Raw genomic sequence first — 52,619 nt, forward strand, 5'->3', positions numbered from 1 at the left:
CATGTGATTGGAATGATAAAACGATTCAAAATAGTTTCTGACAAGTACCGTAATCGAAGAAAGAGGTTTGGATTACGTTTTAATCTCATTGCGGGAATATGTAATTTTGAGTTAACTAAATGAGTTTCAGAAGAGGTCTAATGTTTCTTTTTGTTGGCGGTGCTTGGTTAGCGCATAAACAGCTGCCAAGGATGGCAGGACAAAAAATTGAATTTAACGCTCCGATTTTCACAAAGACGCTCGCGTCGATTTTGTTTGTTATAGGCATTATCGGAGGTGTCACCGGAGCGCATTCATTAATGACGCAAATACGCGATACGCTTAACGATGTTTAAACGTTATTGGCATCAATTTTTTGGATAACTCTGGTCTTGTAACACTTTTGGAAACATGAAGAACTTCTAGTAAACTAATACTTACGAGGGAATTTATGAAAACAGTAAGAATTTATAACCAGGAGAACATTATGAATACATCACTTACCAAAAGTGCGCAAAGCGTTCAAGCTGCCTTGGAAAAAAAGGGATTATCTGCCACTGTGGTAGAACTATCTGATAGCACAAGAACAGCGCAAGATGCTGGTGCTGCTATTGGTTGCAGTGTTGCTCAAATCGTCAAATCACTCATCTTTAAAACAAAAGAAACAAATAAACCGGTTTTGGTGTTAGCATCCGGCCCTAATCGGGTTAACGAAAAATTGATCGAATCATATGTGGGTGAAAAGATTGTTAAAGCTGATGCGGATTTCGTCAGAGAAATTACTGGATTCGCAATCGGCGGCATCCCACCTATCGGACACAAACAACAGATCGACTTAATTTTTATTGATGAAGATTTACTTACTTTTGACAGTGTCTGGGCTGCCGCAGGTACGCCAAATGCTGTATTCGATCTCCATAGCAAAGATCTGCTTGAGATGACTGGCGGAAAGGTCGTTTCTATAAAATAGAAAGATAAAAAAGAGGATGACATATTTTTTATTATTAACTATGCCATCCTCTTGTTTTGAAAATGTAAACTTTATTAAGTGGCGCTCGCATAAGCCTTCAAACATTGTCCTGTTAATGAATCTTTATTAGCCGCAATTTCTTGCGGTGTACCTGTTGCAACAATGTTGCCTCCTGCGGTGCCACCGCCGGGACCAAAATCAATAATCGTATCCGCGTTACAAATAATATCTAAGTTATGTTCGATAACTACTACCGTATTTCCTTTGGATACCAATCTTTTCAAGATATTAAGCAATCTTTCTACTTCTTGTGGATGCAGCCCTGTTGTGGGTTCATCTAATAAGTACAATGTATTTCCTGTTTCAGATTTGGACAGTTCAGTCGCCAATTTAATTCGTTGTGCTTCTCCTCCGGATAATGTGGAAGTAGATTGCCCTAGCTTTAAATAGTCCAAGCCGACTTGTCTCATGAAATCTAAGAGCGTATAAATCTTTTTTTCTTGTTTAAAAACCGAAATAGCATCGCTTACGGTCATATCCAGAATGTTTGCGATATTGTGACCCTGAAATTCCACTGATAGTAGTTCATCGGTAAATCGCATTCCATTGCAAACGGGACATTCTGTTTCGATATCAGGCATGAAAGTCATGTCAATATCCACTACTCCTGCTCCATTACAATTTTCACAACGTTCATTGGACGTATTGAAAGAAAATGATTCTGCACCAAAGCCACGAGCTTTTGCTTCTGGCAAAGATGCAAATAAATCTCGGATGAAATCAAAAAGCTTTGTGTATGTTGCAATATTGGAACGAGTTGATTTTGAGCTACCTATTGTAACTTGGTCAACGGTTACGACTCGATTAAAATAATCTAAGCCCTCAACGGAATTGTATTTTCCTGGCACTTCACTTGCACGATTAAAATGCTGCCTTGCCACTTTATCCAAAATATCAAACAAGAACGTTGATTTTCCCGACCCGGATACACCAGTCATCACAACAAGCTGCTTTGTTGGAATGTTAACATCAATATTTTGCAGGTTATGTTCACTGGCCCCGCGTATCGTTAAGGCTTTATTTTCGGCAGAAGAACTGTTCAGTTTAATGGCTGCTTTTTTAGCCAAATAGGTACCCGTACTAGATTTCGCACAAGCCATAACATCTGTTGGCGTACCTGACACTACAACTTCTCCACCCTTGCTACCTCCTCCAGGTCCTATATCGAGTATATAGTCAGCGTGTTTAACAATATCCATGTCATGCTCGATGATGAGAATCGTGTTGCCCATTTCTTGGATCATTCTTATCGTTTTTAATAATTTTGTATTGTCATGCGGATGCAGACCGGTTGTTGGTTCATCAAGAACATATAAAACTCCCGTCAGTCCGCTGCCAAGTAAAGCAGCTAATCGTACTCTTTGAGATTCACCTGCGGACAGTGAAGGAAGTGTGCGTTCTAACGTTAGATAATCCAGTCCAACTTCAATTAAATGTGATGTTCGTTCTCGTAATGCACCTGACAGCGCGGAAAGGACTTGCTGTTCATCTTCTGGAACATGTTGATCTAAGTCTTGTATCCATTGGAGCAGTTCGCCAAGATTAAGCTTTGCTACATCAGTCACAGTTTTTCCATTGACCGTTACCTCTCTGCCAAGTCTTGCCAAGCGGGTGTTTTTACATTCGTTGCATGATTCATGCAGGATATATTTTTTTACATCATGCAAAGCTTTTTCAGCATTGTGCTTGTACATATGTAATACCTGTTGAATTATCCCTTCAAAGTTTCCGTCGCTTACTTTTTTGGGCGCTTGGATATCTTTGTGTGCTTTTACAAAATCTGGAAATGTGATTCCATACAGTAAAAAATCTCGCTGTTGGTTGGTGTAATTCTTTATCGCAATAGCTGGATCAAATGGAAAATTATAACGCTTACTTGCTGCAACGATAGCGTTCTCATAATACTTCCCAATCGATTCGGTCCAAAAATCTACTCCGCCGCTTCTTATTGTTTTTTCTTCATCGATAAGACGAGATAAATCAACACTGATAATTTTGCCGACCCCTTTACAGGTTTCACATGCTCCCGCGAGCGCATTGAATGAAAAATGATTCATTTTTAATTTTTCTAGCTGCTGGTCACAATGCGGACAATCAAAATAGCTTTTTGTTATTTTCTTTGAAGAACCTGTTTCATTTTTTTCTATCTCAATGGTTGTTAATTTACTTTTATCTTGCAAAGGTTGTTTGACGCTTTTCCCGCAGCCTGCGCACGGTTGATGTCCCATAGCTGCAAACATATTTCTTAAAATGGTAAGAATTCCTGACTTTGTGCCAACGGTAGAACGGGGGTTAAAATCTGTTACTCGCTGCGTAACGCCAATAGAAGGGGATAGTCCCATAATGCTATCTACTTTTGCCTTTTCTATATGATCCGTCACCATGCCGAGTGATTCTAAATATTGTCGTATGTATTCTTTTTGCAGAATGTCGGTTGCGATAGAAGATTTACCCGATCCTGAGGGACCTGTTAATGCAACTAATTTTCCTTTAGGAATCGCGAAACAAATATTTTTTAAGTTATGCTCTTTTGCACCATGCACTATGATTTTAGTTAAATCATGAGTTATCGGTAGACCGCATTGTAAGGTGCAAGTAACATTTTTACTCATTAATTTTTCCACTGTTATTGTGTATTGATTTTAATGTTTTGATAGTTTTCTTGCACCATTCTAGAGAGCTGGAAGCTTGGCTAATTCCATGATCCAATGTGATGAGTCCATAAAAAGACTCTGAGGAATTGGTGGTGCGTAACTGATGTTCAATATCTGTAAATGAGGCGAGTTTATCTTTCAGTTCTTTTTTGTAGTTTTCCAGATGTTCAATAGTAATTTCGACAGGAATCAGATCGCCAAAAAAAACCTTTAATAGTAGTTCATTTCTTAATTGTATATGTTCCGGTGTTTGCATGAGCCATTGCTTGAGCGTATCGTGACCTGCGGGAGTGATGGCGTAAACATTGCGCTTACGATCGCTCCTTGTGGGCATATCTATTTTTACAATTAATTTTTGCTCCTCTAGATCTTCCAGCACCGGGTAAATGGAGCTAAAACCTTCTTTCCAAAAATATTCTGTACTCGATTCCATATGCTTTTTCAGATCGTATCCAGAGCTTTTTTCTAATAATCCCAGCATTCCTAAGATTGCAAACTGGCTTTTGTTACTTTTTGCCATGAATTCCCTCCTGCCTATATATCAATATGATATATTTAATATATATCGAAATGATATATGTCGCAACCCCTATTATTACTCTGTTTTAATCGGTTAATAATGCTATTGAATCAATGTATTGGCCATATCTAATGGGCATTGGAGAGGGCTGTTACAGGTTAAAATTTTTATGGTACCATGATTATTAAGTGGATCATTTATTATAAATCGTAAAAAATGGGGTTTTTCTATGAAAAATATATATACATATGTACTTACCTGCCTACTGGCATTGAGCACCGCTTCTCTTTCGTTTGCTGTAGAAGGTGGCCAAGGAGAGAAAGAGCAAGAAGCTTTACTTGCTCAGAATGAACTCGATGTTATCAAAAAAGACAATGATGAGGCCTCTGTGGAACCAACATGGGACAACCTTACTATATCTCAAAAAATGGACAAAAGTAGTCGTGAAAGTTACACCTATCCTTTTTTTAACGCAGAAGTAGAGCTGGTCAATGGAGTGCGTGATGCATTTACAAAACGCGGTATATATGATCCAACGCCTGCAATCGCTCTATTATCTTTACCTACTTGGGCGCCTTTTGCTGCTGCATACTTTACTATATTACTTCCCAGCGTGCCACTGCATCTTACAGAAGCATCATTGAGGTTTGCTGTACAAGAAGCTATTTGTCGATGTTCTAAATTACAAAAAAAGTTAAGAGCAGTATAAGGGTCTGTTTCAAAAGTATAGTAATAAAATAAGCTCTCTCTGTCGTATTTTTTACATCCATTTTATGAAGGGGTTATTCATGTATAAAATAGGTTTCATATCACTTCATAAAGCCTTAATGGCAACTCTATTATGTTTTGCTTCAATGCAGGTATTATCCAAGCCAATTAAGGCGTCAAAGCTATCAACCATGACAGGCGCGGGTTCAGTACAAAGAAGCGTACCTATTGTTTTTCATAAAGATTATGATATTTCATTTTTTGGCATTGAAAACTTGCATCCATTTGATACAAAAAAATATGGCAAAATTGTTCGCCATTTAGAACAGACGTGCGATATTTTATCTAAAGATTTACAAAAACCGGAAATGGTGACCGATGCACAATTAAAAGAGGTACATACATCCAATTATCTTGCAGCGTTACATCATTCGTCGGTTGTTGCAACCATTGCAGAAGTTCCACCATTACGGTATCTTCCCAATTTTTTATTACAGCGTAACATGCTCAACAGTATGCGTTATGCGACTGGTGGTACCATATTAGGCGCTCAATTGGCCATGGAAAATGGTTGGGCAATTAACCTTGGCGGTGGTTATCATCATGCCAAAGCTGATGGGGGTGAAGGATTTTGCTTTTTTGCAGACATTCCGCTAGCCATTAAAAAGCTTCGCGAAACACAACCGGGATTAAAGGTTTTGGTAGTTGATTTAGATGCGCACCAAGGAAATGGGTTAGAATCAATTCTTGGATTAGATCCTCTTACTTTTATTTTTGATATGTATAGTAAGAATAATTATCCTTCTGATTATGCAGTGCGACAATATATCGATTTTGATTATCCATTAGCCGCCAACATTCAGGATCACGATTATCTAACTCTTTTGAAAAGTGAGTTACCAAAGGCAATCGAAGCAACTCGACCAGATCTTATAATGTATAACGCTGGTTCTGATATCTTTGAAAAAGATCCGCTTGGTAGAATGGGTGTGACTAAAAATGGTATTATAGAAAGAGATGCATTTCTATTTTCACAGGCTATCGAAAACAAGATACCAATATTGATGGTGCTCTCTGGTGGATACAGTGCAGAAAGTGCAGATATTGTAGGAACATCAATTGAAAATATTTTAAAGAAATTCAAACTTGTTGGCGGTTGTTTATAAATTACGTTGAATCAACAAGCAGTACCATGCAAATGTTATATCGCTCATTCAATTAACAGTGTTGAATGGGCGATGTTCTGATATATTGAACTCTGTATAAATTTTGATACCCTGTTATTTATTATTAACTTCCACTCTTTTAAGTACGGTGGCGCTATGAAAGTTTCTTCTTCTAAATTTTCAGTATAATCATTGCAGGGGTAATCTCGTGCGATGTTTTTTTATGTAATAACTGTTGTCATATAAGGTCTCGTGCATCATGTTTGGTGATATATGAGCAATTCCTTTTTTAGAAAGAAGAAAAACATGAGCGATAAAAAGTTCAACCGTCCTCAACAACCAACTCCTCCTTATCCGTACATTCAAGAAGAAATAGCGTATCCCAATCAAACTGATGGAATAACCATCTCTGGCACGTTAGCTATGCCAAATACGGTAGGCGCATTTCCTGCTGTTATGCTGGTGTCTGGCATGGGACCAAATGATCGAAATTATTCAATGCTGGGGCATCAACCATTTCTTGTGCTCGCTGATTATTTAACGCGACATGGTATTGCGGTACTTCGCGTTGATAAGCGTGGCGTAGGTAAATCAACGGGCGCATTTGGTCCTTTTGTAACGAGCAAAGATTTGGCGCGAGATGTTCAGTCGGGCATTGATTATCTCACAACCAGAAAAGAAATTGATCGCAATGCTATTGGGCTGATTGGCCATAGTGAAGGGGGATTGATAGCAGCGATGGTTGCCCGTCAATCTCAGTCAGTCTCATTTCTGATACTCATGGCGGGAGCTATGGTAACGGGAGTTGAACAGGTTCTTACGCAAGTTGGCATGCAGTTAAAAGCGGATGGGGCAAGCAAAGAGTTGATTGATTATGATGCGCAAGTTCGCGAAAAGCTGCTTCGTGTGGTCAAGCAAGAGTCTGATGCCGATACAGCAGCTGCGGCAATGAGATCAATTATGGCAGCATACTTTGCATCATTGCCAGTAACGGTAAAAGCAGAAACAGAGAAACTACTTTTTGCTATAAAAGAGTCAAACGCGGAAGACATGATTGCATTCTTTAATTCGCCTACCTATCGTTACTGGTTGGGACACGACTGCGTATCAGATCTGAGTGCCGTGCATGTGCCAGTGTTGGCGATGAATGGTGATTTGGATTTTATTACTGTGTCCAGTATACAGTTACCCATTATTAAAAAAGCGTTGGATTCAGCAGGTAATAGAGATGCTACTATTGTTGATCTGCCTAAAATGAACCATTGGTTTCAGAGTTGTTCAACGGGAGCTATGAGTGAATATGGCATCTTGCAAGAGACCATATCACCGATAGTTCTTGGGCTGATAGCTGATTGGATTAGGATAAGGTTTGTGATTAAGAAATAGGAATGATATGCGGGGATCGAGTTTACTTTCGATCCTTTTTTCTTTCTTCGCGTTCTTTTTGATTCATGCTAAGATACGCCGTTAGAGTTATTGTTTGGGGTTGTTTTTTGTTGAAGAAGATGAAAAATAGGGTAAAAAAGTGAATAAAAATAGCACGTTTGCGAATATTAGTAATGTACTAAGAATAATTGCAAAGCGCTTAGAGCATGAAGATATTAATTGGGTGATTTTGCAAGTTCCGCGTTGGCTCTTCAAGGTTTAGATATTGAGCCTGTAGATATTGATATTATGACTGACGAATATGGACTTTTAAAGATAAATAGTGCGTTACATGATTATAAAATTTCATTATCAGGCAATGCTCCTTCTGATATTTTTGATTCAACAATGAGTAGATTTTGTATCAGTTGTTGTTCTGTTGAGATTATGAGTAATTTTAAAATAAAATCACGGCTGGACGGGCAGTGGTATGACACGCATCATTTTCTGCAGTGTCGTAATATGATTGTAATTGGAGATCAGAAGATTCCCGTTTTACCATTATTGCAATTGATTGAAATGTACAAGTTAATGGGCAGAGATAAAGATATGATCAAAATTAAAAAAATAGAACGATATTTGATAGGCAATTGAGCTGTTTTTTGAGATATCATGTATACAGTTTGATTTATTAGGGAGTATATATTCATGTTGTTATTACAGATTATTCTTGGATTAGCTTGTTTTATTATTTTGATAAGTGTGGTTTGGAATATTCTCTCTCGTTATTATACGATTCCGTGTCCAACGTGGTTGGCATGGTTGGTTGAGCGAGATAATCCTTTTTCTACTATTAATCGAGCTGAAACCATTATTAAAAATTTGAAACTTATACCAGGTATGGTTGTTTTGGATGCTGGTTGTGGTCCGGGTAGACTCACTATTCCACTTGCGCACACGGTTGGTCCACATGGCTTGGTGGTAGCGCTTGATATTCAAGCGGGAATGTTGGAAAAGGTGCGTCAAAAAGCGAACGTTGCAAAGTTACAAAATATTATCTTTTTGCAGGCGGGAATAGGGGAAGGAAAGTTGGAAAAAAATAAATTTGATCGCGCTGTATTAGTGACGGTATTTGGTGAAATTAGGGATAAGAATGTAGCGATGCAAGAGATTTTTGATGCACTTCAGCCAGGGGGAATATTGTCAGTAACAGAGATAATCTTTGATCCGCATTTTAATCGACGCAGTACGATTGTAAAATATGCAACTGCATCTGGATTTCAAAAAAAGGAATCATTTGGAAGTTGTATTGCATTTACGCTTAATTTTGAAAAACCTGATCATGCAATAATGCTATGAGGAGAGATATTATGAAGTATATTTATATAGTTTCACTGTGGTTGTTAACCTTCTCCGATATTTTGCCAGGTGCTCAAAATGTCGAAAGTGTCACATTAAAGAGTAAAGAACTCGGTGAATGCTTGGAGAACATTTGGCGTGTTGATCATTGCACTACGAATTATTTACTGAAACTATTTGGTTTTTTGTTAGAAAATCCCAACAATCATCCAATTATTGATGACTTTATTATCCAATCCAAGAACTTGAATCTCGATTTTTCAAGTTATAGACCGCTCAGTCCACTGTCGAATGAAGATGGTGTATTTCAAGCACCTAAGCAACATTTGGTTGTATTCGAAAATCCTTGGATACGTATTTTATGGGGATCAAGTCAGCCGGGAGAATGTGAAAAACTCCATACTCATACATGGAAAAGTTTGATGGTTATTGTGGAGCCGACAACGTACGAAATTATTTATGCTCATGGGATTGTGGAAAAAGGTTATTGGCCACGAGGTGTGTATGTTCTTGATGTAGAAGCACCTTATTCGTGTACAAACGTAGGAGATACAGCTGATGTATGCTTACGTTTTGAAATAAAAGAATAGAGGCTATCGGTATTCTTTGTAAAAATATTAATTTGTCCCTGTAGGGGCCCCTATAATGGAGTCATATGAAAAAACTATTTCTCATCTTTCTGATTGCTACTATGAATAGTGCCCAATGTTCTGATTTTGTAGCGCCAAAAAAACATGGCTTAGGAGATGCTTTGTGTGCAACGGTTCTTTTCGTTGGTGGCGCTTGGCTAGCACATAAGCAACTTCCAAGGTTGGTAGGACAAAAAATTGAATTTGACGCTCCAATTTTTACAAGGGTATTCGCTTCGATTTTGTTTGCTATAGGTATTGTTGGAGGTGTCACGGGAGCGCATTCATTAGTTACGCAAATACGCGATACACTGAACGACGCTTGAACATTATTGGCTGGTCGGGTTCACGGCTTTTAAGTTGTCCAGCCTCACACACAGTATCGCTTATAAAAACCATTCATGAACAACTCGCTTGGATCGTACACTCGTTTCTTTGTAAAAAATGCATCAAGCATTGGGTATGCTTGTCTAATTTGCGTGTCGGTTGCATAGAGCTGAGTAGGCAGATAATAACAACCATCTAACGCGAGTGCCGTATCGATAAGATGTTGTGTCCACGCTTGCGTATAGGCCACATCTGAAGTAGATCGGTTAATGTTAAAAAATAGAACGACCTCAAAACGGTCTTCTGTTGCATAGCGCAAAAAGCTTTCACTATCTTTTGGTATATAGCGAACGAGTACGTTGAGTAACCGAATTTTTTCATCGTGTATGGATTTTTTTAACGTTTGTATGAACTGTGGTAAAGCGTCTAGTGGGATAAAATAAGCCTGTAATAAATCGGTGTCATGTTCTGATACATGCTCTAAGCATTCTACTCTGTGTTGCATTGCATCGTTTCTACACGTTGTCTCCGGCATAAACTCGCGTAACTTGGCAGTAGATTCAAAGAAGTTTCTACATACCTTAGATGAACCATATTTCCTTTGGAGGTCTAAGCACCATTTTCCCGTCAAAATACTACGCTCTTTATTGATGCGAAACGCTTTTTTATTATAGTTGTTCGTTTTGGTATAGGTTGTGCTAATTATTTTTTCGTCCTTGAACATTATTTGACCATAATGAAGTCCAACGTCCGTATTGTGCACTACGTTTTTTTTGACGAAATCCGCATAATCCGTAATCGGTATAATCTTTGCTTGCTTGCGGTAAACAACATTGTCTGTGAGCGTAATATCAACTTCAGTGATTATACCAAAAAGGCCATAGCCACCAATAGCTAATGAAAACAGCTCTGCATTTTCCTGTCTGCTCGCTCGGATAATTGAGCCATCAGCTAAAAGAATTCTAAACGACTGAATCGTTTCAATGAGTGGGCCATAATGCGGATCGCGTCCGTGGCAATTTACGCTCAGTGATCCGCCTACGGTAAATATATTTGCTGTTTGGGTGACCTTAAGGGCAAGGCTATGAGGATTGCAGAACTGTTGAATTTGTTTCCAAGTAACGCCCGGTTGAACCGTAATGACTTTTTTTGCTTTATCCAAACGGATGATTTTGTTGAGCTTATTAGTATCGATAATAACGGCATCTTTGTAAAAAGCGTGTCCGCCTTGACTGTGCCGCTTGCCAGCAGCGCAGACTTTCAAGCCAGCTTGTTTTGCTGCATCAACTCTGTTAACCAGCTTGGCTATTGTGGTAGGTGATACAATACGATTTACTCGTGTGAGATTCAGGTTGCTGACATCGTTAATTTCCACTCGAGATTTCCCACCAGAAAGGGAGTTGTGGGTCAATGGCAACACAGTAATCATGCAGCTGAGGATAATTGAAAGATATGGAACAAAGCAATTATGGCATTTCATAGAAAAATTTCCCCTCATTTGTGTCTGACAATAGGCGCTTGCCTCTTGTTGGAACACGGATAACCCTAAAAGACCCTATCTATGCTGTTGCATTCTTAATAATTGTACCTCAGGGGTATAGATCGTCAAATGCCCTCAAGTGAAATTTGAGTCAGACTTAGGATGAGAAGATATGCGATTGCAGGTGGATTTTAAGAAAAAAATCATTGAGCGGTTGTATTGCATTTAGAATTACCATTGAAAGGGGACAGATGGATGGTGGTTGCTCATTCTGATTCAAAAAATAAAGCGCAAGCGAGCATCTGTGCGCGTTATTCAGGCGAGTATAAAAATAAAAAACAGGATGCGCATTGTATCAATGCGCATCCTATCTCATTATCACGGAACCGTAACGGTAACCGGTGTACTCATATTGCCATTGCCATCAAATGCAACGAGCGAATATACCGAAGATGTACCACACAGTGGTCTGTAATCTATATAGGTATCTGTGGAGGCATTTACCTGTGCGATTTTCTCTGCATCACGATATATAAAGTAACCGGTGACTTGGGATGATGGACTCAGTGTCCATGTTAGTTGATTATAGAGGAATCTACAGTTAAATTTCTTTTGCGTACCTTGAAAATTTGATGGTGGTTGCAGCGGTTGATCATCTAAAAGCTCAAATTGTACAAAGGTAGGATTTTCGATCGGTAAATAAGAGAGCAAGTAGTTCGGAGTTATGCCCGTAAATGTCACCAAATCAAAAGTGTCGGTAATACCAGACGAAGTGAGAATTATGTACGTTCCTGGCTGAGCGTTTGGATCTAGATCGATCTCCAAGGTGCCAGCTAACGATGCAGCTCCAGTAACGGCGACTACAGATGTCGTGCTGGTGGAATCGATGGTGATATGCACAAGGCTTCCAAGAACGTTATTAATTTGATCTGCTGAATTTAAAGATAAGCTGCCAAGAGTAAGCGTTGCTTGCGCATCAGGAGAGATTGTTCCTGAATTGGCAAAGACGCTTCCGGTCAAAGTCCCGATCCCGCTCAATGTGCCTCTTTGTGTACTAACGCTAATGTTTCTGCAGACGAAAATTGATGCCGTATCGATTTGTCCATTCACTTTAAAATTAGCGTTATTGATGGTAACAGTCCCTGGATAATCAGTGGTTCCATTATAAATAACAGTTCCATTTCCTTTGACAAAAACACTCGTTCCTCCTGCACCAAACACTGTATCATCGGTGAATGCGACTTGATCGCCGAGTGTCAAAAGATCGTTGATATCCTCTGCCATGAAGGTAAGAGAAGATCCTGTGCGGAGGAAAATACTATTTCCCAATGCTGATCCATCTAAACCATCTGAAGCACCAGCGCCACCAATTCCATGGCTTCCTGCTATTGTTGTATTGTTTAATGTATTGAATGTAGTGGGAATTGCAGAGAATGCCTGTATCGTAAAATTCAAATTACTATCTACAAAAATAGCACCTCCCAGACCGCTTCCTCCACCGCCACCACCGCCACCAGTTGCTGACTCAACGCTGTTGGCGCCATATCCTCCAGATCCACCACCAAGGTTTCCTATATCAATTCCGCCCAGGGCATTTAAACCATTAGAAGCGCCACCACCGCCACCACCGCCTCCGCCAAGAGAATTACCTCCTTCGGCAGGAGTCAGGCCAGATTGGTTGACTCCACCACCTCCGCCGCCGCCGCCAATTCCTCCTGAGCCACCTTGTACGGTGTATGATGCGTCATAAGCGCCAGTACCTGCGCCACCACCGCCGCCGCCGCCATAACCACCACTTCCTGCTTGGCCGCTCACTTCATTTGACGATTCTGTTTCGACAACTCCGCCGCCGCCGCCTCCTCCTCCGTCTCCACCAATGCCACCAGACGGTACAGAGCTACCCCCCGGTGCTATATTACCTTTAGGTTCAACGCCGTTCGACCCGGAGCTGCCACCACCGCCACCACCTCTAACAAAGTTGAGTTCTCCTATCGAGTTTCCGCCACCGCCGCCTCCTGCATTATTTCCTCCATTCATACCGCCTCCGCCAGAACCGGCGGTAATTGTCAGGCCGTAAGCACTTCCATTTTGTCCATAATATTGATCCAATCCTCCATTGCCGAGGTTGGTGAGCGTCCCTATGAGGGCACGAGATCCGAGGCCTCCGCCTCCGCTGCCCCCTCCACCAAGTATGTCATCAGTCGAAGAAGTGATGTCTCCGCCATTTCCACCAAAACCTCCCCCTCCTGCGCCGCCAGTACTTCCGGTATTTGAAATGGAACCCCCATTTCCACTAAAGCCACCACCACCGCCACCACCCTCGTTGCCTGAAGCTGAGGGACCTAAATTGTTTCCTCCAGTTCCACCAATAGCAGAACAGCTGTTGATCGATACATTTATTAACGTGATTGCAGGATTGGAACCGTTTAAAAAGGTTTGAGGTGCGTAAATCGCTCCTCCGGCCCCCATGCCACCACCACCAGCTCCACCGCCGTTTCCGCCACCGCCTCCTTGCGCGGTTAGGTTTTGGAAAATCATGTTTTGGATTATTACGTTCCCCATTGGAATGAAAAATCCTGGGTAAGCGCCACTGTTACCATCAATGGTGACGGTAGGAATAGAGCCTGGATTACCAATGGTGATAGTCACCGGGTTTGAAGAGTTATTAATAATGGGTAGGATTCCATTGAGTTGAATAGTCATTGGACTGGCAAAGACAATCGCAAAGTCATCAGGCGTTGTGTTGAGCGCTTCATTCATGGTGTTCAAGCAATATCTCAGATCGCCAATATCTCCAAAGCCACCAGGATTATTATCTGAGCTTATGGTTACATTGAGCGTTGTTAAGGCGTACAAAGAATGTGCGGTGAAAAGAAAAATCAGACATTTAAATTTGAACATACGAAAATCCCTTATTTTAGTTTTAGCTTCATACTCGTCCGCCAGCTTGTCCGTCGTCTTGTCCATCGTCTTGTCCGTCGTAGCCTTGGCGAAGTCGGAAGCCTTGGCGAAGGCAGATTGTGCAATGCTTTTATAGCATCATAGGTAGGTAAAAAAAATTATTCAACGATTAACATTCGGCAAGGGCGTAAGTGCCTTTTGTTGAGGAGTGTAGTGAGGTCTCATGGCGAATGCAATGGTGGCATATCGCATTTTGCCACTGCGGGCGACAAAATGAGGAGTGGGGTAGATAGAAAATTCGGTGAGCAGCACACCCGGGATGAGCAGAATAGAATCCCGGCTATTCCATTGACAGCAGGTTTTTACGGGAGAAGAAAAGTCATCGGGAGTCAGTGAGGATTTATAAGCAGAAAGCAGCAGCGACTCGTTGTCTGTGCTATCGAGAAAAAGAGAAAATGCAGTACCATCGTAGTGAGGTTTTGTGGCCATGTAAGAAGGAAGATATTTGATTACTTTCAAAAGAATAGGAGGGTTAGCGCATTCCCAAGATAGAAGACTTTCCAAATCTAATGCAGTTGCTGCTTCACTAAATACATGTGCATATGAATTTTGAATCTCGCGACACAACGCCAAGAAATAGCTGATTTCGGGGATATCGTTAAGTTCAGGATAATAGGTGCATATAAATTCATGGAAATGGATTGAATAATAGAAGGAGATTTGGCTTCTTCCTGGTACGGCAGATTCGTCGTAAAAACCAAAAAAATCAGTGGAGTAGTAACCTCTCTCTTTTGAGCGAATAAAACGTTCTTTTGCATGATATAATTTTTGTGCCCAGGTTGGATTTGTCTGAAAAAAATCTATGAGCTCATCAAAACATGCATACAAGAAATCAAACGTTGCGGCTGTCTGCTTCTTATCACAGATTTCTCTATAACCAACGTGTTTAAAGTCTTCTGCCAGAGGCATTGCCTGTAGAGGTTGCAATGCACATAAAAGAGACATTGATAGGAATAAAATTTTTTGAACAATCATGGAGCTATTGTATGATTTGTTTTTCGAAGGTGTCAAATGTTTAAGGAATTTTGACTATGAACAAACTGTTCCTCTCGTGTATCATCCTCATCAACTTTGCGTGGATCCTTATCTATGCTGAACTACAGTATCCGGCGGATGTTTCTTATCTGGTATCTGACTTGAAATACAGTCAAGAACATGGGCTGAAAATCTGCGAAGTGCAGCACGGGGCTCTTTCAGCACTTAGTGGCGATCTGTATGTCTCAGGAGAAGATGGAGCTATTTCGCCAAAGATTGCAGATTTTTTTACTTTCTTTCCAATAAAAAAATGGGCAGCAGGGTTGCTCTATCCGCCATTACAAAGATCGTTAGCAGTAAAGGAGTGGCAGATTGTGCCGTCGGTAAAAATTCTTTTACAAGATTCGACATTTTTAGAATGTGCAAAAGTACATTCTGTTGATCCTTGTTGTATAACTTCTTACGCAGGAATTGTCTACGCCGATTTGGACATTGTTGGCAATTTTGACTACTATCGCAAGCTCTGCCCGGGAATTCTGTTTCTCAATGCAGCGACCTTTCCTTATTGGAATGACAAATATAAGATGAATGCGCTGTTTGATTATAACGATGAGCTCAAGCAGTATAAAGCAGATTGGAGAATCTATCCTAAGAAATATGATGTATCGTTATCACAACAAATACAACAAGAGATGCCGGGTGAATTGTATGTAATCAAGCCAAGAAAAGAGAGTTTAGCAAATGGAGTAATCGTCGTAGCAAACAAAGATCTTGATACAGTCTTACAGATGATTTTGGAGCCCATTGCTACTTTGGAAAAACACCCAGATAAGAAATATGCGTATTGGTGGAAAAATAGGGACGATAGTTTTCTTATTGAGAAATATTATACATCCGACTATGTATGCTTTTCTGCGCCGTTAAGTGGGAACATGTCTTGCGCAACAGAGTATCAGTATGATGCGACTATGCGCATTGCATGCATTATGCACTATGACGGAGGAAGAATGAGGTATCATAGTCTGGGAGGATTTTGGAAACTCCCTGCTAAATCTTTGCAAGAGCAAGGGACTTTGAATGAACAGAGAATCTCTTGCTGTAAGCCTCCGTTTTATACGGCTGTCGACTCGCAGTTATTGAAGGAAGTCAATACACACATCGAGAGAGCGATGCTTCTTCTGTATGAAATCATGCTGAGCAGTCGTTAGCATGTACGGTATATTTTCTCATGATAAGTTTCACGGTACATGTAACATTCTGTTATACTCCTTATTCGTTATATCGTCTTTATCTTTAACGAAAGCGTACTGTCGATGAATAAGATAAAAATTATTTTAATACATGGTAATGGTGATAGTAGTCCTCAAGACAACTGGATTCCGTATACAAAAACAGAATTAGAGAAGCTGGGATTCATGGTTCTTGCGCCACAATTTCCAGATGCTCCACTGTCACGAGAAAAATATTGGATTCCTTTTTTGGAAAATGAACTAAAAGCAGATCAGCATACAGTGCTTGTTGGACATTCAACCGGTGCGATAGCTGCAATGCGCTTCGCCGAAAATCATACGCTGCTGGGATCAGTACTGATTGGCGGATATGCCACCGATTTAGGTATTGAAAGCGAAAAGCTAAGTGGCTATTTTAATCGTCCCTGGAATTGGTCTGCTATCATAAACAACCAACAATGGATTATCCAATTCGCATCTACCGATGATCCATGGATTCCGATAGACGAACCAAGACTTGTTCATCAAAAACTACATTCAGAATATTATGAGTTTACTCATCAAGGGCATTTTGGTGGAGATTATGATAAAAAAGAGTTTCCTGAATTAGTCCAAGTATTGAGAAAAAAATTATTATCTTAATGTTTACGATAGATATTTTATGCAATTTCACGATAAGCAACACAACATAAAGGGCGTTATGGTTATAAGAAAACGGTATATACAGATAACATTCGTAAGTTTATTAATGTTACTGGCGCATGCAATAGAATCAGCAGCAGAGCGGGATGGTTCTATCCCAGAAAAATCGTGTCAAACGTATTCTGATGAAGAGATAGATAGTATTTTGTGCAAGGTGCATCGCTTGGTTCCTGTTGCGTACAAGAAAATAAAAGAAATGTTGCCGTCCGTTGAGCCAGTTTCTTTGTGTAGCGTTGATGTAGAAGCACTAGTTCCTGAACATCGAATTGAAAGTCTACACGATTGTGCAGTGAGTCAGAATGGTCAATTTGTGGTAAAGCGATCGACAGTTTTTTGTGATGGTGAGGTAAAATGCAGTATATCTGTTTTTGATATTAGCGGTGAGCCTACATTATTAGATACATGGGTGGAAGCTGGTAAACGTGAAATGATAGATAGCACTGCTTTGGCCGTAAGTTCAGATGGAAAAACTGTTGTGATGGGGATCAAGGGAGGCGGAATGTGTATAACAGAAGTTGGTTCTGGAGGGGGAAAGAGTATTTTTTGCGGAAATGGGTATGTGAAGGATATTATGTTTAGTGGCGATGATACTGCTATCTTAGCAGATGTGGGGACTGCGATAGTAGGCTGGGATTATGGAAATTTAGTAAAAAAAGTTCTTCCATGCAAGAGACTGGTATGGGATGCCCTTACTGGAAAATTGCGTGCTAAATTAGGCGACTATCGTACTCATGTAGCCTCAATGGCTATAAATCATGATGGAGCCAGAGCTGCGGTAGCGGTAAGTGATCCGGCTTGGCCAGGTACACTATGTTTTGATGCCACTACGGGAGAAAAATTATATAGTAATGGCACAGCTGCATATAAAGTTGCCTTCAGTCCAGATGGGCAGTCACTTGCGGCAGTAGGCGAAAATGCCATAAATGTATACAACTCTTCTGGAGAAATGACACAAACCATTGATATTAATCAGTGCGGGCGCGGGAAAAATATTAAGTACCTATCATTTCCGCATCCTTCTCGTCTTATAACGGCTGGTCTTGGTAATGGTGGTGGTACTGAAATACTGGTACGAGCTTTGGAAAAAAGTGGACGAATTGCGAGTGCCTTTAACATGCGCTGGTTGTCATGGTTTGGGCATGGTGGTGTAGTTGGCGGTGGAGATCGTTCTTTGGTAGTAAGAGATGGGCATGAACGTGGTTTTGGCGCAAGGTTAAAAATTTTAAGGCTACGAACGCCATCTCTGGTGCGAGCGGCGGTTTTAGCACAATCTCATCAACAGTCATCACGTCAGAGATTGAAGAATGCTTCTGATAATAAGAGCTAATCCGAATTTTAATCGACGTAGTACGATTGTAAAATATGCAACTGCAGTTCGATTGCAAAAAAAACCATTTGGAAGTTGTATCGCCTTTACGCTTAATTACACATATGAGTATTGGCATTTTTCATGTGGTGATCGGTATGCTGCTTATTGGCAGGAAAGTGATCCTACAAAAAGAGTTGCATACTATGGTGTGGCAAATTATTAGCGTATTATTATTAGGATGATATGAATAAAAAATTATTATTTCTTGATAACGGAGTTAAAAGTGCGTATTGCTATGCTCAAGTTGATCCCAATAACTTAGAGATCGAGAGAAAATCATTAGACGAGGGACAAAATAATGTTTCTACGATATCGGAATTGATTAGTGAAATCTTACCAAATTTTGAAGATGATTATGATGGTATAGAAAACATAATTTCGTTAATAGAATATTGCGGTAAAGGGAAGCTTGCTAAAGAGACGTGCGAAAAAAAACCTGAAGAATTTAAGTCATGTTTCCCGCCAGTGGGTCATATTGATGGGCTTATAGACAATTTAGGTGAAACAGATGAGTGTGTGCAATCTCTAGATTTAGAATTTAATCAAATATTAGAAAAACTAAAAAATTTTTTTGAGACACAAATCGATCCTATTCAGATTGTTGATTCTGTGGAAGGCAAATTAAAAAAATACCAATTTCATGTAAGCGTTTTGGGGATTGATACGGCATTTAGAGGTATGCTTGGGTCATTGAAGGCAGATGGAAAGAATAGTGTATATTTTTATGAATTATGCGTGATATTTAGTTGGAATGAACTTTTTAGGCACGATAAGTGGACGGAAAATAAAGCGACCCAAGATATTATTATGGATTTATTAGCAGGATATTATCTTGGATCTCGTCAGATTTTTGATGTTCCAGGGTCTGTACTATTTGGAAGAATGGCTGCTAATAGAGACGTCTTTAAAAAGAAGCATAGAGAGTTGGCTGATATAAATGCTATTGAATGGCTTCTTATGGGCCATTCATTACCGGATCATGCAGCACGAGTTCCTGTCATCGTTATAACCACAGACACAGAGCTTAAGGATGCCTTGCGCGAATGTATTAAAGGCGCGGTTCGTCTTAGAAATTCTTTGAAAAAATACCCAGCGTTATCAGATCGTCACTTTGAATTTGTGCCAGGTATTTTAATTGAAGTTGGAACAACTGATATTTATAGAAAACCTACGATTGTTGATGTTGCCCAAGAGATAGGCTAAGTGTGATTTCATTCCGGTCTGGCATGATGCTTTGACCCGTACTCCTGAAAATTAACGTGAGTTCGGAGTAACAGCTTTGAAAACTATTATGTCGCGCTCAGATTGAGCGCACGAATTCTGGATGGCTACGCATACGCTCACCATGACAGAGTAGGCGATGCCTTATGTTTTGGATCAGGTGGCAGTGAAGGCAGGTGACATCTTCGAAAAGTAAGACTATGAAGTAGAGATAAATATTATTAGTACTATTGGCGTTCTCTAACTGTCATGGTGAGAGAGCCTTGGCGAACGTCGCCATCCAGAAAATTGTGCGGCCATAGGGCGCGACAAAAAATTTCTTTATTCGAAGGTATTTACCAGTGTCTTATATCGAAGTCACGTTAAAATTAGAAAGCTATCGGGGATTTTTTATATGGTTGTGTCAGAAGCGAACGCTATTTCTACGACCCCACGTGGTTCAAACATGTCCATGAAATGTTTATACATTACTGGTCTATCTTGCCCACCATCTATTGTTAAAAGCAATGCCTGCGCATAAAATGCAATATCTTCTACAATTCGTTCGTGTCGGTAATACGCAAGAATGTCCCTATCGATTTCAGTTTTTCCATAACCGAGATAGAACAGTTCTACTTCATGCGGATCATTCCAAACATTTCCAACACCGCCGCCGATAAACATGAGATCACGTTCTTTTGGCGCCATAATAGGTTGATCCCAATCAACTATATAAAAAGTATCATCGTTCTCGATTAATACATTGCCACCGTGAATATCGGCATGGCACAGTACCATTTGCGGAGATTGCGTTTGTATTTTGTGTGCTAACTGTTCCGCGCGATCGACCAAGCGTTGAATGATGTTTTTATGTTCTTTCATGAATGTTAATAACTGCAAGGTTATGTCATCGCCATGGATGGATTGATCATCAATATGCGCATACACAGATCTCACCGCTTCACGCCATTTTGGGCAGTAGGTTTCTTGTTTGATCTGGTTTTTGATTACGGGCGGCACATCAAATGCATGAACCAGTCTTAACGATTGGCCGAGTGTAATCCATTGACCGTTGGTTAAGGCGCAGCTGAATCCATCTTGTCCTTCAATGAAGGGATACACAATAACCGTGAAATCATGGACGTGTTGCGTTAGCTGACCAGTATTTGTTTTGACCGGCGAAATAATCGGTTTAATGCCAGCTTCATGCAACAATGTTTGGATGATAACGCCGATCTCATTATGATCACGTTTGAGTTTTACAAAATAAGAGGAATCTTGCGTGTGCGCTTTGTAGACAGCAGCATTTTCATCTGCGCCTAAAGGGAGAAAGGTCAACGCAGTAACGTTAATATCGTAATAGGTATTGAGGCATTCGATGATTGATTGGTCGGAAATAGGTGGTTTTTGAATCATGAGTTTTTATTCGTAAAAAATGATAGTTAGGGGGTTTTATAGTGTATTCATTTAACTGTAGCAGATTTACATGTTCTGTTAATTTTGTCTGTTTAAATAGTGATGAGTAGCATCACACCCTTGTTTGTGTTCAAGACTTTGCAGGATTTTTAATCATTCTCTTTTTCAGGCGTCCTATTTTTTTGTACAAGTGTAATTACTGTGGTGATTTTTTCCTCGGCGGAATTATAAAAAGGGTGGTCATGTTTAATCGAAGCTCTACTCGTTTGTTGTTTACATTAGTTTCATTAGTTTTATTCAGCGCTACGCAGAAAATTGAATCGCATGGATTTGCGCCCGATACGCTTATTACCATGAAAAATGGTAAAGAGCTGATGCCACTTTATCGCCTTGCTAACTTGATTGTTATGTCCACGTGGAAACGAGTGACTGCGTATGATGCAATGAAACAGAAATGGGCTAAACGGTGGGTAGAGGGGGTAGGATTTAGTCAAACAGATTCTTATTGCCGTCTCTTTTTTCTGCGCGATTCATCGCCAATCGTGTGTTCCTCAGTGCAACCGTTTTATCGAATTTCTGATAAAAAATGGGTGAAAGTATATAAGCTCCGTAGTGGCGACAAGTTGTTATGTCGAGATAGTAAAACAGTAACGGTTTCAAAAGTTGTTTTAGTGCAAGAACCGCTGAGAGTGTGCACACTTCAAGTTGAATCATCACATACTTTTTTAGTAGGCAAGCAGGGCGTTGTTACGCATAATATCCCATTGGCGTTGGGAGCGTTTATTCGTTTTAGTGTGCCATTTGGTGCTGCCGGAGCGGGCGCAGGCGTTAGTTTTGGTCCCGTTGGCATCACGGTTGGCGTTTTGCTCTGTGGTGCCGTAGGGATTATTTATGATCTTCATCGCAAGAAAGCATATGCAACATATCATTCAGCGGAAGGGCAAAAAACGGTTGCACTGTTTGCGGAAGAAGTTACAAAAAATCATGGGGAGACGGCAGTATCAGGAGGGCGTACGCAAAGGCTACCAGCTGCGGCGAGTAAAGCGCATGTGCCAGCGGTAGATGAAAATCTTGTAGCGTGCGAAAAAACTACTGCCGATACATCATCTGCGTCATTCGTACCTGCAACAGCACAACCTTTTGATCGTCAGCATGAGCAGCCAAACAATGATTTTGGTCATACAATAACAGATCGTTCTGATGATTTTACGCAACGTTGTTTCTCTGATGTGCAATTAATGCAAGACGTACACTATAGTTGTGTGCTTAGTAATGCAAGCGAAGTCCCTGATGAAATAGTGAACATAGTTGATTCACTGCATCGATCTGGGGATATTGATCTTTCTGGTCATTCAAGCAAGCATTCATCCAAAAATTCATCTGGTGGTTCAATGTTTGCAACTACCGGTAATCATTTTGTGTACGATCTTGATCAACAAGAGCAATTGATAATAGATGCAAGCGAGAGGTGCGATGGTTTTCAAAAATCAGAAGGTGAAGCAGCTCTGTATGATTATGCATGTAAAAATAGTGATCAACTTGGACTTCGTAAAGAACTGGTTGAACAGATTAAGAATAATGGGGCTGTGTATGAATGTCGTTCTTATGAGATAGCAACACCAGTTGGCGACCTGTTGCAGGATTATAATTATGACGTTCTTGCGTATGATCATTGTTATGGCGATCAACTACAACAACTAGCGCATCAAGATTGTATAGATATTTTAGAAAAAATTGTTTACCAAAACCATGCACCGTCCCTTCGTGTGCGCCAACAAGATTTTTCTAAAGGTCTTGTTGGGTGTGTTGATGCAGCACGTGAATACAATCACGTAGGATTGCCAGAACAATCATTTCATATTATCGACTTTTGTTACGCTTTTCTTGATTGTGGGGTTGATGTTGTTAAAGGTGTTCTTGAAGGAACGGCGAAAGGGATTATTGGGGCGGTAAGCCATTGTATAGGCCATCCGATTGAAACTGCAGCATGCATTGTTGCTGGCAAATACGTCTTTGCGTATCATTTACTGTGTTTGCTAGAAAACGTTGCAGAGGTTGGTGCTGATGCGTTGCACGCTTACCATGCAGGGCAAACAGAATGGGATGAATTTCTTAAGCCAGTTAAAGAGCAGATTAAAGAACTATCGAAACAAAAAGTTTCTGTGCGTGGTGCAGTAGAAGGCACAACAGCATTTGTAGTTCATTGGGTGGCGCAAAATAAGCTGCATGGCGGACTTAATGATATTTTCAAGGCAGCAAAGACAGCAGTAAAGACAAAAGCTGCTTCACTTGCTAATAAAATTTCATCAGCTACTCCTGATCACGTTTTGACAACGCCAGAAGGGGTTAGTTTTAGTGCGTCTTCAATTGATAATAATCAGCTTTCTGCTAACAATAATACGTTAGCAAAACAGGCGCATGCTCCGAAACAGCAGAATCATGCTTCAAAGCAACAACATGGTAAGCGGCAGTCAGGTAATAATAGAAACCAATCAAACTGCGATAAAAATCAACAGGCTGCTCATCAGCAAGAGACAAATTCTCGGCAGCAGCACAAACGAGAGATTGGGGCGCCGAGATATCCTAATAAATGGTATAGGGAGATGGCAGAAACAATGGGATATAGGTTGGATAAAAATCCTCCATTTAATACCTATCGACAATTAGCTTTTAAGAAAGGAAATCAGTGGATATCTCCAGATGTAACTGGTCATAAAGGAGGTGTATGGAAAGTGTTTGATAGAAAATTTGGTAGATGGGCAACATATAATGAAGACCTTACAATAGAAATAGGTACTTGAAAACTATGAAAAAATTTTTGATACATGTGTTGCAAAGAACAACGCATAATTGTTTTGGAGTAAAATGTTGTTTTGGAGTAATAGAGATAGGAACATTTAGAGAAATATTTCACATGCCCGTGAATGTTTGGAGTTTAGCTGTATATGAACAACAATGGATCGAAGGAATTAAACGTTTGCAAAATCATGATTCGTCATGTTTGGTAACGGAAATTCAAACTCGTACAAAAAAACCACAGGCGACATTATGGGCTTTCTACAAAGAAGAGAAAAAATTATATATTCAAAAACTGGTTCTTTTTGGAGAACTTATTAAAGAGCCACTCAAAAATAAGTTTTTTACAACAACAACGTGTTATGATTTTATTGTACCACGTGGCTTGGACATGCAACACAATTTGAAAGCTTCTGAATGGCAAATTGATTTAGAAGACGTATTACGATTTTTAGATGAAAAAAGACAGCTAAACGATCAAAATAAAACAAAAAAATACAGGAATTAAGCTGGATTATGCAAAGTAGCGGTGGGCATTGTTCCCTATTAACTGAATCTTTAGAGGCATCAACCACGGTTTAAAAGAAGTCAGTTAGCGCAAAAAGTGCCGCCAGTCTTCGCCCATGTTTACCGGGGGCTTTTGTGGGTTCTGCGGTATTGTGCTAATATGAATATATATGGATTTATTCTTATTATACGCTTTTCTAGGAGAAGTATGAAAAAAACTATCCCATTGGCTCCTTTTTATTTTATTCGCCATGGGCAGACAGATTGGAATCTTAAAGAGGTGTGGCAAGGCTGGACCGATATTCCATTAAATGAAACGGGGCATGACCAAGCGCGTAGCGCGGTGTCAATCTTATCAGAAAAAGGTATTTCACGTATTGTTACTAGTCCACTTGTTCGTGCGCATAAAACGGCGGAAATTATTAATGAGCATCTTCGTGTACCTGTGCGGGTAGTTGAAGGGCTTAAAGAATGTTCTTTGGGTATCCTGGAAGGGACTGTGAAAGATAAAGCTATCATGTCAATTGATTTGCATCATGTAGCGCTGATAGGAAAAGGTGAGCATCCCGATGAATTTAAAGCACGTATAGCCGGAGCACTGCATGATGTTTTAGATCCTGAGCATACTACTCTTATTGTTGCACATGGAGGAGTATACTGGGCAATTATGGACATGATTGGTTTTAAAGAGGAGCGTTCTCATAATTGTGTCCCTTATCTTTTTATGCCTCCGGCAGAAAATCAGTCTACATGGACAGTTCATCCACTGGATATTAGTCCTAAAATATAGTTGATAGCTAACTGTTTATTTCATTATGCAGATTATTGATGGCTGTAGCGGGGTTCTGCTGTGGCTATTTTTTTTATAAACATGAGGATTTTTATGAATATTCGATCTTTTTCTATTGCGGTTGTTATACCGTCTTTGATTTTATTAAATGGGTGTGCGCATTATAGAGCGAAGCCATTAAAGCCTCTTATGCCAACAACGCAATCAGTAGAACAGTCAATCTCTTTTTCTTACGAGGTATTTGATGTTGATGATTGCGTAAGATATCTTGATCGTAATGTTATCGCTAAAGGATATCAACCAATTCAAATAACGCTTGCTAATAACACTGATCATTATTTCAGTGTTTCAACTAAAACCTTTAGTTTTGATTGTTTAAAACCTCAAGAAGTTGCTGAAAAATTTCATACTAACACAGTGGGACGTGCCATTGGTTATGGCGTGGCGGGATTATTCGTCTGGCCATTTATTATTCCAGCTATTGTAGATGGTGTTGGTTCATCAAGATCAAATAAGCGATTAGACGCTGATTTTTCACGGAAAACATTCCGTAGTCAAGTTATTAAACCTCACACAACTGTTAATGGTCTACTATTTGTTTCATGTGATGATTTTGATGAAAACTTTACCTTAACTGTTACTGATCAAGCAAATAATCAGTATATTGTACTCAGTCCGGCTAAACCTAAATATAACATTTAACATTCAATGCTGTTTTAATGTGGACCTGGTAAGGGCACACCATAACATGCTGTTTTTGTAATATCTGGTATAGTACCGTTTGGAATGTACAAGGTGTATTGATTATTAAATGAGGATCGTGATTATGAAACGAATGCAATGGCTATTATCTACAACGCTATTATTTACTACGCTATTCAGTATCTTAGCTGGAAAAGATATGTATCAAATCAATGACAATCTTATTCCCCGTACAGTACTGTTTGGTAATGCTGATCGTGGAAATCCTAAAATTTCTCCTGATGGATCTATGATATCATTTTTAGCACCATATAATGGGGTTATGAATATTTGGATTCAACCAATATCTCAGGTTACTGTTGCACAGCCGGTAACATTCGATAGTAATCGAGGTATTCAGGGATATTGGTGGGGATATGATAATACAACATTGTTCTATTTGCAGGATATAAATGGTAATGAAAATTGGCATATTTATAGCCTTGACTGCGTAACGGGGTGCACAAAAAACTTAACTCCGTTCGATGGTGTGCAGGCGAAACTAGTACGGTATTCAAAGTATTTCTCTACTATGATGCTCATTGCACTTAATAAAGATGATAGGACTCGGCACGATGTGTACAGCCTTGATACGCAGACAGGCGAACTGACTCTTGTTATAAAAAATCCAGGTGATGTTGCAGCATGGTATGCAGATGAACAGTTACAACTACGAATTGCGTATGTTACGCAGGATGATGGTAACACAACTTTATTATATCGCGATGATAATAATGCTTCATGGCAAGAGCTTGTAACATGGGATATCGATGCGACGCTTAGTGGGCAATTTATTGGATTTGCAGCTGCGCATAACGAGTTATATCTGACTGATGGATCAGAATCTAATACGGCCTGTTTGATTAAAATGAATGCGCATACAAAAGAGAAGCAAGTACTGATAGAGGATCCTGTATATGATGCTGGATCTTCTGTTATTTTACATCCGGAAAGCAGCAATCCAGTTTGTGCGTTTTTCGATAGAGAACGATGTGATACGATCCTGTTTGATGATAGTTTCGCCGATGACTTTGCACTATTGAAATCTATAAACTCTGGAGATATGCAGATTATATCGTATGATAATTCATTTCGATGGTGGGTAGTGCGCTATGTAAGTAGCAACCGTCCGGTGGAATTTTATTTGTATGATCAGCAGGCTAAACAGGCAACATTTTTGTTTGCTAATCAAGCTGAGCTGTATAATTATCAGTTAGCAGAAACAGAGCCGATTTTATTTCAGGCACGGGATGGTTTGGATATTCATGGATATATCACCTATCCGACAACAACGACTGCAAAGACTGATTTGCCGATTGTTCTTTTTGTGCATGGTGGCCCATGGGCGCGAGATTGTTGGACATATAGCTCAATAGTTCAACTGTTTGCCAATCGTGGGTATGCATGTTTGCAAATAAATTATCGCGCTTCTATCGGGTATGGTAAAGAATTTGTCAAAGTAAGCAACAAGCAGTGGGGCAAAAGTATGCATACTGATCTTGTTGATGGGGTGAATTGGTTGATAGATCAGAAAATAGCTGATCCGACAAAAATAGCAATCTGTGGTGGTTCGTATGGAGGTTATGCAGCGCTCGCAGGGGCAGCTTTTACTCCTGATCTTTTTTGCTGCGCTGTGGATATTTGTGGCGTTAGTAATTTACTTACACTTTTCAAATCAATACCGGCATATTGGAAGCTTTTTTTGATACAGATGAGGATTCGCATTGGTGACCCAGAGACTGAAGAAGAACTTTTAAAAACAGCGTCACCGCTCTTTTCTGCGAATAACATTAAGATTCCGATGCTGATTGGTCAAGGCGCTAATGATCCACGTGTTGTGCAAGCAGAAGCGGATCAGATTGTAGATGCACTACAAAAACATAATATTCCTCATCGATATATATTGTTTCCTGACGAAGGGCATGGTTTTGTAAAGCCGGGAAACAGATTAGTGTTTTTTGCGGCAATGGAAGAGTTCTTAGCTCAAAATCTTGGCGGGCTTTTCGAGGCGTAGTTAATTGAGGCATTATGATTATCAAAAGATGTTATAAGACGAGTTTTATAGTTCTTATTACATTTACGCCACATTCAATGCAATCAGCAGCATTATTTGGAAGAGCATTTGCTTTTTTGCAGCATGCTGCGGTTAATACTTTATGTGATATTACAGATATCGTTGCGGTATCACATTTGGAAGAAGAGGAAAAAAAAGAAAAATATCCAGTCTATTCTGATGAAGATCTTAGAGAATTATTTGCCAAACTTCCTGCTGTACTCGTTAAGCATATTGAAAAGTTTGCATTTGTGCAGCCAGAAACACTATATGATGTGAGTGTTCACGCAATAGTGCCGCAAACCATTTGCAAGGAGGCAGATGTGATAGCTTTGAGTGCGAATGGAAGATATCTTGCGATTAAGAAGGATAAGGGAAGGGGTCTGGTGGTAAGCGAGGTATCTGTATGGGATACTGCTAATGTAAGATTATTGGACGCAGTACAGCATAAACTACCAATTAATTATTTGGCTATTAGTTCTGATAAAAAGTTTATTGCAGTGGTTGGTCCTTATAATACCGATATTATAAATATTAGTTCGGGAGCGTTACTGCATAGAATCGGCGCGGTTAATGGTCCTTGTGTTATTACTTCTGACGATGCCTGTCTCATAACATGCGATACGGTGGAGAATTCTCATGCGCTACGTGATCGTCTACATAAATGGGATGTTCGTTCTGGACTGTTACTGAGTAGATTGAGCTCTTTTGACAGTAAAATATCTGCAATAATTGTGGATTCACGTGGGAGATTTATTAATGTAAAGACTGGTAAAGGAAATGTTTTTTGGGATACAATGGCTAATAAAAAAACAATGAATTCAAATATGATCGTGAATGCAGTGGCATTTAGTGTAGATAGTAGCCTTATGGCGATTGGTGCAGTTGATGTTAGGATTCAAGATCAGAACAATACCATTTTACGTATATACGATCCTGCTTCTTCTCAAAAGTTGTTATCGCAATCAAAACAACCGCAGATACAATGTTTGGCATTTAGTCGAGATAATAGTGCGCTTATGATAAGTGGCGTAGATCAGGTGTCTATACGAGATGTTAAGACGGGAGTGGGTTTGCGCAGATTTAAAATGAAAAAGAAATCAGACAACGTCCTTTTTGGTCCGAATGGTGCATTTATGGTTACCCATGATAACCGTGGCAAGGTGCAACTTTGGAAGCCAGAAGGGGCACCATTGGTAAAATATGCGCAATATTTATCAAAGCAGCGAGAAGGGCAACGTAAAAAGCTGAATGAAAAAGCAGTAGCAGCCGGTCCTTTGGCAATGTTACAGAGAAAGAGCACGAGTAATTAAGTATGAAGTATAAATATAATGAAATTATTTTCAAACGCATTACTGATTTTGCTCAGTTGCTCGGGTATGATGCACAACGTATTTATGATTGGACATATCTGCAGGCAATGACTTCTGCATACTGGTCAATAGAAGATGGTCTTGATGTGACTAATCGTGTAGCATTTCTCAGATTGTTGCAGCAGGTTCGTGTATGAGTGTTGAACCATTTTCATACAAAGAAATACAATCTATTCCAGAATTTCCATTACAACGACCAGAATTTTTGTCAGCTACTGACGGCATTCAGCTGGCATATTATGCTTTTTTACCAAAACAAGAACCAAGCAATGTTGTGATTTTCTATCATGGTGGCGGAGGATACACTAATGCTGCTTATCAATGGGTAGGGATGCAACTTGCAATGAGCGATAATATTGGTGCATATATGGTAGATATTCGTGGCCATGGACATTCGCGGGGACCACGGGGTGATGCTCCGACGGTTGAACAACTATTCTATGACATTGATACGATAATAGATTTTGCACACCAGAAACATCCCCAAGCAAAGATCTATCTTGCTGGTCACTCTGCTGGCGCTGGTCTTATCTTAAATTACGGTGCACATGTGCCATCGTCATACGTTGCAGGATACATTTGTTTAGCCCCTTATCTGGGACCAAATTCAGGAACACTTAAGGATCATGTCGATCCAAGGACAAGTTTTGTAAAAAATGTCCGCGTTTGGGTATATATACTTGGCGGTATGTCAGGTGGGCGAATTTGTGCACATACTCCGGCAGTGTACTTTAATTATTCACCAGATATTTTAGCAGATCCATTCATGGTGCCCTATTACACATATACCATGTCATCAGCTACAACTCCTTATGATACGAACTCTGTTTTTGCACGGTTGAATAAGCCTATTGCGCTGTATATTGGTGATCAAGATGAACAAATGAATGCAGAAAAAATAGTCGACTATAAAGAAAAAGCGGTGCTGGTAAAAAAGCAATCGATTGCTCAAATTATTCCTCATGCTGCTCATCTTTCTATTTTATTGTCAGCTGCAGAGTTAATTTGTAAAACCATCAAACGATGGCAATAAGTGATTAATACGCGTTTTCAATCATTTGTGGCCGTAATGCTAATGAGTTATATTCACCAATAGGTCGTTTTATTTAGGTTTATACAGAAATGATGCTTATCATACTGGAACGGAAGATGGGATGAAAATTTTTGACTGAGAAATGATCTTGAAAATGTATTACGATTTTTAGATGAGAAAACGATACCGAACTCAATTTTGATGAAAGATGATTAATGAATATTAATAGATGCTTTGGAGGCAAACAGGGCCAAGAATTTTATGCCGATTATCATGACAATGAATGGGGAATACCAGCTCATGATGATCGGCATTTATTTGAGATGCTTATTTTGGAAGGGGCCCAAGCGGGACTTAATTGGGAAACCATTTTAAAGCGGCGTGATGGATATCGAAAGGCGTTTTATAACTTTGATGTCCATAAAGTTGCATGCATGAATGATGATGAGCTGGAAGCATTGCGTCAAAATCCTGAAATTATTCGTAATCGATTGAAAATATATGCAGCACGCACCAATGCATTGGTGTTTGTACAGATCCAAAAGGAATTTGGTTCTTTTGATGCGTATGTATGGCATTTTGTACGAGGTAAGCAAATTGTGAATCATTGGCAAACTGCTAAAGAGATGCCGGTTTCAACACCTGAAAGTGATGCCTTATCGAAAGATTTAAAAAAGCGGGGAATGACTTTTGTTGGTTCTGTTATTATGTATGCATTTATGCAGGCTGTAGGCATGGTCAATGATCACAGCGTGACATGCTGGCGATATGGTAAGTGAAAAAAAATAATATTGTTTTGCGTGGCTTACAAATACCGAACTCACGGCAAGCCATTTGCGGGCATAATAGTAATGAGTTATACTCACAGATAGGTCGTTATTTATTTAGTTTTATAGAGAAAGGATCCTTATGGATTTTACTATTTTGTCTCAGGTTAACTATGCAGCCGTAGCGGTTTGCTCGCTTATCTTCTTTTTTCTTGGTTCTATGTGGTTTGGGGCATTTTTTGGCAGCATGTGGATTGCAGAGCTTGCTAAGCACAATGTTATCATTACTCCACCTACAAAAGCGGAATTACTTACCAAAATGGGCCTTAATTTCTTAAAAAATACTATTATCGCTTTGTCTATGGCGTGCCTGGTGGTATTGGTTGGTTCAAAAACGGTTATGTCAGGATTGCACTTAGGTCTTTTGGTGGCTTTTGGCTTTGCGGCATCTACAATGGCGGATGTTTTTATTTGGGAAGGCCGTTCAGTAAAGCTGTTTTTAATTGATTCTGGCTATCAAATAGTGGGTATCATATTATCTGCGGTTATTCTTTCTATTTGGTCATAAGATATAAACACATATTTTGATCATAGAGCTCAGGGGTAATACTCTGGGCTTTTTTGTTGCCCAAACATTCCCTCGACCTTTTATTGTTTAAAGCACCCGTTTTTTTGTATACACAAAAGGAGATTCTTGAGACGTATCTATAACATTGATCGTGGTTAATTGGAGCTAATAATGAAAAAGGTTGCAGTATTTGGTGCGGGAGTTGCGGGCTTAACCGTTGCGCATGAGTTTGTACGGTTGGGATATACAGTTGTAGTGTATGAAGCGAACAAGCAAGCGGGCGGATTTTTCCGTAGCGCGCGCAATAGCGGTGATCATATGCCATCGGAATATTCTTGGCATGGTCTTGGTCCCTGGTATCACAATGTTTTTGATATTATGAAGCAGGTCCCTTTCGATCTAACGGGCAGCATCTATGATAAGGGCCTTTCGCGGCCCGTTCTTTTTGCAGTTGCTCCTGATGAGATCCGATCCGATTGTGATGATTCATATCTTTTTGATAAACCAAAATCGTTTCGAATGACGTGGTGGGACAAAATTATGTTGGGATGGTTGCTGCTTAAAACATGGACAGCAAATCGCCGGTCGTTTGAGCAGTACGCTCGGTTGAATGCATATGAGCAATGGCAATCCGTGATGAGCGAGCAAGGAGCAAAAACATGGCGATCTATCTTCGGTCCCTGGGTTGGATCGGATTGGACCAATGTCTCACTGCATCAGGTGGGGCAGTTTTTTAGAAAATGCATTATGTCAGGACCATCGCATGCACATAAAGCAGACGATCAAGGACCAGAATGGACGCACGGTGGCAGCGACTGTTGGCTGTTATTACGCGCGCCGAGCAACGAATGTTGGTTTGATCGATGGGTAGCACATTTACAGCAGCAAGGGGTTACATTTTTTTGGGAGCAAAAGTTGCGTTCATTCGATTTTGATGGAACACATATTACTGCGGCCCATTTGGAGTCGGGAGTGGTTGTGCACGCAGATGTGTATGTTTTGGCCGTCACGCCGTTTGCCGCCGCAGAAATTTTACGACACACCCCAGACCTTGCAAAAAAAGATCAACTGCGCTTATTTGAATCGCTAATACAAGATGGGCCGCATACGCAAGTATCTTTTAGAATAGGATTTTCGGAAAAAATTTTATGGCCAATTGAGCGCGCTGCAGTTATTGCAGCAGATTCAGAATTTAATATTACTTTGTTTGCGCAAGAACAAGTATGGTCATCAGATGTGATTCTCGGCGATGGCATTGCATCATTGTGGACCGGTACCGCCTGTGTTGCTCGTGAACCAGGGCGTGTGTATGGATTGCCTTTGATGCATTGTACCAAAGAGCAATTTATTGAAGAAGTTCTAACGCAATTACGTGATTGTCAGGGATTAGATTTTTTGATCAGGCAAGCGAATAGTGGCAGAGGTTTTGGGAGTTTTCCGATCGTCAAAATTGAAGTATGGCATGAGTGGTTATTTAGTCCTGAAGGCATTAAGCCTCGACAACCAAAATGGGTGAATACAACAAATACGCAGCCGTATTTGCCGACTCAAAAAACTCCGGTGCCCAATCTTGTGATCGCCGGAGCACATACGCAAACAACAGCAGATCTGTGGAGCATTGAAGCTGCGGTTGAAAGTGGACGGTTAGCAGTTAAAGTTATAGAACCTGAAGTGATCGTTATTTCCCAATATAAAGCGTTGCCGTTGCGTATCGTAAGTACTATCGATGATATATGCTTTGCCATTGGCGCTCCGCATATTCTGGATATTGTTGTAATTGGAGTTGCGATTGCGCTGGTGGTTGTTATTGTTAAGAATATGTAAAAAATTACCCGGATTAATCCGGGTAATTTTGTTATATAATGCAATTGAAATCTATCGATTAATAATAAATAATCACCAGGCCAGCAGCGCCTCTACCGCCTTCTCCGGGGAGTGAACTTGCTGCTTGTCCACCGCCACCACCACCAGGGCGTTGTCCATTGAAAGCCCCTACTTCAATAGAATTTGAACCGTCTTGTTGAATAATTCCGCCAAATCCACCCGTTCCGCCAAGACCTGCAGATCCACCTTGGCCGCCCGATGGAGAGAGTATATAACTCAGCGTGTTTGGCATAGTAAGAGCTACTTGGCATCCCATTGCAGCTTCACCATTTTCTCCATCAATAACAAAGGAAGAAACTACGGCAGCTCCTACTGCGGTAGATCCTGTTCCGCCAGTTCCTCCAATTCCTGGAGAAGCGGGGAAGACATTCAGGGGAGCATCTGATCCACTAACGGCTGTTATCGTGACATCAACTCCATTGGTAACAATTGAATTGAACGAAGAATTGGCTGCGACAGTAACAGTATATGGCATGGTAGTTACTGATACGATTGCTTCAATGTATCCGCTACCTCCTCCTCCAGCACCAGAACAAATATCAGAAGGAGCTGTTGGTGAACCTATCATAGTTGGTCCGCCATCACCACCAGCACCCCATGCTTTTACACGAAATTGCGTAACGTTGGGAGGAAGAACAAATGCTCCTGATGCTCTAAAAATCAACATGTTAGAGTTGCCAGAAGGTCCAGTTGCGCCGGTAGCACCCGTAACACCAGTGGCTCCCGTTGCGCCAGTAACGCCTTTCATACCAGTTGCTCCCGTGGCACCTTTAGGGCTTACCGGACAGCAACTAGTAGGAGTAGGGCAGCAACTAACCGTGGATGATGAGCAGCAGTTGCTCGATATTACTTTTGATTGAGATAATGTTTTAATAAGTGCATCTTTACTTTGATTTGGAGCCATTTTAGATAACGTTGCAAGATTAGTTTTTGCTTTTTCTAAGATAGCGTTAACCGCAGAATTTGACTCTCCTTTTGCAACCAGAGCGCAGGGGGACATTATTATTAACAGTGACAGTAATAATAAAACTTTTTGTTTCATTGACGTACTCTTCCTTTGATTAATGGGTTTATCTTTTTTGACATACTATTGTGGCTCTCAAAGCAAAGTCAATAAAAATAGTTTTAGGCGTCGAGTTAGTCTTTAAGCAACTGTTGCAGGTATCGTTCAGGATTATCTAGAAAATATTTGGTGAGCTTATAATGTTCCGTCTCTTGGTATCCGATGGAAGTAAGCTTACCTGTGTCGCAAGAATAAATAGTGGCACCTGGATATGCCAACAGGATTGGTGAATGCGTTGCAATGATAAATTGAGCATCAGGATTTTTACACATTTCATGCAAAATCACCAGCAACGATAGTTGCCGTTGAGGAGAAAGGGCTGCTTCAGGTTCATCAAAAATAAAAAAGCCATTACTGAACAATCGGTTTTTAAAAAAAGAAAGAAAGCTTTCTCCATGTGATTGCTCATGCAGTGACTTTCCTCCATAGGGAGCGTAGACCTCCGCATCGCCATAGGGACCGGCCATCGTATCAATATAATTAGCAATATTAAAAAAACTTTCTGCTCTGAAAAAATAACCATTTTTTGGTTTCTTTCTCCATGAAAGGGTGAGTTGTTCGGCAAGTAGTTGCGCCGCCGCATACGTTTTCTCAAAGGAAGTTTTAAAATGGATGTTTTTACTACCACCTTCTAACCCAAATCCTGCGTGGTAAGCAATTGCTTCCAGGATAGTAGATTTTCCAGTCCCATTTTCACCGATAAAAAAAGTGACTTGTGTGGGAAAGTTAATTTCCGTTAAATTTTTAATGATGGGTAAAGAAAAAGGATGCAGATTAAAATCAATTCCGTCAGCGAAATCCACTTTGACCATATCGAGAATTGGACCATCTAGATGCGTGGTAAAATTGTTTGATTGTTTCTTTTTCATAGTGCTTGCCCTGATCCATTCATGTTTTTTGAGTAGTAATTATGCAGTATAAGATTATAGGATTTATTTGTTTCGAGCAAAAGAGGCTCATGTGTTATTTTGTTTTTGTTTTGATAAAATAGGTGATCATGCAGAATAAGATTTACTGTGTGCTTTTGGTGAAACTCTTTTAATAGCTAATATAGCAAAGGATATAGATGAAAAATGTTCAACTATTATTCACCCTAGCAGCGTTTGTTATAATACATCACGGGGCTGATGCAGCTATTTTACCAACAACAGCTTCATCGGCAGATACCGAATTAACCAAGTCTACCCATTTATCATCAAAACCAGAGCAAAAGCAAGTAAGTAAGGCGACTGAGATATTGCATGCAAGGTTGGCCGAGGATGTGTCTACGCAAGAATCGCATCCTGACATGCGTAAGCGTAATAGTTTTTTGGGTGGTTCCACAGTTGAAGCAGTGGGGCGTATTATAGGAGCTGTTTTATTTACTGAATACGTTGTTAGTCCAATGACCGATTTGTTTTTTAGATGAGCTTGATATCTCTCTTAATGTAGCATGTATAAAGCAGGAGAAATGGGAGGATCTTCGGTTTTTTATGGCGGAACTTATATTGTGCGTGCGCGCTGTTAATCCCCATATTATTGTTAAATGTATACCTGAAACGGGATATCTTACGGCAGATGAGATTAAAAAAACAGCGGAAGTCATGGTAAAAGCGGGTGCCGACTTTTTTAAAACATGTTCTGGAATGGGGCCTCGTGGCGCAACCGTTGAAGATGTGCAATTGGTACGTGCAGCCGTCGGTTCAGCTATTAAAATAAAAGTAGCGGGAGGGATTTCCGATTATCAGACAGCGTGCACATTTATTGCAGCTGGTGCAGATAGAATTGGTACCAGTCATGCTATTGAAATAGTAACAGAAATGGCGAGATAGCCATTGTATATAATAAAGAGAATGCAGAAAGGATATAGTTATGAACCGTATACGAGTTTTGGTAGCAATTAGTGTATCTTTGATGATGTTACGAATGGATGCCATTGTATTGCAGCAGGATAATGTCACACATACACCGACACAAGGACAGCTGAGATCTGCACAAGCACATATTGTTAGAATATGGCAAGGACGGCTAAGAGCTGCGCGAATGCGCAGGGCGAATGCACCCACAGAGGGAAGGCTGCATGCAAGCATGCCTACTAATCGGCAGCGTGTAGTAAATCTAGTAACAACAATTGGGTGTGGAGTTGCAATGTCTGAGGGATTATTTCGTTCAGTTGAACAATGTTTAGGTATGCAGTCATTACATGCAACGAATATGATTAGAGCGATGACTGCGGTGTTTACAGTAAAAGATATGATGTTATTGGTATATGATGCTGCGCTTTCTAGGTGGCTTTATATTCCTATGTTTTAGTTTTTCGGCGTTGGTGTTATCGCATTAATAAAAGTTATTATTTCTTGAAATTCAATATAATCGAGATCTTTATTAATTAAATGAGCGCTTTGATGGAGAGCATGCATCATCTCTTGTCTGTATCCCAAAATGCCTAATGCAAGGGCATAATGAACCAAAGCATTATGGGAGGCATCTGCGTAATTAAAATGTTGGGCCCATGCAACAAGTGCGGTTTGTGCTTGTATCAAAGCGTGTTTGCGTTTGCCTTTCAATAATAATTCTTTTGCATGGCAGGTTGCGCCGACTGCTTGGCGGTAATATGCAGTTGCAGCATAATGAGTCCATTCAGGCGTTCTCCAATAATCATACATCATTGCTATGCCAGCTTCATATTGCTCTAGATACATACCAAAGCGATGAAAATATTCATTTTTAAAATTGTAGCTGTCTGCTTTTGGTTGTTCGTCAACTTCGTTCATGAGTTTATCAAAAACTGTTTTTGATATTTTTTCTAATATATTTTTGAACGGTTCGTTATATAATTTTGAAAAATGAGCAATGGATATAGCAAGATATGTTTGCAGTGTAAAACTTTGTGGAAATTTTTCTAAACCATGCAGAATTGTTGCTAAAGATTTTTCATAATCGCCATCTGAGGTTGCACGTAATGCTTGTTTTGTGTATTCAAAAGCGTTTTCATGACTCATGACGGTAGTTTGAGGCAATGATGCGCACAGGGCGAGGGCATTGAGTATCGTATTGTTAGCTGTAATTGCAGAAATGGAGATCATAGAGGTTAATAATAATGTCTTTGTGAGTAGCTTCATAATATCCCTTTATATTTTGAGAAGTAATCATTCTATAGAAGACTATAAGATTTTTTTGTTGAGTAAAAGTGAATAGTGTGCTGTTTCATTTTCGTTTGCGCTTATTTTGGCAAGGATTGGCACAAGTCATGCAGTTGAAATAACAACTGAAATGATGGATAGTGATTATATAAAAAAACTAGAATGTAAAAAAAAGTATAAAACAACCATCTTAAAACAAGGATATGTATGAATCGCATGTGGATTTTTGCAGTACTATTTTTATCTATTTTCATGATTCAATTAGATGCACACGACTCGCACTGTGGGCAAAGCAATACCTGTTTATTAAGTCCACCCAAGTACAAATCAACTGTTTTACAGACTGCAGCTTCAGTGAATGCAGAACCGAAAAGCACATTAGTTACAGATGAACAGAAGAATGACAACGCTGTGCAACAAAAAGCAGATACAAGAGATTTTTGGGACAGGTACCCTCGTTTGACTGCAGTAAGTGATTTTATAGTTCTTGTTACCCTTATGGAAAGCGTTAAGCATTATTATTATGTGCGTAAGCCTACCCCTTCTCTTGTCACTAATGTCTGCAGAGTTTTATATGGGCTGGCGGGATTGCGAGTGCTATTAGGTAGATTGTAAAATACAACACTCGCGATGGAGCTGCTTTGTTGCATAATGTTGTGTTGTTGTAACAGTTGTTTTTTTTTACTTAATCGATGCAACTTTACAGCCGATCATTTCAATCAGACCTGTGCCTTTGCAATTAAATACTGCGGTCAGCGGACCAGCCGCTGCCCATAGACTTTCAAAAGTGAGTAAAATCTCCATCAATAAAAATCAAATCAATCTGTTGTTTGTGATCTCATTTTCTTTTCTGTCGCATAAGTGAGTAAAAGTATTTATTTAATTAGGGTTTCCTATATAATTGCATTATCTAGGGATGGAAACAGATTTGAATTATAAGGGTTTTATATGAAAAATATACGAGTTGTAGCATTAACTATAACGCTCTATTCTGTTGCACCATCTCATGCGGTAACATTTCGATTAGGGAGCATTGCAAATGAGTCAGTATTACCAATAATGAGTGCATCTATTCAAAAACAAGAATCTTCGTCAGTATTGCAAACTCAAAATGCAGTAGTGGAAAAGAAGCAGATCAATCGGCTATTGGCTTTTCGAGATAAATATAAGAGAGAACTTGCAATGCTGGGAACAGCAGCTACGGGAGTTGGTGCGATGATAGTTTTTTCAGGGTTGGCTTTGTGACGATGTAATTAGCGAGAGTTCTATGTAAGGAGCTCGTCCGAGAATTCTTGTCATCGTATTAAAGAGCAAGGTCTTCTTGGTCGTCTTCGCTCAGCTTCGCCGAGCAGGCCACCAACTTGTCAGCATTTTGCACCATGGATTAGTTTCTGGATAGGCTCTTAGTTTTGTGATAATCAGCAGCAATCTTTGCTCTTTGTATGTAGCATGTAGCGCCGCAAGGAGCGTTTGTACTTTCTGAATCTGGATTCCATTGTTGAAGTAGTACAGATAAAAGCGGACTTATTGTTGGTTTGCCGTTATGACAATCCTTTTTTACATATGCATTATAGAACTGACGTTTTAGTGGCCATTGACACTTTTTTGTGCACGCAGATTCGGGCTCATATGGCACGGGATGTAAAATTTTGCTATCACCGTTAACAGAGCTAGTAAGATAGCCGTCACATTTGGAGGGAAAAAGTGACAACGTTAAAGATGTGTATTGTACCCATTCATTGTGTACATTGAGAGCATGTGTGTGATCTGGTTTACATTGTGTTGATGTATCATCGATTATATGTTGTGAATGCACAGGGTCTATTATTGTTGGTGATTGTGCAATGCTGATAGCATGGTTTGAGAAACCTCTTGTATACCGTCTACCTGGTGATTGATCAAGATGAGTAAAGGATTGCGGGTGGTTTCGTTTTATGATTGTAGATAAGGTATAAAGAGTTGCGTTTTTCAGAGAATTAGCTTTTGTCAGCATGCCGTATAAATTGTTTCCGCAGAATGATATTGTTAAGCAGAGTAGTAAGGTCTTGTTCATGAATCAAATCTTTTTTTATAGTTAGGTCCTTATATTTTATGCATGCTCAGTTTCTTATTAATTTTTTTTTTGTCCAGTTACAAAAATGAGCGTTACGTTACAACGCGTAATAGAGGAATGGCGACGTACATTAAAGATTGTTTAAAAAAAGGTGGCACCATTGTTACAGGTGCCACCTTTTGTTTTCGCTAAATTTTAACCGTACTTATTATTTTGCAAGTGCGTATTGCTCGCCACAGCGGGCAATCAGAAGTTGCTTATCGCGCAGCGCATCTTTTTCTTCCCAGTATGCAATAAGCCGTCTTACCGGAATCTCTATGGTGCTTTTGCCTGCAAAGAATGTTCCATAATGCATAGGTATAAAACAATGTGCATTAAGATCGATAAAAGCATCTACTGCTTCAAGTGCATCAACATGAGATTCTTTATGTTTGTTTTCACCTTCGTCTGTAGGGCCGATAGGCATAAGAGCTATGTCGATATTCGGAAATGCTTGTGCTATTTGTTTAAAATGCGGTCCATATGCCGTATCACCAGCAAAGTAGATATTGGTATCTTTTGAACTGATCATCCAGCTGCTCCATAATGATGTACGGTAACTGCCAAGGCTGAATCTGATCGACCAGTGATATGCTGGTAAGCAAGAGATTGCGATTGGTTCACCATCGTTTGGAGTGAGCACCACTTGTTCCCACCACGTTCTGGTGATGATACGTTTTTTGTCAAAACCCATGCTCATTAATGTTTTTTTATTGCCTTTTGGTGCAAACACTAACGGTTTATACGTTTCATTTAATGTAGTTAAAGCCGTGGTATCCATATGGTCACTATGATTATGCGAAAGTACGATTGCATGGATAGGGGGTAGGTCTTCCATTTTGACCCCTGCTGGCATGCCGCGTTTTGATAATGATAATGGACCAACCTTAACGTCCCCAAATACAGGATCAGTGAGGATGTTAAACCCATTAATTTGTATTAAAAAGGTTGCATGGCCAATCCAAATTATTTTTGGTTCTATAGAGCCGATCCCAGGGACCGTTTGGGTTGGTTGTAAAAAATCAATAGCATTTACGGTATCAGGGGATTTTTCGCGACTAAAGAGAGATTTTATCTTGTTATACCATAGCTTAGGAAGTTTACGGGTAAGGAATGCTAGTGCCCGGCTCAAGTCGATATGAACATGTTTATCTTGCTCATTATAGTAGTATTTGCCATCTTTTTTGATTGGTAGCATAGGGTGGATTGATTCACTAGGAGTTGATTCTGTAGAGGATTGTAAGGCTGGTAATGACATTGTTTGCAGAGCAAGCATGGCCAATAAGACATAGTGTTTTAAAAATGGTTTATTCATGACTTTCCTTTAAAAATAAGGCCTTTGGCATTGAATGAGAGCTATTGGTCGAGTGGGCGGGTGGTAGTTAGCGCATTCAAGTGCTCGAGAACCGTGGTTACTATCTAATGTATAATAGTAATGGTAATGGCTACAAAAGCAACCGCTGTCCTTTCTGCGAGGGCATGGGGATGCAGGCATGATCGTGCGGCTATATGGGTTGTTGGAGTGCATTAAAGACAGCTTTTTTTCGTTCAGTTTCTTGTATATTAAAATATGGTAATTCTTTTTGTAAATCCTGAATAAAGCTTTTTACATCTGATTTAGGCAGCTTCCTTTGTAGGAATGACCGTACGCCCTCGCTCCAAATTTCTAGTAACCCTTCTTCTTGTGCCTTTTGCGAATAACTGTTCGCGCATGCCCTAAAATTAGATTGGTTGCCGTTGGCATCGGTAGCGGGGGAGTGAGAGCCAGCCTGTTCATGGTCACTGTTTCTGCGCGCATGTTCAAGTTCGTGGGTGATTACTGCATCAATACCTGCAGCGCTATCAAAAAGATATTTATATATAGGATCATTTTTGATAGCAGTCATATCACCATGGAGTAACTTTATTAAAAAGACAAAATAGCGGGTCATAGAAATGTGTGCCAAATTGAGAGTCACTGTTTTAGTTATTGGATGATATGATCCAAGGCTATTACTGCTGTTATCATATTCTAATGCAACAGCGATTTTTTGTTTTGAACCTATAAGGTGCATAAATGTATTACAGTAGCTTGAGAGGCTATGATGCATGATGGCGTAAGCGATTCTGATGGTATGAGGAGCATATATTGGTCGTACATTTTCTCCTTTGCGTGCTTGTGCAGTTTCGTCTGCTGAAAAATCTATTTTTGCTTCAATATCAATTCTTTTTTGTTCGAACCATGGAATGACTGCGTTGTGTACCAGTAGGGTTTCTATTGTATCGGTATGGGCTATCTTGTGTTCGAATTCTGCCTTCCATGCGTTAAAAATACGCATGCTGATGACATTGTATTGTTGCATGACAGCATCAAGATCATCGAGCAATTGTTTCTTTAACTGTTCTTTGTCTGAATATGAGATGTTTTCATCGAATACAGAGGCTATTTTTTTTGTATTCTTGGCATTCCATTGTTCGGCGGCTTGTTTAGCCCGCTGTTTGTTAGCATCGATTTGTGGGACTAAGGTTTGATAGCCGTATTGTATCTGATCATAGAAGCTTGGCAATGCTGCATGATGGAGGTCAGATGGTTTAAAATAGGTAAAGAACGATGGAATATCAAAGGTGCTGCCAGGTTTATGATGATAAAAATCGCTTAATTTCTTTTGGAACAAATCGCTATCATGTTTTGCGAGCGCCAGTTGGGTAAAGTTATCCACTTTGCTGCCAAAATGAGTGAACACTTTTTTGAAGAAGTTTATATTACTCCTTCCCTCAGTGAGTCCTATAAAATAATATGCATTGAGGAGTTTTTCTTTCAGGATGCTAACGTTTTCTGGAGGGATTTGAAGTTGTGTTCTGCTTTGTACCGGTTCATAAAATCCGGTGGGAAGATTGATGATGTATCCATAACTGAGCTGTGTGATAATGTCTGGTGGTAGTAGTTTAATTTGTTTGGCAAAGGATGCGAGCGATCTGAAGGGGACGCCACCAGTGGTAATGTAGCTTTGGTATAATGGATCATGTCTTTTTGTGATGGTACATTCGGTTTTTTCTACTGACTTATCATATTTAAAGAGGAATGTCGTTGGCGGATTTAGCTCAGTTAACTGATTGTTTTCTTTAAGTTTTACGACTATGCGATTGTTATTAGGAAGTTCGATATTTGTCGCTCCCACACAGTTATAGAGATAATCTTTGATATATAAAAAATCTGTATGTAATTTTTCTATACTTTCTTTGCGGAATAAGATTTTTATTGTAGTGCCAAAAAATCGTTTGTTCGATCCTGCAATAGCGTGAGAAATATCTTGTGCGGTGATGGTCAAATCTTGTACGCGCCCGGTTTGTGGATTACGCATCGGTTTTATCACGAGAGCATATGTTTTATTGGGACTATCAAGTAATCGAGTAATAACAAAGACGGCATCAGCTTGCTGATATATTTTGAAAAGACCATTGCCCATGTCTCCAATGTTGCCGAGTTCAGGATTTTTATTACTAAAATCAGGGATTAAAAAATCAGTCATAAGGCTTTTGAGCGAAGGAAATCCTATGAAGTCTCTGATAGATAATTCAAGTTGTTTTACTTGAGAAGCTGTGGTAATTGATGCCACCTGGAACTGTATTTGCGATGCTTCGTGTAAAACCTGCTCCTCGCTATACCGTGAAGTACGAGCCTCATATGATTTTTTATAGTGAGGTGCTCCTTGCATGACATCTGCGACAAATGCTTTAATAACATCAACAGAGTTTTGCAAGCTTTCGGTAATAGTTGCGGTAATAGGGCTTTTTTCGCTTCCTGCTTCGATAGCTTGTTCAATTTTATCAAAAGCGACTTCAATATCTTGCGACGTAATTTTTTGAACGAGTGCATCGAGAGAACACAGAGCATGTTTTTGTGTTGCTTCAAATAGTTCTTCAAGCCCGGCTTGCTGACAATGTGCGTTAATGAGTTGTTTAAGGGTAAATGATTGCGGTTTTACGTGTTGAGCTGCAGCGGGTAAAAATTGTTGTTTTTCCCGTAATGCACCACCAACCTGCGCAGTAGTCTGTTCAAGGTAACTGGTTATGAGTGTGCTAATAGGTTCTTTACTAATAAATTCTGTACGTTCTTTTAAGGTCGGCGTCGTTCGATTTGTATTGTAGATATCATTAATGCGTTCAGGTTCTATTTTTTCTCTGATGAAATGGGCCATTGTAAAGGTGAGCGCATTAGCGACTTCATCTTTGTATGTTTTAAATGTGGATTTTGGAGCCTCATTTACTATTGTGTGACATATAAAAGATAGTTCTGCTGGGTTACGCGCTTCTTTTAAGATTGTTTTAATATAAGTACCATCTATTTGTTCCTTTAAAAGGAGTGCGAGCAGGGATAGTGGCGTGTTTGATAAAATGGATGGTATATATATAACCTTATTCATAAGATCTTGTGCGGTTTTCATCTTATCTGTTTTAAAGATAAAATCTGCGATTTGAAAATCCAGTAATTTGTTATAGAGCAGGCGATCACGTCGTATGAATTCAATAAAACGTATGATGTCGGCAGCATCTACATCAGGTTGAGCTTGAATGGCTTTACTGGCTGATGATGAGCCATATGAGTATGATATATCATTGTCTTGGATATGCAGATGATCTTTGTACATGCTAATTAAAGAATTTGTGGTATCTATGAAAATCTTTTTTTCTGCAGGAGGCAATGACGCCATATCATTGACTTGTAAATAGAGCAACAGCAGTTCTATAAGTGGCTGGGGAAGATTTGCATCTTCGACTGTCTTTGCTACAGTTTGTTGTAAATTCATAGTGGTGGCTATGAAATCCTGTTTTTCCAAAGCCACTTGCTGTGCGAGCTTTTCTGATAATCCTTTATATGAAACTAAGAATGATTTTTCAAAAGGCAGGTCTGACTCCTTACCGATGAAGTTTTTCTTTTTATCTAATAAGCTGAAAAATAAATTTTCTACATAGCTAAGATCTTTTTTGGCAGGTAAAGGCCAAATTTTCTTTTTGATTATGGTATCAAAAACGTATTGGTTGTCAGATAGTTGTGCTTGCCTAATTAGAGCAGAAAGTATTGTGTTGAGTATGTTTACCGGAGATAGAGGAACTAATTTTTTGTTTTGTGATAAGAAAGTAGTGAGGTTTGTTTGTATGAGATTAATTTGTTGTGCAAAAGAGAGATTATTCCAGCCAGGTTGTTGTGTCATTTTAAAAAACATTTGTATAAATGGTTTGTTGGGTAACAGTTCCTCATCGGATAATGTGACACGATAATAACCTTTTTGATCGATAAAGATTGTATTTGCAAATTTTACGGAGAGAGTTTTGGGTATTTCATCAAGGGTGTATTTTTGTTTTATAAAATTTGGGTTTTTTTCTCGACTACCGTCACACAATTCAACAATTCCAGATAAGATCTCACGCATATATTGCGCTAGATGCGACATATCAGTTAAAGCAGCTAGTGGTAAATAAACAAGAAAGGTATTGTTGTCTATCCTGCTAACACCGTTTTCTAAATTTTTTTCTTTCATGCATGATGGTGTATAGCAGACGATTACATGGTTATACGAATTGGGTATTCTAAATTTATTGATCAGGAGATCGGCATATTTTTTTAAAAAAGCGCTTGCAACTGCGTTATCGGTTTGTTCGTTAAAAATAGGAGTCTGTAGTGAGATTCCTGGCATCTTTGCTGATGCAGTTGGATCAGACAGTAAAATAGTTTGAGGGATAGCCTCTGGTTGTACCGGTTGTTGAGCAGGAGTGAGCATCGTGATTGTATAGCGGCTAATAATAGCTTGCGAAAGAACGCTCTGGTAGTTTTGGTATGCAGCATTAGCTCCCCCTTTTTTTATTGTTTCTTGTACAAGCGATACAGGGACAAACAGTGATTTAAATAAACCAAGATCTTGTATGCGAGCATATTTTTGACCGGGATGAGTAAGCAGTTCGTCAGGAAGGAAAAAAACCTGTTTCCCTGCAATGAGTTGACCTTGTATTCCATCATATATGAGATTTTTTCTCACACTATCGATTGGGGATAGGTGCGGTTTGCCAGAATAAAATTCATTGAGCGATGTGATTGAATATTCTTTTAAAAATCGTTCTAATAAAAAGTAGTTATATGATACTAATAATGGTTCAAGCGGTAAAAGCACTTGATTAGGGGGATTGTTAGGAGCATACGTTTTGGTTATAAACTGTATAAAGTTATAAATTATCATGTAGTAATCTGAATGCACCGGTATAATGTTGTCATTCGTTTCAAGCAGTTCAGTGACCGCTGTTTTGATGTATCCAGTAAAGAGACCATTAATTTGCTGCGCTGCAGTTTGTTCTTCCCAATTTTTAAACCCAGTATAGAGCGCAGCCACTAATGCTTGCTGTGCAAGTAATAGTGGATTTTTTGCGGGGTCATTTTCTTTTGCCAGTGTAATGAGCTCTTCAATACTATTTTGTATCACCTGTTGCAGGTATGTTTGTTCAAAGCTAACTCCTGTCGGGGCTATGTATACCTCATTGCGTGCGATGGTCAGCTGTGTTCGTTGTGGCATAGTAATCAATAAATCTTTGCATTGTCGGTTATGGTCATAAATACATTGTTTTAATGCTAACTTAACGGAAATGAGGCCATTGATTGAAATAAGGAAATATGAAACATTTGGTATACGATTTCCTTTGAATTCAACAAGGCGCGCAGGAATAATTTTTTGCTCTTGTGCGGGTTCTGCAGGAGATTTTCCTTTTGATGAAGAGCTTGGCACCAGTAATTTGGTGAGCGCTGCATCAAAACAGATACCAGATCCTGTATCGCTGGTGGTTATGCTCTTCTTGGAAAGAGTGGTGTAGACGTGGGCCGGATTTTTTATAGTAGGTTGACCGATGATTTCTTGTATCGGTTGTGCATTGGTTTCAGTAGTGAGATGCAGAATGCCGTACTGATAAAAATCAAGATAATGCATGTAATCTCGTATTTCTTGGAGGAGATCTGTAGTGAATGGTTTGTTAGGGACAATCCTAATGATAGTACCTGGTACGCTGTTGAGTGTTTCTGGTGATAGGATATCAAAGGTTGCCGTAATATTATTTTGTGGAGATTGCTGCAAAGTGATGCTGTATGCAAATAGGCCCGATGTTGTTTTTGTGCAGGTTTGTATAATAATTTTTGCGCCGTTAGTTTCTGCATCGGATAAAAAGCTCAAAATAGAAAAGAAGCCCATACCGAATTTTCCGATAGAGTATGCTTGATTTGCAAGCATACTATCAAAGCCATTAACGACGATTTCTAGTACCGATCGTGCGCTCGTATGAAAGACCCGTGTCGCAGCATTGCGGATCCATTTGAGTACCATTTTGTGACGCGTTGGATTTGTGGACTGCATAGAATTCAGAAGATTTTCTCCTGATACGTAGCTTTCAATAATATTTGATAAGGGGATAGTTACACTCTTCTTTTGAATCAGTTCATTTTTGAATGCTTCAATAGTTGCACTTGATATATCTGCGCATTCCTGGGCTTCAAATTGTTGTATATGACCTGGTTCTATAGGAGGGGTTGTTGGTATAGGTTGTGGCTTTGGAGCTTGTTGAACAGGGCTTGGTTTTACTATTGGTTTTGCGGCAGGCTTAGCTGCTGGTCGAGCGGGTGCAGGAGCAGGTATGACTTTTTGTGGCATGCCAGCCGGAGCCTTGGCGAAGGATGGTGCAGGCCTTGCTGGCGTTACCACAGGTCGTCTTGCAGGTGCAGGCGCTGGTCTAGCTGCTGGGCGAGCGGGTACTGCAGGAACTATTTTTGCTGCTGGCGCAGGTTTTAAAATCGGCGTTACCATAGTAGGTTTTGGTCTTGCTATTGGGGTAGCTGGTTTTACAGCAGGTATAGGTCTAACAGGTACTTTTTGTGGCATGCCAGCCGTCCTGTTCGTCGTAGCCTTGACGGAGTCGGAAGCCTTGGCGAAGGATGGAACTGCTGCTGGTTTAGTTGGAGGTTTTATTGGCGGAGCTGGCCTTAAAGGTGCAGCAGGTGTGGGTCTAACAGGCGCTTTTTGTGGCATGCCAGCCGTAGCCTTGGCGAAGGATGGTGCTAGAGGCTTTTGAGTAACGGGTCGCTTTGCTGTTGATTTGACCGGCGCGGGCCGAGCGGCTTGTCTTTTTCGGGGAGCTGCCGAGTACAGAGGTACAGCAGAGAAAGCAAGAACAATATAAAGAAACAGTACTTGTATCATCACACAACGCCTTTTTTTTATACATATAAGGCCATACTATAGATTGTAGGTTTGTATTTGCAATGATTGTTTTTTGATGAAGAGAATTGGTGTAAGTAGAGGCTGTTGTGCAATTCATTGCATTGGATAATCGGGTCTGGTATAGTTAATTATATAGTTATAAATCATTTAATGGTGTATCAGTCATGCAAAAGAGCTTTGGTTTATCTGCCCATGATGCTCAGGAGCTGTACAATCGTAGTACAAGCCTCCAATTTGCTGTTTCTGGTCATTTATCTTTAATGTCTATTGTTGTTGTCCGTAACCTGTGTGGGTTCTGCGGATTTTTTTCTTTTTGGTGGTGGGCGTAACGCCCAACATTTTTTTCACATGGCGTATCGCCATTTTACCCTTTTATTATTGTTTTTTTGAGTAGTTGCTGTGGAAATTGTTGTCCAATTTTTACGGTAACAATGATTATTGTATTAAAATTTTTGTGCGTCGCGCTTTGTGCTACGCATACATAATGAGTAAGGAATTTGTATGAAAATGTATATGAATGTTGTGGCAGTAGCAGTTTTTGCTATAGCAATGGTTGGCTTGCTGTTTTATAAGCAAAATAAGCACCTTGAAGCACCTGCGGGTCAGATAAAGATTGCGATTCTCACTCCAACCACGCACCCAGCATTACAAGAAATTGAGCGGGGATTTAAAGAGATCGTGCAAGAGAGTGATGGTAAGCAATGTCTGTTTACAACCTTTAACGCGAATGGTAATAAGACCTTGCTTCGTGCGCAAGCAGAAGAGATGGTGAGTGGTGGTTATGATCTACTCTTTACAATTGGTGCAGGATGTTGCCAAACGATAGCGGAGTTGCTAAAGAAAAAAAACGTTGCTACGCCACATATATTTACCGCAGTAGATGGTCCAGAATTTGCACAATCAATAATGGATTTAAATACATCATCAACGGGCGTGTATGTGAAGTCTGATTACAAAACGGAGATGGATATTGTGCATCTGCTTAAACCAAACATAAAAAACATGTTGTTGGTATACGACCCAACGCACGGTGTTGGTTTAGAAAAAGATAAACAAGAGATTGCAGAATATATCAAAAAGTTTGGTATTACGTTGCATGCGGTTGAGATTTATCAAACGAATGAAATACAGCAAAAGGTAGCAGCGTTACTGCCATCAATGGATGTTCTTTTGATACTTGCGGATAATACGGTGGTTGCGGGTATTGATGCGCTGATTACCTTATGTAATCGTTACGGTGTAACATTGTTTGCGTCTGATTTAGAGTCGGGTAAAAAAGGTGCAGCGCTTGCATATGGTGTCACTGAATATGAATCAGGAAGCGAGGCGGCGCAAAAAGCATTGGAAATATTGTTTGATGGGAAAAGGCCGGCAGAATTGGGATTGCGTGCGGTAACAAAGTTCCGTGTTGCAGTGAATACAGCAACTGCCGCGATGCAAAACGTCATAATAGATACGCAGATAGTAGAGCAGCTTAAAGCGATGCAGGTGTATCATGATTAATACAGTATTAGTGATTATTGAACAATCGCTTTTGCATTTACCATTAATGTTCGGTGCATATATTAGTTTTTCATTATTAAAGGTGCCAGATTTAAGCATAGAAACTGCGTATGTATTTGGAGCAATCACCGGTTCGCAGTTATTAGGCGCGCAGATGCCGATTGGATTGTTGTTAGCAGTAATTATTATCAGTAGTTTGGTTGGCGGTGCGTTAGTCGGATTTGTGGCAAGTATGCTGACCCAAAAAGGAATGTTTCCTCATTTGCTCAGTAGCATTATTACGTTTGGATTGTTTCATGGCATTAATCAGTGTATCTCTCCGGCATATGTATCGCTTACTGCATATGGTAATCCGTTAACATTGTGCGATGTCATTCCACAGCATCCTGAGCTACTGATGTTGCTGTTGATTGGAATTATCATAACATGCGGCATGTATTTTTTATTACGCACGCAGATTGGATATGCATATGCCGTGTATGGGAATAATCCGCAATTTTTTAGTTGTTATGGCATATCAACTTCTTTTGTTTTTATCTCAGGTGTGATGCTTGCCAATGCGCTTGCGGGAGTGAGTGGATATTTGTTTGCGCAATCAAATAGTTTTATTGAACTTAATATGGGCCTTGGTAAAGCGTTATTGTGTATTACCGCCCTTATTTTAGGTAAGGCGGTAGTACGAACTCAAAAACCGTTTTCAATTTTGATACCGCTTGCAGGTACATTTGCATATTTCACGCTGCAACAGGTGCTCTTGAAAGTCGGGTTTAATTTGCAATATTTTACTGCAGTACAGGCGTTATTGGTGTTATCTGTTTTATTGCATACCTATCGTAATAAATCAGCGCGATGTGGTACCGATAATTTGGGAGTGTAATACATGAATATTAAAAATCTTTCATTTAAATTTGATCAAAGTAGTAGTGATTTTTTTAAGAATCTTACGATTACTTTTGAACCAAATACCGTACATGTTATCCAAGGTGATAACGGGGTAGGCAAATCAACATTGTTTTCTATTTTGCAAGGAGTGACGCAGAAAAATGCCATTCTTGATGCAACAATAGAATTAGATCGTGTGATCTATACAGCTGATAATAATGCGCTACCTCATGCTTTTACTCACCAGGTGCATACTGTGTTACAAAAATATGACAGCATGCTTGCTAACCAATTTAGTTTTGTGCAAAATCTGCAACTTGCTAATATGGCACGCTATCCCGGTTTGCAAGGATTACCAGAAGCGACATTATTGAATTTCGTCACCGCATTACAGATACATCCAGATATTCCAGTACATCTGCTTTCTGGTGGCCAGCGGCAGCTGCTTGCAATCTGTATGGCGTTACAAAAATCGACAAAATTGTTGTTGCTTGATGAACCAACGGCGACGCTTGATAAAAAGAATGCACATCATGTAATGCGCTGTTTGTATCAGCTTGCACAAGAGCTTAAGGTAACGATGGTTGTGATATGTCATGATAAGGAGTTGGTGGCGGAGTATGCGCAAGGAAACAGTTTTATTATGGAGCAATCAGAAGATGGGCTGCGGGTGTTGCGAGTGGTATAGATTAGCTCTTATTATTGCATTGTATAAACAATAATTTTTTAAGTTTGCGTTAAGAGCAATACCTGCTACAATCTACAGCCGTATTAATCAGAAGTTTTCATTAGTCACATTATAAAAAGGTAACAAAATTATGAATAAAAAATGTATCTATGCATTGGCAATGATTACATTTTCTATGCCTCTCTATCCAGTGCTCAAAGTTGGCCATCGTGGTGCGTGTGGCTATGAGCCAGATAATACGTTGCGATCATTTGCTAAGGCAATTAGCTTCGGTGTGGATATGATTGAACTTGATGTCCATGTTTGCAAGTCAGGAGAGCTTGTAGTATTTCATGATCATAAACTTAATAAAATAGTTCGCGATGGTGGCTATGTTGCACAAAAAACATTAGCAGAGTTGCAAGCGCTTGACGTGGGCAAAGGAGAAGCAATACCAACATTGTCACAAGTTTTTGATCTTATGGCTCCTACCAATATTATTATCAATATTGAATTGAAAGGAATGGGGACGGCACAAGCAGTTGCAGAACTTATACAGCTCTATGTACGGGAAAAAGGATATTCGTATGAGCGGTTTGTAGTAACTTCTTTTAATCATTATGAATTAGAAACGTTCCGTACATTTTGTGCAGAGGTTTCTATGGGTGCGATTATAAATGGACTGCCGATTGGACTTGCAGAATTTGGTGAACGAGTAGGAGCGTCTTGCATTGTTGTTGATATTAACTGTATGAATCAAGCCTTGGTTGATGATGCGCATGCACGTGGTATGAAGATTATGGTGTATACCGTCAACGATTATGATGATATAGCATTAATGAAAGCAATGGGAGTTGACGGTATAATCTCAAATTTTCCTGACCGTATTTAATCTTTTTTTATCTGAGCAAGACAGTTCGGGTGGCAGTGATCTACATTCCAAAGAGGACTGATTGTTGCATCATCACCATAGCAATATTTTTCTTGATAAGCTTTAAGAAATTGTTGTTTTTGTTGCGATAGGCATCCATTTTCTCCTTCCTGTGTGCAGGTAGAAGCAGGTATGTTGAGCAGGGGATGCCAATCAACTCCATTGTTTTTAGGGAAGTTTGTAAGATAGCGGCCATATTCTTCAGGAAATTCTTTTCTAAAGAGGGTCCAAAGAGCATGAAGGGGTCTGCTGAACATATCGTATTGAATATTGCGCTCGTATACCAACAGTTTGTATTTTATCAATTCATCTCTCACATGGAGCGCCTGTTCATGGGATGCACGTTCACCATGTAACGCTGATTGTGCGTGTATACCGAGAGTGCGAGGTGCTTGGTTTTTGTGATATGATCCTGCTACACTTTTGTAGACATGAAGAACTTGTAGTAAACTAACAATTACGAGGGACTTTATGAGAAAAATAAGAATTTATGATAAAGAATTTAAATTAAATGCCTTAGAACTGTATACAGCGGGCAAAACAGGCA

49 protein-coding genes are annotated in these 52,619 nt (G+C 39.8%); 36 read left to right on the top strand and 13 right to left on the bottom strand.

Translation table 11 applies throughout. From position 1 onward, the window contains the following. The 3 genes from VGT41_05725 to VGT41_05735 form a co-directional block, all read left to right on the top strand. The coding region (locus VGT41_05725) for an IS5/IS1182 family transposase (GenBank protein HEV2601759.1) at nt 1-123 on the top strand (123 nt) is incomplete at its 5' end. A gap of 17 nt (nt 124-140) precedes the next feature. Then, on the top strand, nt 141-335 hold the full coding sequence (locus VGT41_05730) for a hypothetical protein (GenBank protein HEV2601760.1): 195 nt from the start codon (nt 141-143) through the stop codon (nt 333-335). A 95-nt stretch (nt 336-430) separates the two neighbouring features. After that, a complete protein-coding gene (locus tag VGT41_05735) occupies nt 431-949 on the top strand; it encodes a YbaK/EbsC family protein (protein ID HEV2601761.1) in 519 nt (172 codons plus the stop codon). Between the two features lie 74 nt (nt 950-1,023). On the opposite strand, the gene uvrA is transcribed toward VGT41_05735, so the two are convergent. Then, nucleotides 1,024-3,621, bottom strand: a complete 2,598-nt coding sequence (uvrA, locus tag VGT41_05740; protein HEV2601762.1) for an excinuclease ABC subunit UvrA — start codon at nt 3,619-3,621, stop codon at nt 1,024-1,026. After that, nucleotides 3,614-4,183 (bottom strand): PadR family transcriptional regulator, encoded by a 570-nt coding sequence (locus VGT41_05745; GenBank protein ID HEV2601763.1) that lies wholly within the window; start codon nt 4,181-4,183, stop codon nt 3,614-3,616. Before VGT41_05745 ends, uvrA begins: the two co-directional genes overlap by 8 nt. Before the next feature lie 229 nt (nt 4,184-4,412). Between VGT41_05745 and VGT41_05750 the strand changes: the two genes are divergently transcribed. The 7 genes from VGT41_05750 (at nt 4,413) to VGT41_05780 (ending at nt 9,736) form a co-directional block, all read left to right on the top strand. Further along, nucleotides 4,413-4,892, top strand: a complete 480-nt coding sequence (locus VGT41_05750; GenBank protein HEV2601764.1) for a hypothetical protein — start codon at nt 4,413-4,415, stop codon at nt 4,890-4,892. Between the two features lie 79 nt (nt 4,893-4,971). Continuing rightward, complete coding sequence (locus tag VGT41_05755; protein HEV2601765.1) at nt 4,972-6,057, top strand: histone deacetylase; 1,086 nt, start codon at nt 4,972-4,974, stop codon at nt 6,055-6,057. Nucleotides 6,058-6,363: 306 nt separating this feature from the next. After that, entirely contained in the window at nt 6,364-7,443 is a 1,080-nt protein-coding gene (locus tag VGT41_05760) for an alpha/beta fold hydrolase (GenBank protein ID HEV2601766.1), read from the top strand. Between the two features lie 219 nt (nt 7,444-7,662). Further along, on the top strand, nt 7,663-8,076 hold the full coding sequence (locus tag VGT41_05765; protein HEV2601767.1) for a hypothetical protein: 414 nt from the start codon (nt 7,663-7,665) through the stop codon (nt 8,074-8,076). A 54-nt stretch (nt 8,077-8,130) separates the two neighbouring features. Continuing rightward, nucleotides 8,131-8,781, top strand: a complete 651-nt coding sequence (locus tag VGT41_05770; protein ID HEV2601768.1) for a methyltransferase domain-containing protein — start codon at nt 8,131-8,133, stop codon at nt 8,779-8,781. An 11-nt stretch (nt 8,782-8,792) separates the two neighbouring features. Then, nucleotides 8,793-9,371 carry a hypothetical protein gene (locus VGT41_05775; protein HEV2601769.1) on the top strand — a complete coding sequence of 193 codons (579 nt, stop codon included), beginning with the start codon at nt 8,793-8,795 and terminating at the stop codon, nt 9,369-9,371. A gap of 65 nt (nt 9,372-9,436) precedes the next feature. Then, nucleotides 9,437-9,736 carry a hypothetical protein gene (locus tag VGT41_05780; protein ID HEV2601770.1) on the top strand — a complete coding sequence of 100 codons (300 nt, stop codon included), beginning with the start codon at nt 9,437-9,439 and terminating at the stop codon, nt 9,734-9,736. Nucleotides 9,737-9,780: 44 nt separating this feature from the next. Here the strand turns inward: VGT41_05780 and VGT41_05785 are convergent, their stop codons facing one another. The 3 genes from VGT41_05785 to VGT41_05795 form a co-directional block, all read right to left on the bottom strand. Further along, nucleotides 9,781-11,217, bottom strand: coding sequence for an FAD-binding oxidoreductase (locus VGT41_05785; protein HEV2601771.1), 1,437 nt, complete (start codon nt 11,215-11,217; stop codon nt 9,781-9,783). Nucleotides 11,218-11,595: 378 nt separating this feature from the next. Then, a complete protein-coding gene (locus VGT41_05790) occupies nt 11,596-14,118 on the bottom strand; it encodes a hypothetical protein (GenBank protein ID HEV2601772.1) in 2,523 nt (840 codons plus the stop codon). A gap of 162 nt (nt 14,119-14,280) precedes the next feature. Next, a complete protein-coding gene (locus tag VGT41_05795; GenBank protein ID HEV2601773.1) occupies nt 14,281-15,153 on the bottom strand; it encodes a hypothetical protein in 873 nt (290 codons plus the stop codon). Between the two features lie 56 nt (nt 15,154-15,209). Between VGT41_05795 and VGT41_05800 the strand changes: the two genes are divergently transcribed. The 5 genes from VGT41_05800 (at nt 15,210) to VGT41_05820 (ending at nt 19,656) form a co-directional block, all read left to right on the top strand. Next, the gene (locus VGT41_05800; GenBank protein ID HEV2601774.1) at nt 15,210-16,361 is read left to right on the top strand and encodes a hypothetical protein; all 1,152 of its coding nucleotides are present in this window, start codon (nt 15,210-15,212) and stop codon (nt 16,359-16,361) included. Nucleotides 16,362-16,466: 105 nt separating this feature from the next. Continuing rightward, nucleotides 16,467-17,024 (top strand): alpha/beta fold hydrolase, encoded by a 558-nt coding sequence (locus VGT41_05805; GenBank protein HEV2601775.1) that lies wholly within the window; start codon nt 16,467-16,469, stop codon nt 17,022-17,024. Between the two features lie 58 nt (nt 17,025-17,082). Next, on the top strand, nt 17,083-18,411 hold the full coding sequence (locus VGT41_05810) for a WD40 repeat domain-containing protein (protein HEV2601776.1): 1,329 nt from the start codon (nt 17,083-17,085) through the stop codon (nt 18,409-18,411). Beyond that, on the top strand, nt 18,389-18,616 hold the full coding sequence (locus VGT41_05815; protein ID HEV2601777.1) for a hypothetical protein: 228 nt from the start codon (nt 18,389-18,391) through the stop codon (nt 18,614-18,616). The genes VGT41_05810 and VGT41_05815 overlap by 23 nt, the downstream gene beginning before the upstream one ends. Before the next feature lie 20 nt (nt 18,617-18,636). Then, on the top strand, nt 18,637-19,656 hold the full coding sequence (locus VGT41_05820) for a hypothetical protein (GenBank protein HEV2601778.1): 1,020 nt from the start codon (nt 18,637-18,639) through the stop codon (nt 19,654-19,656). A gap of 408 nt (nt 19,657-20,064) precedes the next feature. Here the strand turns inward: VGT41_05820 and VGT41_05825 are convergent, their stop codons facing one another. Further along, nucleotides 20,065-21,069, bottom strand: a complete 1,005-nt coding sequence (locus VGT41_05825; GenBank protein HEV2601779.1) for an aminoglycoside phosphotransferase family protein — start codon at nt 21,067-21,069, stop codon at nt 20,065-20,067. A gap of 242 nt (nt 21,070-21,311) precedes the next feature. On the opposite strand from VGT41_05825, the gene VGT41_05830 reads away from it, so the two are divergent. The 11 genes from VGT41_05830 (at nt 21,312) to VGT41_05880 (ending at nt 33,521) form a co-directional block, all read left to right on the top strand. Continuing rightward, a complete protein-coding gene (locus tag VGT41_05830; GenBank protein ID HEV2601780.1) occupies nt 21,312-23,870 on the top strand; it encodes a polymorphic toxin-type HINT domain-containing protein in 2,559 nt (852 codons plus the stop codon). 5 nt (nt 23,871-23,875) lie between these two features. Further along, nucleotides 23,876-24,373 carry a hypothetical protein gene (locus VGT41_05835; GenBank protein HEV2601781.1) on the top strand — a complete coding sequence of 166 codons (498 nt, stop codon included), beginning with the start codon at nt 23,876-23,878 and terminating at the stop codon, nt 24,371-24,373. Between the two features lie 207 nt (nt 24,374-24,580). Beyond that, nucleotides 24,581-25,162: a histidine phosphatase family protein gene (locus tag VGT41_05840; GenBank protein ID HEV2601782.1), complete on the top strand. Its 582-nt coding sequence runs from the start codon at nt 24,581-24,583 to the stop codon at nt 25,160-25,162. Between the two features lie 93 nt (nt 25,163-25,255). Next, nucleotides 25,256-25,864, top strand: a complete 609-nt coding sequence (locus VGT41_05845; protein HEV2601783.1) for a hypothetical protein — start codon at nt 25,256-25,258, stop codon at nt 25,862-25,864. A gap of 124 nt (nt 25,865-25,988) precedes the next feature. Beyond that, nucleotides 25,989-27,917, top strand: coding sequence for a S9 family peptidase (locus tag VGT41_05850; GenBank protein HEV2601784.1), 1,929 nt, complete (start codon nt 25,989-25,991; stop codon nt 27,915-27,917). Nucleotides 27,918-27,931: 14 nt separating this feature from the next. Then, on the top strand, nt 27,932-29,269 hold the full coding sequence (locus VGT41_05855; protein HEV2601785.1) for a hypothetical protein: 1,338 nt from the start codon (nt 27,932-27,934) through the stop codon (nt 29,267-29,269). Between the two features lie 2 nt (nt 29,270-29,271). Next, complete coding sequence (locus VGT41_05860; GenBank protein ID HEV2601786.1) at nt 29,272-29,466, top strand: hypothetical protein; 195 nt, start codon at nt 29,272-29,274, stop codon at nt 29,464-29,466. Continuing rightward, on the top strand, nt 29,463-30,362 hold the full coding sequence (locus VGT41_05865; protein ID HEV2601787.1) for an alpha/beta fold hydrolase: 900 nt from the start codon (nt 29,463-29,465) through the stop codon (nt 30,360-30,362). The genes VGT41_05860 and VGT41_05865 overlap by 4 nt, the downstream gene beginning before the upstream one ends. A 215-nt stretch (nt 30,363-30,577) precedes the next feature. Beyond that, entirely contained in the window at nt 30,578-31,141 is a 564-nt protein-coding gene (locus VGT41_05870) for a DNA-3-methyladenine glycosylase I (GenBank protein HEV2601788.1), read from the top strand. Between the two features lie 130 nt (nt 31,142-31,271). Further along, nucleotides 31,272-31,697: a DUF1761 domain-containing protein gene (locus VGT41_05875; protein ID HEV2601789.1), complete on the top strand. Its 426-nt coding sequence runs from the start codon at nt 31,272-31,274 to the stop codon at nt 31,695-31,697. 171 nt (nt 31,698-31,868) lie between these two features. Continuing rightward, nucleotides 31,869-33,521 carry an FAD-dependent oxidoreductase gene (locus tag VGT41_05880; protein HEV2601790.1) on the top strand — a complete coding sequence of 551 codons (1,653 nt, stop codon included), beginning with the start codon at nt 31,869-31,871 and terminating at the stop codon, nt 33,519-33,521. A gap of 58 nt (nt 33,522-33,579) precedes the next feature. Here the strand turns inward: VGT41_05880 and VGT41_05885 are convergent, their stop codons facing one another. Both VGT41_05885 and VGT41_05890 read right to left on the bottom strand, forming a co-directional pair. Next, nucleotides 33,580-34,623 (bottom strand): hypothetical protein, encoded by a 1,044-nt coding sequence (locus VGT41_05885; GenBank protein HEV2601791.1) that lies wholly within the window; start codon nt 34,621-34,623, stop codon nt 33,580-33,582. Between the two features lie 95 nt (nt 34,624-34,718). Then, a complete protein-coding gene (locus VGT41_05890; protein HEV2601792.1) occupies nt 34,719-35,513 on the bottom strand; it encodes an AAA family ATPase in 795 nt (264 codons plus the stop codon). Nucleotides 35,514-35,710: 197 nt separating this feature from the next. On the opposite strand from VGT41_05890, the gene VGT41_05895 reads away from it, so the two are divergent. The 3 genes from VGT41_05895 to VGT41_05905 all read left to right on the top strand — a co-directional run bounded on the left by VGT41_05895 (nt 35,711) and on the right by VGT41_05905 (nt 36,936). Then, a complete protein-coding gene (locus tag VGT41_05895) occupies nt 35,711-36,052 on the top strand; it encodes a hypothetical protein (protein ID HEV2601793.1) in 342 nt (113 codons plus the stop codon). Between the two features lie 64 nt (nt 36,053-36,116). After that, nucleotides 36,117-36,455, top strand: coding sequence for a hypothetical protein (locus VGT41_05900; protein HEV2601794.1), 339 nt, complete (start codon nt 36,117-36,119; stop codon nt 36,453-36,455). A gap of 40 nt (nt 36,456-36,495) precedes the next feature. Further along, nucleotides 36,496-36,936, top strand: a complete 441-nt coding sequence (locus VGT41_05905) for a hypothetical protein (protein HEV2601795.1) — start codon at nt 36,496-36,498, stop codon at nt 36,934-36,936. On the opposite strand, the gene VGT41_05910 is transcribed toward VGT41_05905, so the two are convergent. Continuing rightward, complete coding sequence (locus tag VGT41_05910; protein ID HEV2601796.1) at nt 36,933-37,745, bottom strand: hypothetical protein; 813 nt, start codon at nt 37,743-37,745, stop codon at nt 36,933-36,935. The two genes, VGT41_05905 and VGT41_05910, sit on opposite strands and share 4 nt — an antisense overlap. A 228-nt stretch (nt 37,746-37,973) precedes the next feature. Here VGT41_05910 and VGT41_05915 point away from each other — a divergent pair, with 228 nt between their 5' ends. Together VGT41_05915 and VGT41_05920 are read left to right on the top strand one after the other, a co-directional pair. Beyond that, on the top strand, nt 37,974-38,381 hold the full coding sequence (locus VGT41_05915; GenBank protein ID HEV2601797.1) for a hypothetical protein: 408 nt from the start codon (nt 37,974-37,976) through the stop codon (nt 38,379-38,381). A gap of 333 nt (nt 38,382-38,714) precedes the next feature. Continuing rightward, nucleotides 38,715-39,011 carry a hypothetical protein gene (locus tag VGT41_05920; GenBank protein HEV2601798.1) on the top strand — a complete coding sequence of 99 codons (297 nt, stop codon included), beginning with the start codon at nt 38,715-38,717 and terminating at the stop codon, nt 39,009-39,011. 139 nt (nt 39,012-39,150) lie between these two features. On the opposite strand, the gene VGT41_05925 is transcribed toward VGT41_05920, so the two are convergent. From VGT41_05925 to VGT41_05935, 3 genes are all read right to left on the bottom strand, one after another. Beyond that, entirely contained in the window at nt 39,151-39,819 is a 669-nt protein-coding gene (locus VGT41_05925) for a hypothetical protein (protein HEV2601799.1), read from the bottom strand. A gap of 208 nt (nt 39,820-40,027) precedes the next feature. Then, a complete protein-coding gene (locus tag VGT41_05930; protein HEV2601800.1) occupies nt 40,028-41,173 on the bottom strand; it encodes an MBL fold metallo-hydrolase in 1,146 nt (381 codons plus the stop codon). Between the two features lie 190 nt (nt 41,174-41,363). Then, nucleotides 41,364-47,522 carry a hypothetical protein gene (locus VGT41_05935; GenBank protein HEV2601801.1) on the bottom strand — a complete coding sequence of 2,053 codons (6,159 nt, stop codon included), beginning with the start codon at nt 47,520-47,522 and terminating at the stop codon, nt 41,364-41,366. Between VGT41_05935 and VGT41_05940 the strand changes: the two genes are divergently transcribed. From VGT41_05940 to VGT41_05960, 5 genes are all read left to right on the top strand, one after another. After that, nucleotides 47,506-47,940 carry a hypothetical protein gene (locus VGT41_05940; GenBank protein HEV2601802.1) on the top strand — a complete coding sequence of 145 codons (435 nt, stop codon included), beginning with the start codon at nt 47,506-47,508 and terminating at the stop codon, nt 47,938-47,940. The genes VGT41_05935 and VGT41_05940 overlap by 17 nt on opposite strands. Before the next feature lie 650 nt (nt 47,941-48,590). Beyond that, entirely contained in the window at nt 48,591-49,592 is a 1,002-nt protein-coding gene (locus VGT41_05945) for an ABC transporter substrate-binding protein (GenBank protein ID HEV2601803.1), read from the top strand. Continuing rightward, entirely contained in the window at nt 49,585-50,469 is an 885-nt protein-coding gene (locus tag VGT41_05950) for a hypothetical protein (protein HEV2601804.1), read from the top strand. Before VGT41_05945 ends, VGT41_05950 begins: the two co-directional genes overlap by 8 nt. A gap of 3 nt (nt 50,470-50,472) precedes the next feature. Further along, a complete protein-coding gene (locus VGT41_05955) occupies nt 50,473-51,162 on the top strand; it encodes an energy-coupling factor ABC transporter ATP-binding protein (GenBank protein ID HEV2601805.1) in 690 nt (229 codons plus the stop codon). Between the two features lie 130 nt (nt 51,163-51,292). Further along, nucleotides 51,293-52,033 carry a glycerophosphodiester phosphodiesterase gene (locus VGT41_05960; GenBank protein HEV2601806.1) on the top strand — a complete coding sequence of 247 codons (741 nt, stop codon included), beginning with the start codon at nt 51,293-51,295 and terminating at the stop codon, nt 52,031-52,033. On the opposite strand, the gene VGT41_05965 is transcribed toward VGT41_05960, so the two are convergent. Beyond that, nucleotides 52,030-52,389, bottom strand: coding sequence for a hypothetical protein (locus VGT41_05965; GenBank protein ID HEV2601807.1), 360 nt, complete (start codon nt 52,387-52,389; stop codon nt 52,030-52,032). The two genes, VGT41_05960 and VGT41_05965, sit on opposite strands and share 4 nt — an antisense overlap. Between the last annotated feature and the right edge of the window lie 230 nt (nt 52,390-52,619).

The organism is Candidatus Babeliales bacterium (assembly GCA_035944115.1).
In the GTDB taxonomy this organism is placed as follows: Bacteria; Babelota; Babeliae; order Babelales; family Vermiphilaceae; genus DASZBJ01.

Bases quoted from the DNA above. Each gene is read 5' to 3' on its own strand.
- VGT41_05730 (HEV2601760.1), top strand. From the start codon at position 141: ATGTTTCTTTTTGTTGGCGGTGCTTGGTTAGCGCATAAACAGCTGCCA.
- VGT41_05735 (HEV2601761.1), top strand. From the start codon at position 431: ATGAAAACAGTAAGAATTTATAACCAGGAGAACATTATGAATACATCA.
- uvrA (HEV2601762.1), bottom strand. From the start codon at position 3,621: ATGAGTAAAAATGTTACTTGCACCTTACAATGCGGTCTACCGATAACT.
- VGT41_05745 (HEV2601763.1), bottom strand. From the start codon at position 4,183: ATGGCAAAAAGTAACAAAAGCCAGTTTGCAATCTTAGGAATGCTGGGA.
- VGT41_05750 (HEV2601764.1), top strand. From the start codon at position 4,413: ATGAAAAATATATATACATATGTACTTACCTGCCTACTGGCATTGAGC.
- VGT41_05755 (HEV2601765.1), top strand. From the start codon at position 4,972: ATGTATAAAATAGGTTTCATATCACTTCATAAAGCCTTAATGGCAACT.
- VGT41_05760 (HEV2601766.1), top strand. From the start codon at position 6,364: ATGAGCGATAAAAAGTTCAACCGTCCTCAACAACCAACTCCTCCTTAT.
- VGT41_05770 (HEV2601768.1), top strand. From the start codon at position 8,131: ATGTTGTTATTACAGATTATTCTTGGATTAGCTTGTTTTATTATTTTG.
- VGT41_05775 (HEV2601769.1), top strand. From the start codon at position 8,793: ATGAAGTATATTTATATAGTTTCACTGTGGTTGTTAACCTTCTCCGAT.
- VGT41_05780 (HEV2601770.1), top strand. From the start codon at position 9,437: ATGAAAAAACTATTTCTCATCTTTCTGATTGCTACTATGAATAGTGCC.
- VGT41_05785 (HEV2601771.1), bottom strand. From the start codon at position 11,217: ATGAAATGCCATAATTGCTTTGTTCCATATCTTTCAATTATCCTCAGC.
- VGT41_05790 (HEV2601772.1), bottom strand. From the start codon at position 14,118: ATGTTCAAATTTAAATGTCTGATTTTTCTTTTCACCGCACATTCTTTG.
- VGT41_05795 (HEV2601773.1), bottom strand. From the start codon at position 15,153: ATGATTGTTCAAAAAATTTTATTCCTATCAATGTCTCTTTTATGTGCA.
- VGT41_05800 (HEV2601774.1), top strand. From the start codon at position 15,210: ATGAACAAACTGTTCCTCTCGTGTATCATCCTCATCAACTTTGCGTGG.
- VGT41_05805 (HEV2601775.1), top strand. From the start codon at position 16,467: ATGAATAAGATAAAAATTATTTTAATACATGGTAATGGTGATAGTAGT.
- VGT41_05810 (HEV2601776.1), top strand. From the start codon at position 17,083: ATGGTTATAAGAAAACGGTATATACAGATAACATTCGTAAGTTTATTA.
- VGT41_05815 (HEV2601777.1), top strand. From the start codon at position 18,389: ATGCTTCTGATAATAAGAGCTAATCCGAATTTTAATCGACGTAGTACG.
- VGT41_05820 (HEV2601778.1), top strand. From the start codon at position 18,637: ATGAATAAAAAATTATTATTTCTTGATAACGGAGTTAAAAGTGCGTAT.
- VGT41_05825 (HEV2601779.1), bottom strand. From the start codon at position 21,069: ATGATTCAAAAACCACCTATTTCCGACCAATCAATCATCGAATGCCTC.
- VGT41_05830 (HEV2601780.1), top strand. From the start codon at position 21,312: ATGTTTAATCGAAGCTCTACTCGTTTGTTGTTTACATTAGTTTCATTA.
- VGT41_05835 (HEV2601781.1), top strand. From the start codon at position 23,876: ATGAAAAAATTTTTGATACATGTGTTGCAAAGAACAACGCATAATTGT.
- VGT41_05840 (HEV2601782.1), top strand. From the start codon at position 24,581: ATGAAAAAAACTATCCCATTGGCTCCTTTTTATTTTATTCGCCATGGG.
- VGT41_05845 (HEV2601783.1), top strand. From the start codon at position 25,256: ATGAATATTCGATCTTTTTCTATTGCGGTTGTTATACCGTCTTTGATT.
- VGT41_05850 (HEV2601784.1), top strand. From the start codon at position 25,989: ATGAAACGAATGCAATGGCTATTATCTACAACGCTATTATTTACTACG.
- VGT41_05855 (HEV2601785.1), top strand. From the start codon at position 27,932: ATGATTATCAAAAGATGTTATAAGACGAGTTTTATAGTTCTTATTACA.
- VGT41_05860 (HEV2601786.1), top strand. From the start codon at position 29,272: ATGAAGTATAAATATAATGAAATTATTTTCAAACGCATTACTGATTTT.
- VGT41_05865 (HEV2601787.1), top strand. From the start codon at position 29,463: ATGAGTGTTGAACCATTTTCATACAAAGAAATACAATCTATTCCAGAA.
- VGT41_05870 (HEV2601788.1), top strand. From the start codon at position 30,578: ATGAATATTAATAGATGCTTTGGAGGCAAACAGGGCCAAGAATTTTAT.
- VGT41_05875 (HEV2601789.1), top strand. From the start codon at position 31,272: ATGGATTTTACTATTTTGTCTCAGGTTAACTATGCAGCCGTAGCGGTT.
- VGT41_05880 (HEV2601790.1), top strand. From the start codon at position 31,869: ATGAAAAAGGTTGCAGTATTTGGTGCGGGAGTTGCGGGCTTAACCGTT.
- VGT41_05885 (HEV2601791.1), bottom strand. From the start codon at position 34,623: ATGAAACAAAAAGTTTTATTATTACTGTCACTGTTAATAATAATGTCC.
- VGT41_05890 (HEV2601792.1), bottom strand. From the start codon at position 35,513: ATGAAAAAGAAACAATCAAACAATTTTACCACGCATCTAGATGGTCCA.
- VGT41_05895 (HEV2601793.1), top strand. From the start codon at position 35,711: ATGAAAAATGTTCAACTATTATTCACCCTAGCAGCGTTTGTTATAATA.
- VGT41_05900 (HEV2601794.1), top strand. From the start codon at position 36,117: ATGGCGGAACTTATATTGTGCGTGCGCGCTGTTAATCCCCATATTATT.
- VGT41_05905 (HEV2601795.1), top strand. From the start codon at position 36,496: ATGAACCGTATACGAGTTTTGGTAGCAATTAGTGTATCTTTGATGATG.
- VGT41_05910 (HEV2601796.1), bottom strand. From the start codon at position 37,745: ATGAAGCTACTCACAAAGACATTATTATTAACCTCTATGATCTCCATT.
- VGT41_05915 (HEV2601797.1), top strand. From the start codon at position 37,974: ATGAATCGCATGTGGATTTTTGCAGTACTATTTTTATCTATTTTCATG.
- VGT41_05920 (HEV2601798.1), top strand. From the start codon at position 38,715: ATGAAAAATATACGAGTTGTAGCATTAACTATAACGCTCTATTCTGTT.
- VGT41_05925 (HEV2601799.1), bottom strand. From the start codon at position 39,819: ATGAACAAGACCTTACTACTCTGCTTAACAATATCATTCTGCGGAAAC.
- VGT41_05930 (HEV2601800.1), bottom strand. From the start codon at position 41,173: ATGAATAAACCATTTTTAAAACACTATGTCTTATTGGCCATGCTTGCT.
- VGT41_05940 (HEV2601802.1), top strand. From the start codon at position 47,506: ATGACTTTTTGTGGCATGCCAGCCGGAGCCTTGGCGAAGGATGGTGCA.
- VGT41_05935 (HEV2601801.1), bottom strand. From the start codon at position 47,522: ATGCCACAAAAAGTCATACCTGCTCCTGCACCCGCTCGACCAGCAGCT.
- VGT41_05945 (HEV2601803.1), top strand. From the start codon at position 48,591: ATGAAAATGTATATGAATGTTGTGGCAGTAGCAGTTTTTGCTATAGCA.
- VGT41_05950 (HEV2601804.1), top strand. From the start codon at position 49,585: ATGATTAATACAGTATTAGTGATTATTGAACAATCGCTTTTGCATTTA.
- VGT41_05955 (HEV2601805.1), top strand. From the start codon at position 50,473: ATGAATATTAAAAATCTTTCATTTAAATTTGATCAAAGTAGTAGTGAT.
- VGT41_05960 (HEV2601806.1), top strand. From the start codon at position 51,293: ATGAATAAAAAATGTATCTATGCATTGGCAATGATTACATTTTCTATG.